At 58.0% G+C, this 56,151-nt stretch carries 51 protein-coding genes, 1 tRNA gene and 1 pseudogene (2 of these 53 running past the window's edge); 27 read left to right on the plus strand and 26 right to left on the minus strand.

What is annotated here, in order from left to right; genetic code table 11:
* Positions 1-830 carry the 5' portion of an esterase/lipase family protein gene (locus tag ACIOYV_RS03305; protein WP_401320781.1) on the minus strand. 52 nt of this gene lie to the left of the window's left edge, so the window shows 830 of its 882 coding nt (coding positions 1-830); its start codon is at positions 828-830; the stop codon falls past the left edge of the window.
* 339 nt (positions 831-1,169) lie between these two features.
* Here ACIOYV_RS03305 and ACIOYV_RS03310 point away from each other — a divergent pair, with 339 nt between their 5' ends.
* Complete coding sequence (locus ACIOYV_RS03310; protein ID WP_401320782.1) at positions 1,170-2,213, plus strand: hypothetical protein; 1,044 nt, start codon at positions 1,170-1,172, stop codon at positions 2,211-2,213.
* A gap of 50 nt (positions 2,214-2,263) precedes the next feature.
* Here ACIOYV_RS03310 and ACIOYV_RS03315 read toward each other — a convergent pair whose 3' ends face one another.
* The gene (locus ACIOYV_RS03315; RefSeq protein ID WP_401320784.1) at positions 2,264-3,340 is read right to left on the minus strand and encodes a 3-deoxy-7-phosphoheptulonate synthase; all 1,077 of its coding nucleotides are present in this window, start codon (positions 3,338-3,340) and stop codon (positions 2,264-2,266) included.
* A gap of 627 nt (positions 3,341-3,967) precedes the next feature.
* Between ACIOYV_RS03315 and ACIOYV_RS03320 the strand changes: the two genes are divergently transcribed.
* From ACIOYV_RS03320 to ACIOYV_RS03345, 6 genes are all read left to right on the plus strand, one after another.
* Positions 3,968-4,411 (plus strand): GNAT family N-acetyltransferase, encoded by a 444-nt coding sequence (locus tag ACIOYV_RS03320; protein ID WP_401320785.1) that lies wholly within the window; start codon positions 3,968-3,970, stop codon positions 4,409-4,411.
* A gap of 126 nt (positions 4,412-4,537) precedes the next feature.
* Positions 4,538-5,179 carry a UvrY/SirA/GacA family response regulator transcription factor gene (uvrY, locus tag ACIOYV_RS03325; RefSeq protein ID WP_082356623.1) on the plus strand — a complete coding sequence of 214 codons (642 nt, stop codon included), beginning with the start codon at positions 4,538-4,540 and terminating at the stop codon, positions 5,177-5,179.
* 2 nt (positions 5,180-5,181) lie between these two features.
* A complete protein-coding gene (uvrC, locus tag ACIOYV_RS03330) occupies positions 5,182-7,005 on the plus strand; it encodes an excinuclease ABC subunit UvrC (RefSeq protein WP_054046595.1) in 1,824 nt (607 codons plus the stop codon).
* 32 nt (positions 7,006-7,037) lie between these two features.
* Positions 7,038-7,598: a CDP-diacylglycerol--glycerol-3-phosphate 3-phosphatidyltransferase gene (gene pgsA, locus ACIOYV_RS03335; protein WP_054046593.1), complete on the plus strand. Its 561-nt coding sequence runs from the start codon at positions 7,038-7,040 to the stop codon at positions 7,596-7,598.
* 63 nt (positions 7,599-7,661) lie between these two features.
* Positions 7,662-7,737: transfer RNA gene (locus tag ACIOYV_RS03340), tRNA-Gly, on the plus strand.
* A 279-nt stretch (positions 7,738-8,016) separates the two neighbouring features.
* A complete protein-coding gene (locus tag ACIOYV_RS03345; protein ID WP_401320787.1) occupies positions 8,017-8,889 on the plus strand; it encodes a DNA/RNA non-specific endonuclease in 873 nt (290 codons plus the stop codon).
* Positions 8,890-8,940: 51 nt separating this feature from the next.
* Here the strand turns inward: ACIOYV_RS03345 and ACIOYV_RS03350 are convergent, their stop codons facing one another.
* From ACIOYV_RS03350 to ACIOYV_RS03370, 5 genes are all read right to left on the minus strand, one after another.
* The gene (locus ACIOYV_RS03350) at positions 8,941-11,361 is read right to left on the minus strand and encodes a hypothetical protein (RefSeq protein ID WP_401322578.1); all 2,421 of its coding nucleotides are present in this window, start codon (positions 11,359-11,361) and stop codon (positions 8,941-8,943) included.
* A 237-nt stretch (positions 11,362-11,598) separates the two neighbouring features.
* Positions 11,599-13,725, minus strand: coding sequence for a TonB-dependent receptor family protein (locus tag ACIOYV_RS03355; RefSeq protein WP_401320789.1), 2,127 nt, complete (start codon positions 13,723-13,725; stop codon positions 11,599-11,601).
* Between the two features lie 89 nt (positions 13,726-13,814).
* A complete protein-coding gene (locus ACIOYV_RS03360) occupies positions 13,815-15,224 on the minus strand; it encodes an amino acid permease (RefSeq protein WP_290025816.1) in 1,410 nt (469 codons plus the stop codon).
* A gap of 151 nt (positions 15,225-15,375) precedes the next feature.
* Entirely contained in the window at positions 15,376-16,434 is a 1,059-nt protein-coding gene (locus tag ACIOYV_RS03365) for an ornithine cyclodeaminase (protein ID WP_401320792.1), read from the minus strand.
* Positions 16,435-16,472: 38 nt separating this feature from the next.
* Positions 16,473-17,507, minus strand: a complete 1,035-nt coding sequence (locus tag ACIOYV_RS03370; RefSeq protein ID WP_401320795.1) for a histone deacetylase family protein — start codon at positions 17,505-17,507, stop codon at positions 16,473-16,475.
* 119 nt (positions 17,508-17,626) lie between these two features.
* Here ACIOYV_RS03370 and ACIOYV_RS03375 point away from each other — a divergent pair, with 119 nt between their 5' ends.
* A complete protein-coding gene (locus ACIOYV_RS03375) occupies positions 17,627-18,127 on the plus strand; it encodes an Lrp/AsnC family transcriptional regulator (RefSeq protein ID WP_401320798.1) in 501 nt (166 codons plus the stop codon).
* Positions 18,128-18,279: 152 nt separating this feature from the next.
* Positions 18,280-18,498 (plus strand): hypothetical protein, encoded by a 219-nt coding sequence (locus ACIOYV_RS03380; RefSeq protein WP_401320800.1) that lies wholly within the window; start codon positions 18,280-18,282, stop codon positions 18,496-18,498.
* A 73-nt stretch (positions 18,499-18,571) separates the two neighbouring features.
* Here the strand turns inward: ACIOYV_RS03380 and ACIOYV_RS03385 are convergent, their stop codons facing one another.
* Entirely contained in the window at positions 18,572-18,775 is a 204-nt protein-coding gene (locus tag ACIOYV_RS03385; RefSeq protein WP_401320803.1) for a hypothetical protein, read from the minus strand.
* Positions 18,776-18,941: 166 nt separating this feature from the next.
* Between ACIOYV_RS03385 and ACIOYV_RS03390 the strand changes: the two genes are divergently transcribed.
* On the plus strand, positions 18,942-20,036 hold the full coding sequence (locus ACIOYV_RS03390) for an NADH:flavin oxidoreductase/NADH oxidase (protein WP_401322580.1): 1,095 nt from the start codon (positions 18,942-18,944) through the stop codon (positions 20,034-20,036).
* A gap of 60 nt (positions 20,037-20,096) precedes the next feature.
* On the opposite strand, the gene ACIOYV_RS03395 is transcribed toward ACIOYV_RS03390, so the two are convergent.
* Positions 20,097-20,360: a hypothetical protein gene (locus tag ACIOYV_RS03395; RefSeq protein ID WP_401320806.1), complete on the minus strand. Its 264-nt coding sequence runs from the start codon at positions 20,358-20,360 to the stop codon at positions 20,097-20,099.
* A 148-nt stretch (positions 20,361-20,508) separates the two neighbouring features.
* On the opposite strand from ACIOYV_RS03395, the gene ACIOYV_RS03400 reads away from it, so the two are divergent.
* From ACIOYV_RS03400 to ACIOYV_RS03410, 3 genes are all read left to right on the plus strand, one after another.
* Positions 20,509-21,807, plus strand: coding sequence for an NTP/NDP exchange transporter (locus ACIOYV_RS03400; RefSeq protein ID WP_401320808.1), 1,299 nt, complete (start codon positions 20,509-20,511; stop codon positions 21,805-21,807).
* Between the two features lie 219 nt (positions 21,808-22,026).
* Entirely contained in the window at positions 22,027-22,995 is a 969-nt protein-coding gene (locus ACIOYV_RS03405; protein WP_401320809.1) for an XdhC family protein, read from the plus strand.
* Positions 22,996-23,005: 10 nt separating this feature from the next.
* The gene (locus ACIOYV_RS03410) at positions 23,006-23,929 is read left to right on the plus strand and encodes an AraC family transcriptional regulator N-terminal domain-containing protein (protein ID WP_401322582.1); all 924 of its coding nucleotides are present in this window, start codon (positions 23,006-23,008) and stop codon (positions 23,927-23,929) included.
* Positions 23,930-24,105: 176 nt separating this feature from the next.
* Here the strand turns inward: ACIOYV_RS03410 and ACIOYV_RS03415 are convergent, their stop codons facing one another.
* The 6 genes from ACIOYV_RS03415 to ACIOYV_RS03440 form a co-directional block, all read right to left on the minus strand.
* Positions 24,106-24,354: a twin-arginine translocase TatA/TatE family subunit gene (locus tag ACIOYV_RS03415; RefSeq protein WP_401320812.1), complete on the minus strand. Its 249-nt coding sequence runs from the start codon at positions 24,352-24,354 to the stop codon at positions 24,106-24,108.
* Positions 24,355-24,409: 55 nt separating this feature from the next.
* A complete protein-coding gene (locus ACIOYV_RS03420; protein WP_401320814.1) occupies positions 24,410-24,787 on the minus strand; it encodes a c-type cytochrome in 378 nt (125 codons plus the stop codon).
* A gap of 60 nt (positions 24,788-24,847) precedes the next feature.
* Positions 24,848-27,088 carry a molybdopterin cofactor-binding domain-containing protein gene (locus tag ACIOYV_RS03425; protein ID WP_401320816.1) on the minus strand — a complete coding sequence of 747 codons (2,241 nt, stop codon included), beginning with the start codon at positions 27,086-27,088 and terminating at the stop codon, positions 24,848-24,850.
* 12 nt (positions 27,089-27,100) lie between these two features.
* A complete protein-coding gene (locus ACIOYV_RS03430; RefSeq protein ID WP_054046116.1) occupies positions 27,101-27,574 on the minus strand; it encodes a (2Fe-2S)-binding protein in 474 nt (157 codons plus the stop codon).
* A 77-nt stretch (positions 27,575-27,651) separates the two neighbouring features.
* Positions 27,652-28,374 (minus strand): NADPH-dependent F420 reductase, encoded by a 723-nt coding sequence (locus tag ACIOYV_RS03435; protein ID WP_401320820.1) that lies wholly within the window; start codon positions 28,372-28,374, stop codon positions 27,652-27,654.
* A 64-nt stretch (positions 28,375-28,438) separates the two neighbouring features.
* Complete coding sequence (locus tag ACIOYV_RS03440) at positions 28,439-29,542, minus strand: alpha/beta hydrolase (RefSeq protein WP_401320823.1); 1,104 nt, start codon at positions 29,540-29,542, stop codon at positions 28,439-28,441.
* 525 nt (positions 29,543-30,067) lie between these two features.
* Between ACIOYV_RS03440 and ACIOYV_RS03445 the strand changes: the two genes are divergently transcribed.
* The gene (locus ACIOYV_RS03445; protein WP_401320826.1) at positions 30,068-30,814 is read left to right on the plus strand and encodes a YkgJ family cysteine cluster protein; all 747 of its coding nucleotides are present in this window, start codon (positions 30,068-30,070) and stop codon (positions 30,812-30,814) included.
* Between the two features lie 163 nt (positions 30,815-30,977).
* Here the strand turns inward: ACIOYV_RS03445 and ACIOYV_RS03450 are convergent, their stop codons facing one another.
* Complete coding sequence (locus tag ACIOYV_RS03450) at positions 30,978-31,970, minus strand: aldo/keto reductase (RefSeq protein WP_401320829.1); 993 nt, start codon at positions 31,968-31,970, stop codon at positions 30,978-30,980.
* A 118-nt stretch (positions 31,971-32,088) separates the two neighbouring features.
* Here ACIOYV_RS03450 and ACIOYV_RS03455 point away from each other — a divergent pair, with 118 nt between their 5' ends.
* Positions 32,089-32,982 carry a LysR family transcriptional regulator gene (locus tag ACIOYV_RS03455; protein ID WP_401320831.1) on the plus strand — a complete coding sequence of 298 codons (894 nt, stop codon included), beginning with the start codon at positions 32,089-32,091 and terminating at the stop codon, positions 32,980-32,982.
* Positions 32,983-33,002: 20 nt separating this feature from the next.
* Here the strand turns inward: ACIOYV_RS03455 and ACIOYV_RS03460 are convergent, their stop codons facing one another.
* Both ACIOYV_RS03460 and ACIOYV_RS03465 read right to left on the minus strand, forming a co-directional pair.
* On the minus strand, positions 33,003-33,749 hold the full coding sequence (locus ACIOYV_RS03460; protein ID WP_401320833.1) for an SDR family oxidoreductase: 747 nt from the start codon (positions 33,747-33,749) through the stop codon (positions 33,003-33,005).
* Entirely contained in the window at positions 33,746-34,630 is an 885-nt protein-coding gene (locus ACIOYV_RS03465) for an NAD(P)-binding domain-containing protein (protein WP_401320836.1), read from the minus strand. The genes ACIOYV_RS03460 and ACIOYV_RS03465 overlap by 4 nt, the downstream gene beginning before the upstream one ends.
* Before the next feature lie 171 nt (positions 34,631-34,801).
* Here ACIOYV_RS03465 and ACIOYV_RS03470 point away from each other — a divergent pair, with 171 nt between their 5' ends.
* Positions 34,802-35,458, plus strand: a complete 657-nt coding sequence (locus ACIOYV_RS03470) for a TetR/AcrR family transcriptional regulator (RefSeq protein ID WP_401320839.1) — start codon at positions 34,802-34,804, stop codon at positions 35,456-35,458.
* 12 nt (positions 35,459-35,470) lie between these two features.
* Here the strand turns inward: ACIOYV_RS03470 and ACIOYV_RS03475 are convergent, their stop codons facing one another.
* The 4 genes and pseudogenes from ACIOYV_RS03475 to ACIOYV_RS03490 all read right to left on the minus strand — a co-directional run bounded on the left by ACIOYV_RS03475 (position 35,471) and on the right by ACIOYV_RS03490 (position 39,453).
* Entirely contained in the window at positions 35,471-36,175 is a 705-nt protein-coding gene (locus tag ACIOYV_RS03475; RefSeq protein ID WP_401322585.1) for a methyl-accepting chemotaxis protein, read from the minus strand.
* Between the two features lie 153 nt (positions 36,176-36,328).
* Positions 36,329-37,612, minus strand: a pseudogene (locus ACIOYV_RS03480) (HAMP domain-containing protein); the annotation flags it as partial.
* 129 nt (positions 37,613-37,741) lie between these two features.
* The gene (locus ACIOYV_RS03485) at positions 37,742-39,235 is read right to left on the minus strand and encodes a cytosine permease (RefSeq protein ID WP_401320841.1); all 1,494 of its coding nucleotides are present in this window, start codon (positions 39,233-39,235) and stop codon (positions 37,742-37,744) included.
* Positions 39,232-39,453 carry a hypothetical protein gene (locus tag ACIOYV_RS03490; protein ID WP_401320843.1) on the minus strand — a complete coding sequence of 74 codons (222 nt, stop codon included), beginning with the start codon at positions 39,451-39,453 and terminating at the stop codon, positions 39,232-39,234. The genes ACIOYV_RS03485 and ACIOYV_RS03490 overlap by 4 nt, the downstream gene beginning before the upstream one ends.
* Positions 39,454-39,698: 245 nt before the next feature.
* Between ACIOYV_RS03490 and ACIOYV_RS03495 the strand changes: the two genes are divergently transcribed.
* Positions 39,699-40,463 carry an SDR family NAD(P)-dependent oxidoreductase gene (locus ACIOYV_RS03495; protein WP_401320845.1) on the plus strand — a complete coding sequence of 255 codons (765 nt, stop codon included), beginning with the start codon at positions 39,699-39,701 and terminating at the stop codon, positions 40,461-40,463.
* 282 nt (positions 40,464-40,745) lie between these two features.
* Positions 40,746-41,726 carry a helix-turn-helix domain-containing protein gene (locus tag ACIOYV_RS03500; protein ID WP_401320846.1) on the plus strand — a complete coding sequence of 327 codons (981 nt, stop codon included), beginning with the start codon at positions 40,746-40,748 and terminating at the stop codon, positions 41,724-41,726.
* A 61-nt stretch (positions 41,727-41,787) separates the two neighbouring features.
* Here ACIOYV_RS03500 and ACIOYV_RS03505 read toward each other — a convergent pair whose 3' ends face one another.
* Positions 41,788-42,663, minus strand: a complete 876-nt coding sequence (locus ACIOYV_RS03505) for an NAD(P)-binding domain-containing protein (protein WP_401320849.1) — start codon at positions 42,661-42,663, stop codon at positions 41,788-41,790.
* 215 nt (positions 42,664-42,878) lie between these two features.
* On the opposite strand from ACIOYV_RS03505, the gene ACIOYV_RS03510 reads away from it, so the two are divergent.
* Genes ACIOYV_RS03510 through ACIOYV_RS03520 form a run of 3 tightly spaced genes read left to right on the plus strand, consistent with a single transcriptional unit; the run spans position 42,879 to position 44,859 of the window.
* On the plus strand, positions 42,879-43,325 hold the full coding sequence (locus tag ACIOYV_RS03510) for a cupin domain-containing protein (protein ID WP_054046088.1): 447 nt from the start codon (positions 42,879-42,881) through the stop codon (positions 43,323-43,325).
* 38 nt (positions 43,326-43,363) lie between these two features.
* Positions 43,364-44,059 (plus strand): type 1 glutamine amidotransferase domain-containing protein, encoded by a 696-nt coding sequence (locus ACIOYV_RS03515; protein WP_401320851.1) that lies wholly within the window; start codon positions 43,364-43,366, stop codon positions 44,057-44,059.
* A gap of 5 nt (positions 44,060-44,064) precedes the next feature.
* Entirely contained in the window at positions 44,065-44,859 is a 795-nt protein-coding gene (locus tag ACIOYV_RS03520) for an acetoacetate decarboxylase family protein (RefSeq protein WP_054046084.1), read from the plus strand.
* A gap of 460 nt (positions 44,860-45,319) precedes the next feature.
* Here ACIOYV_RS03520 and ACIOYV_RS03525 read toward each other — a convergent pair whose 3' ends face one another.
* Positions 45,320-46,336: a LacI family DNA-binding transcriptional regulator gene (locus ACIOYV_RS03525; protein WP_163910093.1), complete on the minus strand. Its 1,017-nt coding sequence runs from the start codon at positions 46,334-46,336 to the stop codon at positions 45,320-45,322.
* A gap of 185 nt (positions 46,337-46,521) precedes the next feature.
* Here ACIOYV_RS03525 and ACIOYV_RS03530 point away from each other — a divergent pair, with 185 nt between their 5' ends.
* The 3 genes from ACIOYV_RS03530 to ACIOYV_RS03540 are packed head-to-tail and all read left to right on the plus strand — an operon-like array spanning position 46,522 to position 50,066.
* The gene (locus tag ACIOYV_RS03530; protein ID WP_401320854.1) at positions 46,522-47,688 is read left to right on the plus strand and encodes a Gfo/Idh/MocA family protein; all 1,167 of its coding nucleotides are present in this window, start codon (positions 46,522-46,524) and stop codon (positions 47,686-47,688) included.
* A gap of 47 nt (positions 47,689-47,735) precedes the next feature.
* A complete protein-coding gene (locus ACIOYV_RS03535; protein ID WP_401322588.1) occupies positions 47,736-48,788 on the plus strand; it encodes a sugar phosphate isomerase/epimerase family protein in 1,053 nt (350 codons plus the stop codon).
* Positions 48,789-48,830: 42 nt separating this feature from the next.
* Positions 48,831-50,066 (plus strand): nucleoside permease, encoded by a 1,236-nt coding sequence (locus tag ACIOYV_RS03540; protein ID WP_163910096.1) that lies wholly within the window; start codon positions 48,831-48,833, stop codon positions 50,064-50,066.
* Between the two features lie 238 nt (positions 50,067-50,304).
* Here the strand turns inward: ACIOYV_RS03540 and ACIOYV_RS03545 are convergent, their stop codons facing one another.
* Complete coding sequence (locus tag ACIOYV_RS03545; RefSeq protein ID WP_401320858.1) at positions 50,305-50,688, minus strand: putative quinol monooxygenase; 384 nt, start codon at positions 50,686-50,688, stop codon at positions 50,305-50,307.
* A gap of 191 nt (positions 50,689-50,879) precedes the next feature.
* Positions 50,880-51,794, minus strand: a complete 915-nt coding sequence (locus tag ACIOYV_RS03550; protein WP_054046082.1) for a LysR family transcriptional regulator — start codon at positions 51,792-51,794, stop codon at positions 50,880-50,882.
* Between the two features lie 270 nt (positions 51,795-52,064).
* On the opposite strand from ACIOYV_RS03550, the gene ACIOYV_RS03555 reads away from it, so the two are divergent.
* The 3 genes from ACIOYV_RS03555 to ACIOYV_RS03565 form a co-directional block, all read left to right on the plus strand.
* Complete coding sequence (locus tag ACIOYV_RS03555; protein ID WP_054046080.1) at positions 52,065-53,087, plus strand: zinc-dependent alcohol dehydrogenase family protein; 1,023 nt, start codon at positions 52,065-52,067, stop codon at positions 53,085-53,087.
* Positions 53,088-53,659: 572 nt separating this feature from the next.
* The gene (locus tag ACIOYV_RS03560) at positions 53,660-55,114 is read left to right on the plus strand and encodes a hypothetical protein (RefSeq protein ID WP_401320860.1); all 1,455 of its coding nucleotides are present in this window, start codon (positions 53,660-53,662) and stop codon (positions 55,112-55,114) included.
* Positions 55,115-55,181: 67 nt separating this feature from the next.
* Positions 55,182-56,151 carry the 5' portion of a PLP-dependent aminotransferase family protein gene (locus ACIOYV_RS03565; RefSeq protein ID WP_401320862.1) on the plus strand. It continues 431 nt past the right edge of the window, so only the first 970 of its 1,401 coding nucleotides appear in the window; its start codon is at positions 55,182-55,184; the stop codon falls past the right edge of the window.

Genomic DNA, 56,151 nt, shown 5'->3' on the forward strand with positions numbered 1-56,151 from the left:
GGGTTGACCCCTTTGCGGCCGCGGTCAGTCGTCTGGCTGAGGCTGTCCATGTGATCCATCGGATAGTCGGAGCGGATCACTTTGCCCAGGTGAGAACTGTATCGACCGACCAACCCGTCGTTTTGCCCGGCCTCGGTGATGAAATACTCGGAGAAGGCCCGGCAAAAGGCGTGGGTCGGGTCGAGAGCCCCGAGCCCTTGGTCAAGAATGGTCCCTTGCAGGATCCCGCTCCAAGAGTAATAGCGTACGCCATTGACCACCTCACGACCCTTGCCGCCCCAGGTTTTTGGCAGGCCCTGCGGGTACTTATCGTTGAAAGCGCCAACGCCTTCGGTGGTCAGGGCGTTGAGAGCGGCAATTGCGTTTTGCGGCAAGTGAAAATTACCGCTCAGCAGCGACAGGAAATCAGCAAACAGCGTCGCGACCTTTGTGGCCACATGCTCCGGCAAACGCCCCGGCGTCAGGGCCTTGCGCAAGAAGTCGGCCAGTTCCGAGCCGTGGTTGGGGCCGCTGACGGAGGTAATCGATGCGACCCATTGTGGTGCGACAGCGGCTGCGTAGCGGGCGGCCAATGCGCCCTGGCTGTGGCCGATCAGGTTGACCTGGCTAGCACCGGTGCCTTCCAGTACCCGTTCGATCTGGGTCAATAGTTGTTCGCCGCGCACCTCATTGCTGTGGGTAGCTGACAGGTGGGGGATGAAGACTCTTGCCCCATGACTTCTCAGGCCCTGCTTGACATCATGAAACAGTTCATATTTGCCGATACGGTCGAAGCCAAAGAGTCCGTGTACCAACAGGATTGGGTGTTGAGTTGTTGCATTCCGTTGCATGTTCGTGCCTTTTCGCGGAAGTTCGTGGATGTGCGCCGGGCTCCACTCTAAAACACTCCCGCCACTCGGCGATGTCTGAAAAAGCCGCTGTTTTCGAGGGAAAACGGAATAGAAAATGTCTGAAAATTCCGATCTGGCTGAAGCCTATGTCGGAACATTTCGACATCTTTTTATGCCGTCAAGAGTGATTCTCACCAATGGCCTACTTCGTAAGCCGCATTTATCCGGGCCACCTGTAGTGATCACCTGACATCGCCAAGCAGCGCGATGGGCTTAAATAGGCCTCGTTCGATGCCGACGTAAGGGGCGGCAGATATTTCCAAGGAATGGAGTAGATGAATGGGTACCTATGAAGTAAATGCAGGAAAGCTGGCACTGCCGGCTCCGCAGTTGATGCAGATGGATAACGCGGTTCTCGATCCGGCCTGCAGAAAAGCCGTGGTCAAGGTCTTGCCTTATCCGGGCATGGCGAGCGGAGACAGGCTGGTGCTGCACTGGTCGGGGCTCGATGTCGAGGGGCAGGTCTATCTGCACGAAGTTTCGCAGTTCGTCAGTCAGGGACAGGTGGACAAGGAGGTTGTCTTTACCGTCGCCGGGGCACACATCGGCGCGCTGGATGGCGGTTCACTGGAGATCTACTACACGCTGACCAGCCGTTCTTTACCCGAGTCGGCGCAATCCCGGCGTTTGCAGTTGAATGTTGGCGATGCCCCCGCCGGTTTGTTGCCGCTGGTTGTGAATGATGCCGTGGGCGGTACGCTCGACCCGGACCGGGTGGTTGAAGGTGCGCGCATCACGATTCGGCCTTACGCCCGGATGGCTGCTGGTGACCGCGTGGTACTGGTCTGGGAAAGTGTTACGCCGCAATTGAGCTTCAACGACAGGCTGAGTATCGAAGCCTTCGCGGTGGGGCAGGAGCTCTCGTTTTGGGTCAGGCCCGAGTTCATTGCCCCTGGTCTCGGGTCGTCAGTGACGATCACCTACTGCATCGAGCAGCATGGGCAGGCACCGCTTTATTCAGAGCCGATGCGATTGTCCATCGAGCCGCTGGAGCGACCTCAGTTGGCAGCCCCCATCATATTGGAGGCCGAGGAAGGCTGGCTGGATCTGCAGGACTCGATTGATGGGGTTACCGTCGTAATTGACGACGCCCGAACCGAGGCGGGCGAGTTGGTGTACCTGAGGTGCGACGGCGTCAACTTCAGCCACCGGGATGAACGGGATATTTGCCGGGAGATGGCGGGTGAGCCACTGGTGTTTATCGTGCCTTACCGGTTCTGGAGAGAGCACCAGGGCTCGACGGTTCGCGTCAGCTATTCGGTTGAACGACTGGACGACGTGAGCCAAGTGTCAGATGTGGCACTGGTTCAGGTGCAGGGGTAAGTCGCGTCGAGGTCCTCCAGTCTTCGATTGAAGACTGGAGGAGGCGTTGGTCATGCCAGCTGCTGGGTGCGAAGTCGGTCAGCTGCCTGGCGTAGCAACTGTTCGGTCGCGCTCCAGCCGAGGCAGCCATCCGTTACCGATACACCGTATTGCAGGGACGAACTCAACGGCTGGCAGCCTTCGAAGAGGTGGCTTTCGATCATCATGCCGATCAGTGAGCGATCGCCTTGCAGGCGTTGTTCGAGCACTTCGTTGAACACGGCTGGCTGACGCAATGGGTCTTTACCGCTGTTGGCGTGACTGCAATCGACCATGATCCGGGTCGGGATTTTCAGTTTGGCCAGGTCGTGGTTGATACGGGCAACGCTATCGCAGTCGTAGTTCGGCCCGCGATGGCCTCCACGCAATACCAGGTGGGTGTCCGGATTGCCCGGCGTCTGGATGATTGCAGGATGTCCCTGGCTATCGACGCCGAAATGCCTGTGCGGGTGGGCTGCCGAGCGCATGGCATCGCTGGCAACCGTGACGCCGCCATCGGTGCCGTTCTTGAAGCCCACTGGCATGCTCAGGCCGCTGGCCATTTCTCGGTGGATCTGCGACTCGGTGGTGCGTGCACCGATGGCGACCCAACTGAGCAAATCATCGAAGTAACCGGCGGCCATCGGTTGCAGCAGTTCGGTAGCAATCGGCAAACCGAGGCGGAGCATTTCGCGCATCAGTTCCCGAGACAGGGTCAGGCCACCGGCCATGTCATCGCTGCCGTCGAGCTGTGGATCGTAGGCCAGGCCTTTCCAGCCGACGGTGGTGCGGGGTTTTTCGACGTAGGCACGCATCACCAGGAGCATTTCGTCGCTGACTTCAGCGGCCAGGCGCGTGAGGTTAGCGGCGTATTCGAGGGCTGACTGGGGATCGTGAATGGAGCACGGGCCGACGATGACCAGCAAACGGGAGTCTTCACCGTTCAGGATGGCGCGTACCGCTTGGCGGTGGCTGGCGACCTGCTGGGTCAGGGCGGTGCTGAGTGGCAATTGCTGTTTGAGCTGCAATGAGCTGGGCAGACGCAGGGTCAGCGCTTCATTGGCCGGGCTCAAGGTGGACAGTGGCAAAGCAGAGACGGACGAGTTCATATTCATTCTTCCTGGGCTGGCGGCGGGTTCGTTCCCGCGTGCTCGGCCCTACTGGGGTGTTCGACAATTGGCCGGATTGGCTGCGTGTGTGTGCTTGCCACCTGTGGGTGACCGATCGGAGGCGGCAGGCTGTCCCGAGCGGAGGCTGGTAAATCGCCAGGCGGTAAAACTGTCGTGACGGTAATAAGTGGCGTAGTTCATTTTCTGGATCCTCAAGTTGTCTGGTATGTCGCTAAAAATTCTGGGGCTGAAAAAACAAAACCCCCGGTCGGGAGGCCGACCGGGGGTTGAGAATTCTCTGGTGGCGACCCGTTTAAAGTGGGCGCCGTGTGGGTATCAGGCGCGCCAGTGGCTAAACCAATACCCAAAATAAAAGCTGACCGGAGCACAAACGTCATTCGCCCGGGCAGCCGCCATCGAGCGCAGGGCGCTGACGGTACGAAGCTGTGAGAGGGCGTTGAACATGGTCTGTCTCCGATGAATGCGCCGAGCTTACTAGAGGGACGTAGGCAGATTCAATCAGAAAATACTATCGGGCGGCGACGGCGTTTCCTATCGCTTGAGTGCCTGAAGGGGTATGACACACTGGGTGCTTCGCTAAAAACCAATGTCGTTGCGGAGCGTTGAATGGTTTTCGAATTACGTCAGGCGACAGCCCTGGATCTTGATTTTGCTCGCGGGCTGACCTGTCAAAACATGCTGCGTTATTACATCCAGTACGACCTGTTATGGCTGGATGAAGCCTTCGACGTGGCTTGGGCGGGGCGGGAAAACTGGTTGATTACGCAGGACGACGTTCCGGTGGGTTATTTCAGCCTGAGTCGTGATGCCAGGGCCTTGTACATCCGCGAACTGCACGTAACCGAAGCATTTCAGGGGCACGGCGCAGGTTCCTGGGCGATCGATCAGGTATTGGCCATGGCCCGGGCAGAACGACGACCTGCCTTGCGCCTGACCGTCTTCAAAAATAATCCGGCGCAGGCGCTGTATCGGCGCATGGGGCTGGAGGTGGTCGGCGAGGACGAGTGTTTCCTGAGAATGCAGCGTGAAACGGATGCCCCTCATCGCTGAAACACGCAAGGAGCAAGCCTTGAAAGATGAATTGAAACTTTTTATATGACGCTTGCCGCTAGGTCTGCCAGTCGCTTTTTGCTAAGGTGTCGGCAACCCAATACGACCATATCGCGAGGTGTCTGCTTGATTAGGGTGCTAGTAGTCGATGACCATGATCTCGTTCGTACAGGCATTACACGAATGCTGGCTGACATCGATGGCCTGCAAGTAGTCGGCCAGGCCGAGTCAGGGGAGGAATCCCTGCTCAAGGCGCGTGAGTTGAAACCCGATGTGGTTCTGATGGACGTCAAGATGCCCGGGATCGGCGGTCTTGAGGCCACGCGAAAATTGCTGCGCAGTCATCCGGACATCAAGGTTGTCGCGGTTACTGTGTGCGAGGAGGATCCGTTTCCTACACGGCTGTTGCAAGCCGGGGCGGCGGGTTACCTGACCAAGGGCGCAGGTTTGCCGGAAATGGTCCAGGCCATTCGCCTGGTGTTTGCCGGGCAACGCTATATCAGCCCGCAAATTGCCCAGCAACTGGCGATCAAGTCGTTCCAGCCAACCAATGATTCACCTTTCGATGCATTGTCGGAGCGCGAGATCCAGATCGCCTTGATGATTGTCGGCTGTCAGAAGGTCCAGATCATTTCCGACAAACTTTGCCTGTCGCCGAAAACCGTGAATACCTACCGCTACCGCATTTTCGAGAAGCTTTCGATCAGCAGCGATGTCGAGCTGACACTGTTGGCGGTGCGTCACGGCATGGTCGATGCCAATCTCTGAAAATGACTGAAGTCTTCGATCCGAGTGCATTCCTGTCGACAGTGAGCGGACGCCCCGGCGTCTATCGCATGTTCGACAGCGACGCGCGCCTGCTTTACGTCGGCAAGGCCAAGAATCTCAAGAAACGTCTGGCAAGCTACTTCCGCAAAACCGGTCTTGCGCCCAAGACTGCGGCGCTGGTGGGGCGTATCGCCCAGGTCGAAACCACGATCACGGCCAACGAAACCGAAGCCTTGTTGCTTGAGCAGACGCTGATCAAGGAATGGCGTCCGCCCTATAACATTCTGCTGCGCGACGATAAATCCTATCCTTACGTTTTCCTCTCGGATGGCCAGTTTCCACGCCTGAGCATCCATCGCGGCGCGAAGAAGGCCAAGGGCAAGTATTTCGGGCCGTATCCAAGTGCGGGTGCCATCCGTGAGAGCCTGAGCCTGCTGCAAAAGACCTTTTTTGTTCGTCAGTGTGAAGACAGCTATTACAAGAACCGCACGCGACCCTGCCTGCAATACCAGATCAAGCGTTGCAAGGCGCCGTGCGTCGGGCTGGTGGAGCCGCAAGTGTATGCCGAGGACGTGCGGCATTCGGTGATGTTCCTTGAGGGGCGCAGCAATGCGCTGACAGACGAGCTGTCTGCCGGGATGGAGGAGGCGGCGATCAACCTCGAGTTCGAGCGCGCAGCCGAATTGCGCGACCAGATTTCATTGTTGCGCCGGGTCCAGGACCAGCAAAGCATGGAAGGCGGGACGGGCGACATCGATGTGATCGCCGCTTTCGTCAATCCGGGCGGTGCCTGTGTCCACCTGATCAGCGTGCGTGGAGGCCGGGTGTTGGGCAGCAAGAACTTCTTCCCGCAAGTGGGGATTGAAGAAGACGTTTCCGAAGTCATGGCCGCATTTTTGGGCCAGTACTACATCACCAGTCCGGAACGGGACTTGCCGAGCGAGTTGATCGTCAACGTAGTTCACGACGATTTTCCGGTGCTGATCACCGCCATCGACGAGCTTCGCGGTCGCGAATTGTCCATCAGCCACCGGGTTCGTGGTACGCGAGCACGCTGGCAGCAGTTGGCGGTCACCAATGCGGAGCAGGCATTAAGCGCGCGGCTGGCCAATCGTCAACACGTCGCGGCACGTTTCGAAGCACTGGCCGAGGTCCTGAACCTGGATGAACCGCCGCAGCGCCTGGAATGCTATGACATCAGTCATTCCAGCGGCGAAGCCACCGTGGCGTCCTGCGTGGTGTTCGGTCCGGAAGGCCCGATCAAGTCCGACTACCGTCGCTACAACATTGAGGGCGTGACGCCCGGTGACGATTACGCGGCCATGCACCAGGCCCTGACCCGACGCTTCAGCAAGCTGAAGGACGGCGAGGGCAAGCTGCCGGACATTTTGCTGGTGGACGGCGGTAAAGGGCAGCTTTCGATGGCTCGGGACGTGCTCAACGAACTGGCGGTGCCCGACCTGATTCTGTTGGGCGTGGCCAAGGGCGCTACGCGCAAGGCCGGTTTTGAAACCCTGTACCTGAATGACGCTGCACACGAATTCACGTTGCGCGGTGATTCCCCCGCGCTGCATTTGATCCAGCAGATTCGCGACGAAGCTCACCGTTTCGCCATTACCGGGCACCGGGCACGGCGCGGCAAAACCCGCCGCACGTCCACGCTTGAGGGCGTTGCAGGGGTAGGGCCGACACGTCGGCGCGATTTGTTGAAACATTTTGGTGGATTGCAGGAGCTGTCTCGTGCCAGCATCGAAGAGATCGCCAAAGCACCCGGGATCAGTAAAAAGCTCGCTGAGTCGATTTATGCAAATCTGCACAGCGAGTAGAATGCCAACTCACCTCGTAGCCAGTTGTGCCGATGAATATCCCTAATCTGATTACCGTTCTACGCGTCCTGCTCATCCCGATCTTTATTTTACTGTTCTACCTGCCTTACCAATGGAGCTACCTGGCCTCCAGTTCGGTCTTTGCATTCGCCGCTGCCACTGACTGGCTCGATGGATACCTGGCCCGCCGCCTGGAACAAAGCACGCCATTCGGGGCCTTCCTCGATCCGGTGGCCGACAAGTTGATGGTCGCCGTCGCGCTGGTGTTGCTGGTGCAAGAACACGGCAACCTGTGGCTCACGCTGCCGGCTGCGGTCATTATTGGTCGCGAGATCGTCGTCTCGGCGTTGCGAGAGTGGATGGCCGAACTTGGCGCACGCGCTCACGTTGCAGTGTCGAACCTGGGCAAATGGAAAACCGCCGCGCAAATGCTCGCGCTGGTGATCCTGTTGGCCAACCCGTCGGACTTCACGTTCTGGGTGTTGGTGGGTTACGCCTTGTTGCTGGTGTCGGCAGGCCTGACTTTGTGGTCCATGGTCCAATATCTGCGGGCTGCCTGGCCGCATCTGAAGACCGATGTAGAAAAGAAATAAAACTTTTTTGAATCAAGGGGTTGACGGGGCTTCTGGATTCTATAGAATGCGCCACACCAAGACGCGGGAATAGCTCAGTTGGTAGAGCACGACCTTGCCAAGGTCGGGGTCGCGAGTTCGAGTCTCGTTTCCCGCTCCAAATATAGAAAAAGCGCCACTCATTGAGTGGCGCTTTTTTTTGCGTGTTTTTCAGCAGCGGCATTGAACGTAAAGGCCCCGGTCCCTCTGGCACTAAGGTGATTTCCAATGGTCAATACGTCCCGCACGACCGTCAGCGGTCGTGGTTTCGCATCGGTATTTTGATCAAGGACAGTGAAAGCATGCTCCCCGCAAGATAACCACCATCACCTGCGCCCGGTTCCGTAAATCGGGACTCGTCGTACGTTTACTCCTCAATCCAAATCGAAGAATTTAAAGCATGCACCTACGCAAAATTGCAGTTGGGCTGTCGGCCCTTGTTTTGCTCTCGACCGGGGTAGAAGCCCGCAGTCTGCTGGATCTCCTCAAGCCAGCCACCCAGCATCAGACCCAAACGTCCCACTCGGGCTCGATCAACCAGAACGCGGCACTGGACCTCTATTCAAGCAAACAGAAACAGCCCTCGTTCGACGGTTGTGCCGATCTGTTCCCGGCAGCCAAACCGATCAACACCGCCACTGTGCCGGCCACCATGAAACCCCTGGCCCTGTGTTCCGACAACTTTGCCGTGCTGTACTCGCAAACCAGCAGGACCCCGCTGGTGGTGGTCGAACGGCTGAATGCCGCCCAACTGCGGGATGCCAAAGGAGAGGAGCGCACCAATCAGTTTTATCCGGACCCGCGCATCCCCAAGAGTGGGCGGGCTGAGTTGAGCGATTACCGTAGCCAGCATCCGGCCGTGGATCGTGGTCATCAATCCCCGGCTGCCGATGCACCCAGCGCCAATGCCATGGCCCAATCCTTCGCGCTTTCGAACATGGTGCCGCAAGACCCCACCAACAACCGGAAGATCTGGAGCAAGGTCGAGGCCGATGTGCGCAAGTTTGCCAAGCGCGCCGATGGCAATGTCTATGTGTTTACCGGCCCGCTGTTTGACTCAGGCCACAGCACCATCGGCGATAACAAGGTCTGGGTCCCGACGCGGCTGTTCAAGCTGGTCTACGACGCATCGTCCCAGCGTGCCTGGGCCTATGTGCTGCCCAACGCGGAAACCCGCATTGAAAGACCGATGGACTACGACACGTTTGTGAAGAGTACCGGGCTGAAGCTGCTGGGTAATTTGCCGGTTAGCGGTTCGGTGGGGCGTTCTTAAAGAAAAAGGGGCAGATCAATGATCTGCCCCTTGTTTTGTGCGCATGCGTGACTAGCGCCATTGGCTCAATGCCGATGTTTCCAATGCCCGCCACGCTTCGGCATTCCCCAGTTGATCCTTCGTCAGCCAGAGCCCTGCACGCGGGCTCAGAGCCTCGGCGGGAAGTGCCAGCAGCTCGCTCAGCTTCAGCGCGGTCACTGAGCCCCGGTCTGTTTCATCCTCGGCTTCCCAGTCGCGCAGAAACACCCGCACTTTCAAGACCTCGGCTTTAAAACTCTCAAACTGAGGTCGATTGCGCAGCCGCTGCGGTGACTGCCTCAAGGTTCGCTCCTGGACATCCAGCAGCAAGACCTGCCAGGCCAACCGGCCACCATGTTCATCCTCGACGTCGGTATGCAGTCGGGTCAGGGCGAGATAGCGTGCATCCTCGGACCAGATCATCGAGGGCGCGAGATCGCCGATGGCGCAACCGGACGCTGTCAGCAAATGTCCGCCCAAACGTGGGCTCTGCACGCGCAGCCAACTGTCGGCGTATTCCGTTTCACAACCAAACAGCCACGCGGCATCTTTGTCCGTAGGGGCTGGCTGGATAAAGTTGCCATCGGCTACTGCAGACTGTGGTTGTTTAACCAGACGCCAATCGGGGAGGGCGCTCAGGCCTTGTTGACTGACTTCCAGCTCGCACTGCTCGTAGTAAAGTCGCGAGTCCGGTCGATACTGAGAAAACTCAGCGGCATCGTCTGCCTCGGGGGGCAATTGATCGAAGCGCTGCAACGGACTGCTGGGCCGATCCTGGTCCAGGCGACCGCGAATCACTGCCAGGCTCAATCGCGGTCCACGGAAGTCCAGTAAGCGTGCGGCCAGCAGAGGCGGACTGTTCAGAAATTGTCGCTCCTGAGCGTCGGCTACCACTACGTAACCAGCGGAAGCGGGCGGCAGAGTGAACGGGATCAGGGCGATGTAGCGTCCGGTGTCTGAAACGCGATGATCGAGCAACCAGACGCCCGGTAACGCCCAATCGCCAATCGTGCAGGTATAGCCCCCGAGTCCCAGGCTGTTGTCCTGCTGCCAGTGGAATTGAGCCCGCGTCTTGCCCGTCACGGGCACCGACTCGAGCATCGTCGCGCCGCGCTGTCCATCACCCGCCAGCGGCACGGCCAACTGCACTTGAGTCAGCAGCCGCTCCGCAACCTGTATCCGGCCGTTCGGCGCATGACCGACCTGGGAGTCGCAGTCGCTGTGGATGCTGTGCAAGCCATAACCGTAGAGGCCGTGATCAGGCTGGGGATAGTCGAAGTAGGACGATAGCCGCAGGTAATGCTCATCCAGCGCCAGGGGTTCGCTCCATCCCATCGAGGGTTCGCTGTCAGCGGCTATCCATGGACACGGCAGGGTTTGCCAGCCACGGTCCGCGTGCCAGAGCCAATAGTCGAGCGCTTGGTCTTCACCCAATCGCGCACGGCAACCGAAAGAGCGGCTATCGGGATTCCAGATGATCGGGGTATCGGCCCTGATCAGTAACGAAGTCGGCTCACCGTTGATGTCCACACGGTATTCCGGGTACCTCAGGGGGTCGCAAGGCTGCGGCAATTCGCGCAAGCTCGCCGGCAGCGCCAGGTGGGCATCCAGGCGTTGCTGAGCATCGGGAGACGTATGTCGGAGCGTTTCGTGAGCGAGGTTTGTTAGCCAGTCACCCGGCTCGAGCCATAGGTCAGCAACGGGCACCAGATCGATCCGTTCAGCCGTCGCCAGCAGTTGCTCCAGGCCGATTTGCCGTGCGCCATTGTCGACGAGCGGGCTGTAACGCCCACTCAGGGTGCCGTCGTTAAAGGCATCCAGTTCCCAGAATTCATCGCAGGAACACAGGTAGAGCTGATGCAACTGGCGATCCAGAATCACCAAGCCCCAAGCTTGGCGCGAGGGTAAGGGTGCAGCGAAATAACGTCCGTCGTTGGAGAAACGCGCGGACGATCCTAGGCCCTGGAGCAGCACGCCATCGGGGAACAGGTAATCGCACAGGACCGGTCCGCCCATGGCAATTTCACTGTAGTTGAACACCCTGATGGGTTCGCCCTCGGGCGTTTGTCGGGGTTCGTCCCCGCCCCAGGCACTGGCGCCCCCGGAAGACTGACCCCCTGTTAGTGGCGATGACTTGGCCGGCGTTTTATCCGCAAGTCCAAAACGTTTTTCCAGATGACTGACACACGCCAGCCCACAGAACATGACAACCGCGGCACCCGCGATGTCCCAGTACGGCGGCAACGCCCGACCCAGATTAAAACCCAGGCCGATGGCGGCGGAGGTCATTAACCGGGCAACCCCTCGACCGGTTCGCAACCAGCCGGCCCGCGCCGCCAGCCACATCAAGGCCGCGCACCCGAGCACCACACCGAGCGCCCACAGCAACGGTATGACCGTCACGAGGAAAATCGGGATCAACAGCACGGCGATTTGCCAAAGCAGATCGAGCATTAATCGCGGCAGGCTTTTTTCGTCAGCGTGTTGATCGGAAGAGTGGGGCACCGTTACCTCGATAACAGATGGGCGATTTCAGAGCAGGCGGGTCTTGCGACCCGGAGAGTTAACAGGGGAATCGGCGTTCCGGCAACTCAGCGCTCATCCTCGGTATCTGGCTCGACAGCCGGCTCTTCCTTTTCGGGAGGGGCAGGCCAGGTCGCGGGAATTAGGTGATAGCCCCGCGCGAAGGTCTCAGAGCAAACTCCACGACATCCCGACGTAGACGCCCAGACCCTCGCCCGGCGTCGAGCGTGCGGCGTCCAGGCCTTTGTCGTCGTAGCCTGGCGTGACGGTGGCGGCGTAGTGCTTGTCGGTCAGGTTGCGCAGGTCCAGCCAAGTCTGCCAGTCGCCTTTGGGGGCGTTGTAGCCGAGGGTGGCACCGAAGGTCGCGTAAGGGTCGGCGTAGTAACTGTTGGCGTAATCCACCGCGACCTTGGACACCCACTGCGTGTTGAGTGCAGTGAAGAAACCCTGGGGCCAGTCGTAGCGCAACTCGCCTTGGTAATAGTGCATCGGCAGGCCCGGCAAGCGGTTGTCGCCGAAGCGGTCGTCGTCGCGGTAGTGGAAGTCGCTGAAGGTATAGCTCTGGCGCAGGCTCAACTGGCCGCCATCGTCACGCGTCCACAGGTTGCTCTGCAGGCTGGCTTCCACACCTTGATGCACGGTGGGGCTGGCGTTGAGTTCGTAGGGCGTGGTGGCGTTGGCGTCCGGTAATACCGAGAGCAATTCGTGGTGCACTTGGGCGTAATACCAGGCCAGGCTCCATTGCCCCATCGCGCTGTCACCGCGACCGCCGAGTTCCAGGGTGGTGGCGGTCTGGTTTTGCAGCTTGATCGGATCACGCTGGGCGCCGGTGGCGGCACCGCTGCCGGCCGGGAATCGAATGTTGGAGCTGTAGATCAACGACCAGGGATGCGGTGCTTCAACCGAGCGACTGAGGTTGCCGAACAGTTGCAGATCAGGTGTCAGTTGGTAGCGCAGGCCGAGGCGCGGGGCGTAGTCCCAGTCGTTCTGGCTGGTCTTGCCACCGTCTTGCGGGTAAGTCACGGCACTTTCGCGACGGGTGTAAATCGCGGCGAGGCCGGTGGTCAGCCACAGGTCATCGGCGATTTCCAGGTCATTGCCCACATGCAGGACGGTGTCCGAACCTTGATAAGTGAAGTTGCGAATGTGCGTGCCCGGCGCGTAGCCAGCAGTGTTGCCGGTGGGGATGCGCACCAGCTCACTGGCGCCGTCATTCGGCAGGTGCTTGGTCACGCGCAAACCCACAGTGCTACGGCTTTCCAGGCCCCAAAGCGTGTCGCGACGTTTGTAGTCGAACGTACCGCTGACGTCCGAGTAGGCGACCTTCAGGCGGTTCGGCCCCTCGCGCAAATCCATCGGATAGTCGTGGTAGACAAGGCCGGTCTGGATGCTCGAATCGTCATCGATGTAGTACGTGGTCTTGTTGCCGAAAAAGGTGCTGCCGGGTTGCTTGCGACGGTCATCCCGTGCCACATAGGCGGGGTTGGCCGCGCGTGGATCATGCTCGATGGAATGCTTGGTCACGCGGCCGGCAAGGTCGTTGTCGGTCTGGCGATAGCGCAGGTAGAAACGCGTTTCCAGGTTCGGATTGAAGCGATAACCGAAGTTGGCGATCACGCCCTGGCTCTCGCTGGCGGTGTGATCCTGATAGCCGTCGGCGCGTGCGTCGGTCATGGCCACGTAATAGTCGAAGTCGCCCAGCACTTGCCCGGAGCTGACCTGGCGCTGCTGATAACCGTGGCTGCCCATTGTGTAGCGCACCTGCAACTTCGGTGCGTTGTAGCCGGTGTGGCTGACGTAATCGATGGCTCCGCCCAAGGCCAGGGCGCCCCGGTCGAAACCGTTGGCGCCGCGCAGCACTTCAACATGGTCGAGCCACAACGGCTCGAGCAATTCATACGGCGTGCCACCGGGGCCGGTCAGGGGCAGACCGTCGAGCATCGCGTACAACCCCGACGCATGCGCGCCCGGCGCACGGTTGATGCCCGAGCCCCGAACCGAAATCTTCACCCCTTCATTCCCCGCCGACTGGGCGTACACCCCCGGCTGATAAGCCAGCACATCCTGATTGCTGGCCACGCGGCCCTGCAACGGGCGGCGCAGGTCAACCACGTTAGTGCCGCCGGGGACCTCCGCAAGCCGCGCCTTGGCGTTCTCCACTGACGCGTCTTCACCGCTCAAGTCCTCCGCGCCAATCAGCACCTGTCCAAGCTCCAGGCCTTCGGCTTCGGCGAAGGCCGGACAAACAAGCGCCAGGCCCAGCAGCGCAGCGGGCAAGGATTTGGGCGAGGGCATGGGAAAACTCCAGACGTACAGGAACGGGCAGTGAAGAACTGCGACGTCAGTAAGAACGAAGGAAACACATGGGGATTTTGTTTTTCGGGTTAAAGATTCGCCGAAACCACAGCGGATCTCAGCTTTCTGGAATGGGTCAGCTGATAAGCGATGGCCAACCAGATGAACCAGCCTGGCATGACCATCAAGGCAATGCGCGTGTCAGGTCTGAGTGCCAGAAGACACAGGACAAAGCCCAGGAACGCCAGGGAGAACCAGGCCATCGGCACGCCGCCAGGCATCTTGTAGATGGATTGCGCATGCAGCTCGGGCCGGCGTTTGCGATAGGCGATGTACGACGCGAGGATGGTCGACCAGGTGAAAATCACCAGGATTGCCGACACGGTGGAGACGATGGTAAACGCGGTCATGACCTCTGGCACGATGAACAACAGCAGCACACCAATCAGCATCAACAGCGTGGTAAACGCCAGGCTCAGCAGCGGCACGCTGTTGCCCGACAGGCGCCGGAAAATCCCGGGCGCATTGTCCTGACTGGCCAGGCCAAACAACATGCGACTGGATGAAAACACGCCGCTGTTGGCCGATGAAGCAGCCGACGTCAGCACCACAAAATTGACGATGCCGGCGGCGGCGGGAAACCCTGCAACCAGAAACAGTTCAACGAAAGGACTCTTGTTGGGTGACACCTGCTGCCAGGAAGTCACCGCAATAATGCAAGTCAGTGCCAGCACATAGAACAGGATGATTCTCAGCGGAATCGAGTTGATGGCTTTGGGCAGGGTCTTCTCGGGGGCGCGGGTTTCGGCGGCTGCGGTGCCGATCAGCTCGGTGCCGGCAAAGGAGAAGATCGCCATCTGGAACCCGGCAAAGAAACCAAACAGGCCGTTGGGAAAGGCTGCCTGTTTATCCAGCAGATGATTCAGCGATGCCGTCACGCCACTGGGGGACACGAATGAGCTGGCAATCATCACGATGCTGACGCCGATCAGGGTGACGACGGCAATGATTTTGATGATCGCGAACCAGAACTCCACTTCACCGAAGAGCCTGACGGTCAGCACGTTCAAGGCGAACAGCGTCATCAACATCCCGATGGCCGGGATCCACGCGGGCACATCCGGGAACCAGTACTGAAAGAATCCGCCGACCACGACGGCATCGCCCACCACCGCGACACTCCAGCTCAGCCAATACGACCAGCCGAGGAAGAACGCCGCTCGCGGGCCGAGGTAGGCGCCGGCAAAATCGGCGAAGGTTTTGAAGTTCAGGTTGGAGAGCAACAGTTCGCCCATGGCGCGCATGACGAAGTAGACGAACAACCCGATGATCATATAAATCAGGATGATCGAGGTGCCTGAGAGGGCAATGATCTTTCCGGAACCCATGAACAGGCCGGTACCGATGGCGCCTCCCATGGCCATTAATTGAATGTGACGATTGCTGAGCGTGCGCTGCAGCGCGGGCTGTTCAACCCGTTCGGCTGGAGTCGATTTCATTACAAAACCTCTTGATTTTATGTTTTTGAGTTTTGGCAGAAAAGTGGGTGTCTGGCGTTCTTGTTAGAGGTGCAACGGGTACTCACGGTGGTGGTCTGGAGTGGCAGGGTGACCCCCTGGCGCTTTGCTCAGGGGGCGTCATCGATGGCTATCAGCTGACTGTGCGCAAGCGCGACGACGCGGCGATTGCGGGCTGCGGATCCAGCAGTTGGTAGAGGTTTTTTATGTTGGCTGGCGTCGGCACCAGATGGATGCGCTCGCCGATGGCATGCTCTCGCGCCAGGTCGTGCACGTAGCGCAGAGACGAAAAGTCTTCCAGGGCAAAGCCCACCGAATCGAACACGGTGACCTGTGCGTCGCTCTCGCGGCCCGGGACTTCGCCCTGGACAATTCGGAAAAACTCGACGACGGGAAAGTCAGGCTCCAGTTGCTGGATATCGCCTTCAATCCGGGTTTGCGCTTCAAATTCAACGATCACCCGCGCACTGCGCAGAATGTCGGCGTGCAGTTCGGTTTTCCCCGGACAGTCACCGCCGACCGCGTTGATGTGCATGCCGGGCTCGATCATCTCGGGGGTCAGAATCGTCGCATAGGCTTTGTCAGCGGTGACGGTGGTGACGATGTGCGCGCCCTTGACCGCGTCCTTAACCGAGCTGGCCAGAATCACCTTGATGTCCGGGAATGCGCTCAGGTTGTGCTTCAACTTGAGTGACGCCTCGCGGTCTATATCGAAAATGCGCAGTTCCTTGATCGACAGCATTTCATGGAAGGCGAGGGCCTGGAATTCGCTCTGCGCGCCGTTGCCGATGATTGCCATGATGCTTGCGCCGGGACGTGCCAGGGACTTCGCAACCAGGGCAGAGGTCGCGGCAGTGCGCACGGCGGTGGTCAGCGTCAGTTCACTGAGCAAGGTCGGATAGCCACTGTGAACGTCGGCCAGAACCCCGAAGGCCATGACCGTAAGCAAGTTCCTTTGCCCGTTGTCCGGGTGGCCATTCACGTATTTGAACGAGTACTGCTGACCATCGTCGGTCGGCATCAACTCGATCACACCATCGGCCGAATGATTGGCGGTGCGAGGCGACTTATCAAACTGTGCCCAGCGCGAATAGTCGGCTTCGATGTACGCCGCCATTTCGCGGATGGCACGGCGGATTCCGACCTTGGCGAACAGGCGTGCGACATGATCGACGTCTACGAAAAGAGTCATGTTTTTATTCTCCGATTCAGTGGTTGAAGCGCTGTGATTCAGGCGCGTTTGCTCTCGTAGCCATGCAGCACGTTGACTGCATTGATGCCGATTTCATCGACCATGTAGCCGCCTTCCATCACAAACAGGGTGGGGCAGCCAACGCCCGCGATCAGCTCGCCGATGCCGACGAAATCTTCGCTTTCCAGCAGGAAATGGCTGATGGGGTCGTCCTTGAACGTGTCGACGCCGAGTGAGATAACCAGCACTTCAGGGGCAAATTGCTGGAGTTTCTTGCAGGCGTGGAGCAAGGCGTTGCGGTAGCTTTCCCAGGTGGTGTTTTTCGGCAATGGATAGTTGAGGTTGTACCCTTCGCCTTGGCCGGCGCCGACTTCATGGCTGAAGCCTGAGTAGTACGGATAAGAGACACTGGGTTCGCCGTGCAGCGAGACAAACATGACGTCGGCGCGCCCGTAGAAAATGTTCTGCGTGCCGTTGCCATGATGAAAGTCGACGTCCAGCACGGCGACTCGTTTGGCGCCTTGGGTAATGGCCTGCTGTGCGGCAATCGCAGCGTTGTTGAGATAGCAATAACCGCCCATGTATTCGCGTGCCGCGTGATGACCGGGTGGTCGGCACAGGGCAAAGGCACTGTCGTGACCTTCATCGATCAGCGCCAGCCCGGTCAGCGCGATATCGGCGCTGGTTTTCACCGCTTGCCAGGTGGTGGCGGTAATCGGCGAGCCGGCGTCCATGGCGTAGAAACCCAGCTTGCCGTCGATGAACGTCGGCACTTGCTCGTTGGCCAGATCGCGCACTGGCCATACCAGCGGCAAGGCATCGTGGGTGCGCCCGGTTGCGCACCATTCAGACCAGGCGGATTCCAGGAAGGCAACGTAGCGCTCGCTGTGCGCGTTGACATAGCAAGAGCGGTCAAACGCTCGCGGTTCGATGATCTGGCCAAGCCCTACCTGCTTGACCCGATGATGCACGGTATCGGCCCGACTCGGCTGTTCGAAAGATGGCTTGAGCACGCCATCTTTTAATTCGGTGCCGTGGTGCAAACGGTGGGAATCACTGAAAACTGTAAACATTGTGCGCATCCGTTGATGTGAACCAGTGCAAATATTTTGTTCTGGTACGGAGGCGAATTCTTTGCTTTATATTCAGGCTCTGGTGGATATTGCGGGAGGTTTTACTCAGGAATGGCGAAATGAAGAAAAAAACATCCAAACGCATCAGTCTCGACGACACCGACCTGGCGATACTCGCGCTGCTGCAAGAGGATGCGAGTATCTCCAACGCCGATCTCAGTGAACGTCTGTCATTAAGCCTGACGCCGTGCTGGCGGCGGCGAAAGAGAATGGAGGAGGCGGGCGTGATCAAGGGCTATCAGGCCAACCTTGATCGACGCATGCTGGGGCTCGATATTCTGGCGTTCGTGCACATCCGTTTCTCCACCCACGCCGACCACGCGCCGGACGCGTTCGAAGCGGTGATTGCGCAACTGCCGGAAGTGTTGTCCTGTCACAAGATCACCGGGGATGCCGATTACGTGCTGCAAGTGCTGGCAGAGGATCTTGATAGCTACAGTGACTTTATCGAACAGGTACTACGGCGTCAGGTGGGCATTGCCTCGATCCAGTCCAGCCTGGCCTTGCGCGAGATCAAGACCAGCAACCGGATAGCGATACCCAAAGCCAGCAGGGATTGAAACCACGAAAGCTGGGCGGTTTTGGGTTTACCCAGCGGGCGTTTGTCGCGCGCATCGGCAGAAAGGGGAATTAGATGAGGCCGTTCATCGGAACTCTCGCACGATCAGGCGGTTAGCAAGTCGATGTAGTAGCCCAAAAAAAACAGGTTCCTATGCGATCACTAATTCTCGAAGTACCCAATGGGCGCGAGCTCATTGATGAGCTTGACGATGCGACCGCCCTGATGATGTCCATCCCGGTCGATTTCATCGGCGGCACTCAGTGGCAGGAAGCTTCCACGAGACAGCAGCAAGCCTTCAGAAAATGGCGCGACTATCTTCATCACATGGCTGATGGGCGGGTGCGTGTCGAGATATTAAAGGTCGCCTGATCAGGTTGAGGAGATGCTGCGTGCTGGTGACAGCGGCGTCACCGCACCTTAGGTCTTTGCACCGGTTTTCCCGTCAAGCCGAGACCTGGCCGATCACGAGTGCATCAACTTGCGCTTGATGAGTCACGGCGAGTTCTATCAATGGGAGCTCAAGAAAGGCGAGCAGCAAATTGATGTGCGCCGCCAATAGCATCGTCCGCGTCTTATAAGAAATTCCTCCTTGAACGGATGCTGATTCTTCTTCTCTCATCCGGTGGGATTGAGGTGGAATCATCATTTTAGATAGACACATTCCCTGACACATATTGAAATGGCTGGGCGAGGAGCGCAGGTACTTCCAAGTGCGCGTCAAATCGTGCAATCAATCGCGCCGATCAGGCAACCGGATCACGTCGCGGGCGCAGCATACTGCTGGCATGCTGATAGACGTGGATGAATTGCAGATGGCCTCCCTGTTTACCCCTTACACCTTGAAAGACGTCACGCTACGTAACCGTATCGTCGCCTCACCGATGTGTCAGTACCAGGCCCGTGACGGGCTGCTGAATGAATGGCACCAGACCCACTACGAAACCCTGGCCAAAGGCGGTGTCGGCCTGGTGGTGGTCGAGGCGACTGCGGTGTCACCCAGAGGGCGGATCACGCCCGGGGACGCTGGCCTCTGGTGCGATTCACAGGTTGCGGGTTTTGCTTCTGTGGCTCACGCCATCAAGGCAGCCGGAGCGGTAGCCGGTATTCAGATTGGTCATGCCGGACGCAAGGCTGGGTGTACTCCGCCCTGGGAGGGCGGTGCGCCACTGCCGGAATCCGATCCGCAAGCCTGGCAACCTATTGCGCCTAGCGCACTGCCGTACCTGGCTGGCACGTCGCACACTCCCAGCGAGATGAGCGCAGAAGAAATTCAGCGAACTCAACATGATTTTGCCCGCGCTGCCACTCGCGCTCTGCAGGCAGGGTTCGAGTGGTTGGAACTGCATTTCGCCCACGGCTTTCTGGGCCAGAGCTTTTTGTCTCGGCACGCCAACCTCCGCACTGATCAATACGGTGGGGATTTGCAGAATCGCGCACGTTTCCTGATCGAGACTGTGGAGGCGGTCAAGCAAGTCTGGCCGGATCATTTGCCATTGACCGTACGCATGGGGGTGGTGGAGTTCGGTCAGGAGGCCGAGGTGTCTTTGTCGGAATCCATCCAGGTGCTGGGATGGCTGAAAGCCGCCGGGGTGGACTTTGTTGACGTTTCGCTCGTGCTCACCAGCGCGGATGAGCCAGTGCCATGGGCGCCCAATTTCATGGTGCCCTACGCCGAGCGCATTCGCGCAGAGACCGGGCTGGCGGTGGGTGCCAGCTGGATGATCGCGGATGCCCGGGAAGCAGACAGTTTCGTGCGTAACGAGCAGCTCGACTTGGTGTGCTTTGCCCGGACGTTGCTGGCGAACCCGCATTGGCCATTCCAGGCTGCGCGGGATCTGAACATTCCGGACGCGTCGACGGTGCTTCCAACGTCCTATGCGTACTGGCTGAAGAACTGGATGAGTTGAGTGTTCTCAGCCGTCAGATGCTTTCTGTGGGAACCTTTTTGGAGAACACTCATGAATTCGTCAACCCGCGATCAGCAGTTCAGCCAGTTCGTTGAATTCATCGTCGACCCGCTTCACGTGCAGGATCTGGTGGCAGCGTTGATCTCGCGTGTCGAGCGTTTTACCCGATGCTGTCCGGGTTTCATCAGCGCTCGTGTGCACGTCAGTGAAGGGGGCGATCGGGTGCTCATGCAGCTTGTGTGGCCAACCAGGGAGCACGGCGAGCAGGCGGTTGTGCGTTCTCAAACGTTTGAGCCAGATCTGTTTCACCTTGCGCGCCAGCATCACGCCCGCGCTCTGTTGTTCAGTACCTTCAACGCTGTTGCTGAGGTGCGCGCAGAGTGCGTGTCGACAGAGCTACCCGCATGACTCGCACAGGAGCTTGTTCCATGTCTATCACCAGCCATTTGCGCACGATCAATGGTACTGAGCGATGACGCCTGCGGGGACGCTCAAGTGGGCAAACGTCTTGCCATCCGAAAGAGCCGCGCTGTTACTGGGTTTCGCGTTCCATTTCTGTGTACTGGCCAGCTACTACCTCGTACGCCCACTGCGCGATGCGTTAGGCCTGGAGGGCGGCGCAGACAAATTGCAGTGGCTGTTCACCGCGACCTTTTTAGTGATGCTGCTGATGGTTCCGCTGTTTGGCGCACTGGTTTCGCGGCTACCCGCCACGCGTTTTGTGCCGTTGATCTATCGCTTCGTCGCCTTGACGATGCTGGTGTTTGGCGTATTGATTGCCAACAAGATTGCGCCGGTCCAGGTGGGTCAGGTGTTTTTCGTCTGGATCAGCATCTACAACCTGTTCATCGTTTCGATTTTCTGGAGCGTACTGGTCGACCGGTTTTCCAGCGAACAGGGCCTGCGTTTGTTCGGCTTTATTGCGGCGGGAGGAACCTTGGGCACTTTCGTCGGCCCTCTGCTGGCAGCGACCATGGCGACGAAGCTTGGCCCGATCGCATTGACCTTGGTGGCGGCCGTGCTGCTGGAGTTGGCGGTGCGTTGCTACCGGGCACTGTTGTCGCGAACTGATGCGCAGTCTGTCGACCCGACACCGGGTGATCGAAGCATGGGTGGCAGCATGCTCGCGGGCATCACGCTGATCACACGATCGCCGTATCTGCTCGGGCTGGTGCTATTCATGCTGCTGCACACGACCGCCGCCACCTTCTTGTATTTCGAGCAGGGCCGGATAGTCGCTGGCAGTTACTCGGACGTGGCCAGCAGAACCCAGTTTTTTGCTGTCGTCGATCTGATCGTGTCGGCGCTGACCTTGACCTTTCAACTGTTGCTGACGGGGCCGTTGATCCGCCTCGTTGGCGTCGGCGGGGCGCTGGTCGCACTGCCCGTGGCGACCATAGTGGCTTTCACTGCCATGGCACTGGCACCCGTACCGGCCACGGTTGCTCTGGCGCAAGGCCTGCGTCGCGCTATCGAATTTTCCGTCGTGCGTCCCGCACGGGAGGTGCTCTGGACCGTCGTCAGTCGCGAGGAAAAGTACAAAGCCAAGAATGTCATCGAGACGCTGGTGTACCGAGGCGGGGACGCCATCAGTGGCTGGCTGTCCGTCGGGTTGACGGCAGTGGGCGCGGGGTTTGGATTCGTGGCCATTGTGATTGTGCCCGTGGCCGGACTGTGGAGCGGCCTATGCTTCTGGCTAGCCAGACGGCAGAGGCAAAAAGCAAAAGACAACGGTGAGCACGTCGTCAGTTTGAGCAGTGACGCTGCCTGAAATACTTTGTCACACTCTACCATTTTCGAAATCTATCGTCAGATTGGGCAATAAATCAGGTCGATCAGGCAATCGCTCCAGCATGAGGGCAACACATACTCAGGCGATTGCTGAGACCGTCCACACATGGCCGGTTTGTCACTCCACCGACAAGCGTGTTCAAGGCTTGTCGATCACAGTGGAATACTCATCGGAGGAAGTGCGGTCCGGTACCGACTCATGAAAAATCTTGACCTTCAGGTAATCCAGCAAGCGCTGGCATGGCTCGAACAGGGTCATTGTGTGTGGATGTGCACGGTCGTTGCGACGTTTGGCTCTGCACCTCGTGGGCCAGGATCGCTGCTGGTCGCGCTGCCGACAGGGGCATTCTGCGGTTCGCTGTCTGGAGGCTGTGTAGAGGAGGACTTTCTGGAGCGGCTCGCCCGGAATGAGTTCGCCGAGTTCAACCAGATCGTTCGTTACGGCGAGGGTGGACTTGCGCCGTCTATGGCGTTGCCCTGTGGCGGCGTGCTCGATGTGCTGCTCGAAAGGTTTGAGCCGGATTGCCAGGCGCGAGAGCACTTCAGTGTATTGCTGGGCGCACTGCAAGGGCGGCAGATAGTTATACGTCACGTCTCACTCGGAACGAATGCACGACGCAACGAAACTGATGCGGGCGTGACCGCGCCTGTCTTGGTAGACGGTGATCAAGTGCGAATTCGCGTGGGTGCCGCCCAGCGGCTGCTGGTAGCAGGCCTTTCACCGGTTGCCGAGTTCTGTGCCGGTTTCGCTGTGGCTTTAGGCTATGAGGTGATCGTGTGCGACCCGCGCGCCGAGTTGACGGAGGGATTCAGCATGGCGGGTGTAGAGTTGCTCAAGGTGCTTCCCGCTACCTTCATTGCCCAAGGCGGATGTCATGCCGGCACAGCGATTGTGGCGTTGACCCACGACCCCCGTCTGGACGATCTGACCTTGCTGGAGGCCGTGAGAACCTCCGCTTTCTACATCGGCGCCATGGGCTCCAGACGTACCAGCGAAAAGCGTCTGGAGCGGGTGAAGCGCATTGGCGGGTTGGAGTCGCAGGCCCTCGATCGCATTCATGCGCCCATCGGACTTAACTTGGGGAGCAAGACTCCGGCGGAGATTGCCCTCGCGGTCATGGCGGATATTGTTCGCTTGAGTAATGGTATTGACCGTGGCCAGCTATAAACCTGTTCTCATGAAGGAGTTGAATGTGCAATCTGAAACGATGAGCAACCAGATTGCTGGCGATATCAGTCGTCTTGCGAGCGCCGTGAGTCTGGTTTTGGGCAGCGATATTGACAAGATCGCTGCACTGCCAGGCCTGAACTTGTACCGGCGCAATTCAGCCACTGCGCCTTTGCACTGTATTTACGGTTTGGGCATCGGCGTTACCTTGCAAGGTTGCAAGCGCGTGTTGGTCGGGGATGAGGTGCTGACTTACGGCCCCGGACAGTCCATGGTCACCAGTATCGATCTGCCGGTCATTTCACAGGTCAGCCAAGCGAGTGCCGCTCAACCGTTTTTGGGCATTATGTTGACGCTGGACAGCGCCTCCGTGATGCATGTAGCCGACCGCATGAAGTTGTCGCAGCGCATGAGAGATGACGAATTTCGGCCGATCACTGTACAGGCCCTGGACGCTGGAGTGCTGGATGCGCTGAGGCGTCTGGTGGATCTGCTCGGCGAGCCGACATTGCTTGAGACCGTGGCTCCCCTGATCAAGGAAGAAATTATTGCTCGCCTGTTAAGCGGTGCTCACGGTCCACAGTTGCTGCACGTCATTGCGGCGGGTTCACCCAGTCAGCACATCGCCAAGACCGTTGCCTGGCTGAAACTGAATTATCGCCAGGCCTTGCGCATGGATGACCTGGCAACCCATGCACATATGAGCCCGTCGACCTTTCGTCAGCACTTTCGCGCAGTGACCGGAATGAGTCCCTTGCAATATCAGAAACAGCTCCGGCTGCAAGCGGCGCGCCAGCTGATGCTGAGCCAGAATGTCGATGCGAGCAGTGCGGGAGGGTTGGTGGGGTATGAAAGTTCGTCACAGTTCAGCCGCGAGTACAGCCGCCTGTTTGGAGAGCCGCCACAACGGGACATCAAGCGGATTCGCTTGTGATAGAAACACGCGCAACGATCGCCTGTTCGCCATGATTCGCGGGTGCTAACCCGCATTGATGGCCCTTTTGGCAGCCCGCTCACTTGCTCCAGTGACGGGCTTTTTTGCTTGCGATTACATTGCGTTCGCCTATGCGGCATCAGCTCGGTGAACTGATGCCGAACATGCGACGCCACTCAATTTTTTCCGGCAAGTACTTCATCCTTGCTTGCTTGCACGTATACGGTTCGAGCTGGGCTGCCTGGTGCTTGCTGGGGCTCCAAGGGCTGCTCGCCGGGCTTGCTCTCGTCCTCGTTCATTGCTTTGCGAAAGCCTTTGATCGTCTCGCCAAGATCCGGACCCAGGGTCTTCAGTTTTTTAGTGCCGAACACCAGTGCCACGACGATGATAATGACGATCCAGTGCTTCCAGTCGAAAATACCCATGCAGTGATCTCGCTGAATAGAGGTTGATGATGAAAGCAGATGCTGATTGTGACGATTACTGTGCGCCGTCTAGCAACCACTGGGCGATTGACTTCAGATCGGCGTCAGATACCTGGGCTTGCGGCGGCATCGGAATCGATCCCCATTTGCCAGTGCTGCCGGCCTTGATGCTGCTTGCAATTTGCTCTGCGGTCGCTTTGCCGTCACCGTACTTTTGCGAGATGTCCTTCCAGGATGGACCAACGACCCTGGCATTGGCCTGATGGCAGCCGCCGCAAGCGTAACTCTGGACCAAGGCTTGGCTTGCTGCTGCCTGGACCGGCCACAAGACGCTGGCAAGTGTTCCCAGTGACAGAATAAGTGTGGCGACCATGGCGCCTTTCGTCAGGGGCTGTACCTCTGGAGTACAAGGTGATTTCAGGTACTTGGTCAATTGGATTTCTCTCTCATTAATAAAAAAAGGCGATGCAGTCCACTGCACCGCCTTGCTTGCTTACGCGAGTTTAAAAGGCAGTTCACGTAGCGGCTTGCCGGTGATACGGGCAATCGCGTTGGCGAAGGCCGGGGCGAGAGGGGGCAGACCTGGCTCCCCCATCCCTGTAGGGGGCTCAGCGCTGGGTACTACGTGAATGGAAAATTCGGGCATGTCGGTGATGCGCGGAACGCTGTAGTCAGCAAAATTACTCTGCTGCACGACGCCGTCTTTCAGGGTAATGGCACCGCCTGGCAGGCACATCGACAACCCCATCAGGGCAGCACCCTGAACCTGAGCCTCCACGCTGCGAGGGTTGACGACCAGGTTGCAGTGCACGCCCGCCGTCACATGATGCAGCACCGGGCGGCCGTTCTGCACCGAGGCTTCGACCACATAAGCCACGACCGAACTGAACGACTCGTGAACCGCGACACCCCAGGCTCGACCATCAGGCAGTTGACGCTTGCCGTACCCACTTTTATCTACCGCTAATTGCAGCGCCGCGATGTGGCGCGGACTTTTATCGGCAAACAGTTTCATCCTGTAAGCCACGGGATCCTGTTTGGTTGCTCGGGCGATCTCATCGATCAACGTTTCCATCACGAACGCTGTGTGGGTGGAACCCACGCTGCGCCACCACAATACCGGTACGTTGAGTTTCGGGTGATGCACGGTCAGGCGCATGGGCATCGGATAGGGGTCGCGCATCCCTTCGGTTGCCGTGGGGTCAATGCCGTTCTTCACACGACCCCCGAACATGGTGCCCGTTACGATGGACTGTCCTACCAGGACGTGATCCCAGGCCAGTACCTTGCCGCTGTCGTCGAAACCGATGCGCGCGCGGTGCAGGTGCATTGGGCGGTAGTAGCCGCCTTTGATGTCGTCCTCACGGCTCCACAGTGTGCGCACCGGAACATTCAAACCTGCGGTTCTCGCTGCCTTGGATACTTCGCATGCCAATACCACAATGTCGCAGGTGGCGATTCCACGCCGGCCAAAACCGCCGCCAGCGGTCTGCACGTTAATTTGAACCTGGTCGGGCTTGAGATTCAGCACGCGCGCAGCGGCCGCGTTGTCGGCACCGGCAAACTGAGTACCCACCCACAATTCGGCGCGGCCCTCGGACAGCTGGACTGTGCAGTTCAGTGGTTCCATGGGCGCGTGAGCCAGGTAAGGAAATACGAACTCGGCATCCAGCGTATGCGGCGCTGTCGCGAGCGGCGCCATATCAGCCTCGAAGTGGTGTGGGCCGGGGCGGCCTGCCAGCGCCTTGTAGTCGGCCAACTGCTTCTCGCTATCGACCTTCTCTACGGCCGACGTATTCCATTCAAGCTTGAGTGCATCGCGCCCCTGTTTGGCCTGCCAGTAGCCGTCAGCGATGACCGCCACGCCCTCAGCGCCCCCATCAAGTGGCACGCGCAGCACTGCCTTCACGCCTTTGATGGCACGTGCCGCGCTGTCATCCAAAGAAGCAATTTTGGCGCCGAACACCGGCGGGCGCGCCACCACGGCGGTGAGCTGCGCCGGCAAGTGCATGTCAATGCCGAAATCCTGCTGGCCACTGCTCTTGGCCTTGGCATCGATGCGCGTGGTGGCCTGGCCGATTATGCGGAAGTCTTTAGCATCCTTGAGGGTGACCTGCTCGGGCACGGGCAGCGCCATTGCGGCCTCGGCCAATTCTCCGTAGCTCGCTTTGCGACCCGCTGGGCCGAGCACTGTGCCGGCCTGTGTGCTTAGGGTGGCCACGTCAACGTTCCAGCGTGCAGCCGCCGCTGCCAGCAGCATGGCGCGAGCACGCGCGCCGAGTTCGCGGTACTGGGTATAGCTGTTTTTGATCGAATTGGAACCGCCGGTGAGGTGCATCCCGAAACGCGGGTCCTGGTAGGCGATGTCGCTGGTGCCGTTGCGGCTGCGCACAAGGCTCCAGTCGGCATCGAGCTCTTCTGCGAGGATCATCGGCAGTCCGGTTTGCACTCCCTGGCCGAATTCCAGTCGATTGATGGTTACCGTCACCTCGCCGTTGGGTGCGATCTGCACGAATGCGTTGGGTTGCTGAGTCGGCTTGAGCGGTTCTACAGCCGCGCCATTGGTCTGTTGTGCCAGGGCCAGGTGAGGAAAAGCGCCTAGCGCAAGGCCGCCGATGCCCACGATCTTGAGGAAACTGCGGCGTGGGAGTGTGGCGGGGCCGTCGCCATGCTCGCGTTCAAGCATGTGTTGCAGGACGCGAGGGAGTTCGTCCGGGAAGAGGTCGTTCAGCATGGAGAGCTCCGATCAGGCAAGGGCTTTGGCGGCGTCAGCCACCGCAGCGCGGATACGGACATAAGTGCCACAGCGACAAATGTTGCCAGCCATGGCCGAGTCGATCTCGGCCGCTGTGGGTTGCTTGCCCTTGGGTTGGGCTTTGAGGAACGCCGTTGCGCTCATGATTTGCCCGCTCTGGCAGTAGCCGCATTGGGCCACGTCGTGCTTGACCCACGCCTCGTGCACCGCCGTACCGACCGGGTCGCTGCCATTGGTCGCCGCTTCGATGGTGGTGATCTTGCGACCCTGGGCAGCGACAATGGGGGTGACACAGGAACGAATGGCCTGGCCATCCAGGTGAACGGTGCACGCTCCGCACAGAGCTGCGCCGCAACCGAACTTGGTACCGGTCATGCCCAGCGCGTCGCGCAGGGTCCAAAGAATCGGGGTGCCAGGATCCACGTCAACTGTGTAATCACGGCCATTGATGTTGAGGACGCTCATGGGAGGCAACTCTCTGAGAATTGGATAGGGTCAATTTGAAAGTGACGTGTTCAAAATGAAATTGGCCGTGACCGGTGTCATGCATCAGGCGGCAAATTCAGTAACTGCCGCAACGCTGCGGCATCCGTGTTGGCTCTGAATCCGGCACCACCGCGTTGAAAGGTGCGCGCAGTGGCCAGGTTGCCGGTTATGACGGGCTCGCTTCCGACATCGCGCACCAGTTGTGCGGCGACTTGAAGGGCCTGGGGGTCGCTACTGGCAATGGGGACACCCAACTTGTCACCGTCACGACGCGAGGACGCATTGATCGATGTTGCATCGGTTGCACTGAATGCACGTACCAGCCGTGTCCCTGGTAGGTATTTGGCCGAGGTTTCACCAACGCCATTGGCGTAGGCTTCGCGAGAAAGGGGATTGCCTTCATCCGGCGGAGGGTTTGTCGCATCCAGCACTATCTTGCCGCGCAGTGCCGGCGCCAGGTCGCGTCCGAGTTTTGGAAGTGCGTCGTAGGGTACGGCGAAGAAAACTACAGTGGCGAACTCTGCTGCCTGTTGCGGAGTACCGACCGACGCCAACGGGCCTAATCGCTTCACCATAGCGTCAAGCTCTGAGAGATTGCGCGAGGAGAACATCACCTCATGGCCAGCCTTCACCCAGAGCTGACCTATAGTCCCCCCGTGTGATCCAGCACCGATCACCGCGATACGCAGTTTTTCAGCGGCATTGGCAGTGACCGGGCAAAGCAGCAGGGCCCAGAATGCAGCGAGTGCAAACACGACGGAGCGTAGAAACATTGACATAAGGACGATCCTTTTCATTGCCGTCTGGCGATTCATGTCCACCACGACGCACGGCTCAGTTGTTTTAAACCAGATGCTTGTCGAAGAACCCCGTCAATTTTTCTACCGCCGGGCCCACATATTGCGGCTTGTCATACATATCGATATGGGTCGCGCCTGGAACCAAGTGAAGCTCCCTGGGCTCCTTCGCTTTCTTGTACGCGTTTTCGCTGAAATACAGGCTGTCTGCGTTGCCGCCAGCGATCATGAGTACGGGCCGTGGCGAAATCGTCTCGACCTGATCAAAGGCGAAAAAAGCCATCTGGGCGGGAAGGGCGGAGAACACCGAACGGCCGGGAGCATTCGGGTGTTGGCCTCGCGCCGTGCGGTAATACTCGTAACCTTCTCGATACATGACAGGAGTACTTGCGGTGAAATCCTTTGTCGATTCCGGCACCGTAGGCGTCAGGCGAATAGGCTCCCCACGAGCCTCACGGCTGCGCTGTGCAGAGGCGTCTTGCAGCAACTTCATACGCTCCTCGTAGCTGCGGGAGTTGGCCAAGCCATTGCGGCGCAGATCGCCAATATCGGCGGCGCTGACAGTGGCTACTGCCTTGATGCGCTGTTCCGTTTGAGCCGCATTCAGAACATAGCCACCTCCACCACAAATGCCCAAAGAGCCGATTCGATTGGCATCCACTTGCGCAAGCGTGGTCAGAAAATCTATCGAACTGCTGACGTCATCTACGCGAGCGGTTGGAAGTTCCATCAAGCGCGGTTCACCCCCGCTGTCCCCCTGATAGGAGGCGTCGTAAGCCAAGGTGATAAAGCCCTGCTCGGCCAGCCGAAGGGCGTACAACCCCGCGGTTTGCTCTTTGACTCCGCCGATCGGATGCGTAATGACGATGGCAGGGTACTTTTTGCTGGCATCGAAATTAGCCGGTTTGAACAAGTTGGCCGCTATATGGCTGTCTGTATTCCTGTTGGGATAGCTGACCCTCTCGATCGAAATACCTTTAGTGTCAGGCTGGCCAATCACGGCGGGACCTGTCGACGCTTTAGCTTTGGATTGAGCAGATGCCAAGTTGGGTGTGATCAATCCTCCGCTCGCAACTGCAATGCCGCACAACGCGACCGCAGAGGTGCCAATGAAAACACGACGATTCTTGTCTACTTCAATATTCTTCATTGCTAACTCCAGAGTCGAGCATGGGGCAGGAAAGGACACCGATCTAAAAGCTTGTTTGCGCGAAAACTCCTCCAAAAACTTAATCATTGAGCAGGTACATCTATTGATCCGCGCTCGAGTGGCGGCATAGAAGGAATGTTGTAAAAGTTGATTCATCCATACATGGATGCTTCAGAAGTATAGGGTGGCGCCATCATTGGCTGATTGCACAATCTGCTGAAATGATTGCCCAAAGCGTCGACATTGGTCGCGCAGGATGAGTTGTCTGGAAGGCACTTTTATTTACTTGGATTGGGAGTGTCAGCGGCCATTGCAGCCATGCGCCGCTCACCTGATGTGTGCTCGTAGATATCTATCGCTATGTGACCTGCAATTCCATTGAATCAGGCAATCAGATCCCCGGATCGGGCAATTTTATTCGTATTTAAGTTTTCATAATCCCTGCGCGCAGTTGGTGCTCTAACCCTGTGTATTGCGGTGGTAGACACCGCCATGGTTGATCTAAATCCTGCGTGAGAACTTCATATGAGTAATCAACCGATTCGGTTTGCCTGTAACGGCTGCGGTGTTTGCTGCAAAGGGCGCCTGATCCCGCTGACGTTAAACGAAACCAGACAATGGCTACAACGGGGTCATGATGTGGCCGTGGTGGTGGAGGCATTCAATGAGTCGACCTGGCTGTCTCAGCCCGGCCAATATGCCCATGGCGCGCAGCGGGCGATGGAAGTCGACAGTGGTAGTGCACGGATAAACGTAGTAGCGGTGCTGGCCGGGAATGCGCTTGAAAAGTGCCCGAATCTAGGCGAAGACGATCGATGTGGAATCTATGACGATCGACCGCTGGTATGCCGAATCTATCCAATGGAAATAAATCCATTCATTGCTTTGCGTCCGGAAGAAAAGGCCTGCCCTCCGCAGGTTTGGGAGGCGGGCGAAATCCTGTTTACTGACCGCGTAGTCGATCCGATTCTTGCCGATCAGATTGAGCGCTCTCGACAGACCGACAGGGACGATGCCAGGGCCAAGATCGCTATGTGTGAAAGCATGGGGCTGAACGTCGCCGCTTGGAAAGGCAACGCACTGGCAGTTTACTTGCCTGAGCACGCTACGCTGCTTGCGGCAATCAATCGTCACGATGCAGGGGAATCCGCACCCGAAGGGAAGGGTTGGAAGGTGCGAGCGGATGACGATGAGTTGCGAGAACGACTCCATTCGCTAGGTGTTTCGCTGGATGATCAAAGGCAGGGCGAATACATTTTTCATAGGCTGTAGAGAGTACCCGTTTGAATTCCTGCATCGGCCGTCTTTGAACTCTCGTAATACGTCGCGCGAAACGATAAGTTTGCGACGCTGTAACTTCGCCTTACACGGTCGTTCGGCTTGGCTTCAGCGCCGCTGCACTTCAAAGAGCAAGTTTGACTTCCAGTCTCAAGCGTCAAGCATCGACCAGGCCAAGAGCCGCCTGGTGCAGGCGTTGTCCTTGCACGGGTATGGTCGACAGTACTTGTTGGATTCTCTGCAAGTCATGTTCAGTGAGTTTGATATTCGTCGAGCCTAGATTTTCTTCGAGCCGGTGGAGTTTTGTTGTGCCCGGAATTGGCACGATCCATGGTTTCTGAGCCAGTAACCACGCCAGGGCGAGTTGGGCGGGAGTCGCCTCCTTGTCTATGGCGATCTGTTTCAAAATGTCGACGAGCGCCATGTTAGCCAAGCGTGCTTCTGGCGAAAATCGAGGCACAGCACTTCGGAAATCTTTCTCGTCGATTTTGGTTTCGGCTGTGATGGTGCCGGTCAGGAAGCCTGCGCCCAGAGGGCTCCAAGGGACGAAGCCGATTCCAAGTTCCTCGCAAGCGGCGAGAACTCCGTTGTTCTCTACATCTCGAGTCCACAGGGAGTATTCGCTTTGAACGGCTGCGATCGGCTGAGTAGCATGCGCGCGGCGAATGGTTGAGGCACTGGCCTCGGAGAGACCCCAGTGCATGACTTTGCCTTGTGCAATCAGTTCGCCGACTGCCCCCGCTACATCCTCAATCGGTACGTTGGGATCGACGCGGTGTTGATACAAGAGGTCAATTTTATCGACCTTCAGCCGAGCCAGCATTCCATCGACCGCTTTGAGCAAGGTCGTAGGTCGACTGTCCAGGCCGTAGCGAGAACCATCGGGATTCAAACCGAATCCGAACTTGGTCGCGATGTGTACCTTATCCCGATAGGAGGAAAGGGCATCACCCACTAACGATTCATTGATGAAGGGGCCATACACCTCAGCGGTATCAAATAAGGTCACTCCGCGCTCTACCGCTGCGTGAATCATTCGCACGCCTTCCGCGCTGTCCAATGGTTGGCCGTAGGTGGTATTCAAACCCATACAGCCGTAACCAAGCGCTGAAACGACCAACCCATTTTTACCGAGAGTTCTGCTCTTCATAATCGTCACCTATCAACTGCTGTAGCGAGTAGTGCTACATCTTCGTTTTATCTTGCAGTGAACGTTGATGATTGAGTAGCCGCTATAATACGAATGGGCTTATGTCAGGAATCGATAAATGCGGCGGCAAGATTTTGGTGAATTGAACGCCTTCATGGTCGTAGCCCAGGAACGCAGCTTCACCCGCGCGGCGGGGATTCTGGGTACCTCCCAATCAACGCTTAGTCAGACAATCCAGCGCCTGGAGACGCGCTTAGGCTTGCAACTGCTGAAGCGCTCCACTCGAAGCGTTGCAGCGACAGAGGCTGGAGAGCGGTTGTTAGAAACGTTGACGCCTGCATTTTCAGGTATCGACGCAAAACTCGCAGACCTTACACAGCTGCGTGATAAGCCGGCAGGTATTGTTCGCATCAATGCAACGGAGCATGTTACCCAGACCCTTTTATGGCCGGTATTGGCGCGCCTGCTGCCCGACTACCCAGATATCCAGGTTGAAATAGTGTCCGAGTCTGGACTCGTAGATATTGTTTCTGGTCGCTACGACGGCGGGGTTCGGATCGGAGAACTGGTTGAGAAAGACATGATAGCCGTTCGAATCGGCCCTCAATTGAAGATGGTGGCAGTAGCGTCACCTGCGTATTTTGCTCGCAAGCCGAAACCACTTAAGCCGCATGATCTCGCTGATCACACGTGCATTAATCTACGGTTTCCCTCATCGGGTGGATTATATTCATGGGAGTTTGAAAAAGAGGGTCAAGCCCTTCGTGTACGTGTCGAAGGTGCACTCACTTTTAATTCCGGCAGCATGCTAGTTGCGGGTGCGCTTGATGGCTTCGGGATCGCTTACGTAACCAATGACTATGTCGACAACCTGATTGCCGATGGTCGCCTTGTAAAGGTGCTCGAAGATTGGTCACCCCCATTTGCCGGGTACCACCTCTATTATCCTGGCCGGAAGAGCAAGTCACCGGCCTTTGCCCTGATCGTCGAGGCACTTCGTTATCGTGGATGAGAAGTGCTCGCCAGGGCTTTTTACTGTGCGATAAACCCTCCGTCGACTACAAATTCAGCCCCTGTCGCAAACCGCGACTCTTCCGAAGCGAGAAACAGCGCCATATTGGCGATGTCGATCGCTTCGCCCAAAAAGCCGATGGGGTGCAACTTCGCCAGCCGTTCCAGTTCGGCCGTGTCATTGCCGACCATTGGCGTCACGATGTAACCGGGATGAATACTGTTGACCCGAATCCTGTAGCCACTTCGACCCGCATGCAAAGCCGCTGATTTGGTGAGGTTGCGGATGGCTCCCTTGCCGGCGCAGTAAGCGGCATATTCCGGATGGCCGACGATGCCTTCTATCGAAGACAGATTGATGATCGAGCCTCCACGGTTTCTCAGGTACTTGAACCCGTGCTTTATGCCGAAGAAAGTGCCGTGCAGGTTTACCGAGAGTTCTTTGTTCCAATCTTCAAAGCTCATGGTTTCGACGTTGCCCGGCAATGCTATGCCGGCACTGTTCATCACAACATCGACGAATCCGAAACGTGCCACGGTCGCTTCGAACGCGCTGACCCACTTGTCTTCATCGCGCACATCCAGCGGAATAAACAGCGCTTCGCCACCCATTTCATGTATGGCCTCAAGAACGCCGCCAGCCCTCGTACCATCAACATCGCACAAGGCAATCCTGGCGCCTTCTTCTGCAAAACGGATAGCGCTGGCGGCGCCTATACCCGATGCTGCGCCGGAAATCAGCGCCACTTTGCCCTGAAGCCTGTTCATCGTGTTTGACCTGCGGCTTGAAGGTGGCTGGCGTAGGTGGCGGCTATCCCGAGATGGCCGCGGCCTTCAGCCACGGCCATTTCCATACAATGAAGGTTGGCGGTGAAGAGGCTGGCGCGCTGTCCGCAATCGAGCATGGTCTGGCGCCAGGACTTCACTGCCGCCACATAAATGGAAAGGGTCGCCTGGTCTGTTCGATAGTCATTAGACTTGTGGTGTTTGATGACCGCGGTCAGTTCAGTCTTGAGCAGTTCAAGAAAGTAATCGAGGCAGTCTTCGAGTGGTTCGATACCGACACCAGCTTTCCTGGCGAAGTCCACGGCCTCCAGAAAAGCGCCGATACCGGTGTTGTAAAATGCACCGGCCATGGCGGCGTCCAACACATTGGCAGCGCTGGCTAACTCGCCTATCCAGCGCGAAGCAGCGCCGGGCAATTGCAGCAGAGGTTTATGCCGCGACCAGATATCCTTGGGCCCCGAATAGTGGATCAACGTGCTATCCCGGCCAATATCGTCAGGGTAGGCCTCTATGGCCGCCTCAAGATAATGCCCTCCCTGAGAATTGATGTAGGCCTGTAGCTCGGTGGCGTCTTTCGCCGAACCGGTCATGAAATTGATAAAGTCGCGGCCTGCGATCAAATGTTCATGCCCCTCCATGACGCTTCTGAAAACGCTGTAATCCAGCAGCACGACCAGTACCAGAGAGTTGGCCTCCAGCGCCGACACCAGGTTGGGCGCTGCCTGTGCCCCGTTTTTGACTAGGGCAGCGCACCTCCCAGGGGAGCGGTTCCATACCGTCACCTCCACGCCGTGATTCAGATAGCAGCTCGCTAAAGCAGAGCCCATCAGGCCTGTACCGAGCAGCGTGAGTTGTTGAGCCATGATATTCCCCTGAGGTAATCGCATTGATGTCGCCTGCACCGAAATGTACGCTTCAGCGCTAATACGGCTTATCCGAAATTGGCAACTCGACAGGTGCGGCTTACCCGCACCTGTAGTGAGCAATTCTGTTGGGCGTAAGATGCCGTAACGCGATAAAGGAGCAGCCAGGGCGTGCTATCAGAACACGGTGAAATCAAAGAGGGGGACGCCAGCCCCTACAGTCGTGCCGGCAAGCGGCTCAAGAAGATTGAAGACATCAACGATGCCGCCGCGATGGTCTTCGTCCGCGACGGCTATGCCCAGTTCTCCGCCCGCAAGGTCGCCAAGGAGTTGGGGATCAGCCTGAACAACCTTCAGCACTACTGTGGCAATACCGAGAATCTTTGTCGCCAGATGATTGCGGCAAAGCTGGGTCACTATGTCGAGTCGGTGAACCAGTTGGTCGAACAAGCCCGCGCCGAGACGCCAATCGAAAAGTTGGCGGTGGCTATCCGCGAAAACTCCGCAGCCACGCTGGACTCCGCCACCGGCAAATTCTTTTTCCAGATGGGTGCGTTGGCCAGTCACGACGCGTCTATCAAGGCATTGATGGTTGAACAGTACGATCAGTTTCTGATGGGCTTTTGCCGGTTGATCACTGAGATCAGCCCCCAATTGCCAAACGATCAGGTGCGTACTTACGCCGCACTGATCGCGACGCAAATCGATGGGATCTTCTTTTATCAGGACCAGCTAAACCCGACATCCGGCGTTCGCGAGCAAATGGTCGAAACGGCGATCGCTTTATGGACGACCATTCTAATGCCCGCGAAGGCCGAGCCCCTTTAACCACACGGCGACTCAGATCTTGAAGTGGCCGACTTTCTCTTCAAGGGTTTTGGCCAGTTGGTCCAGGCGGACACTCACGGTTTCCAGTATTTCTGCATTCTCTGCCAGTGTCCGAGTGAAGTCCCTGATGTTGCTGACGTTGGTGCTGACTTCATCCGCCACATTGCTCTGCTCTTCGGTAGCCGTGGCAATCTGCAGCGTCAAATCGCTGATTTTCTCTACCCCGACGCTCATTTGCCCCAGTGCGTGGCCTACCTTGGCAAACTCTTCGACCGTGGTGCTGGTCAATGCATGGCTCAGACTCATCGCCGCAACGACATTGTCGGTATTGTGCTGGAGCGTTTCGATGACGAGCTGGCTCCTGGTGACAGATTCTTGGGTGCGTCGTGCCAGCGTGCGAACCTCGTCTGCAACGACCGCGAAACCACGGCCTGCCTCACCTGCTCGCGCAGCCTCGATGGCGGCATTCAAAGCGAGCAGGTTAGTTTGCTCGGCGATTCCCCGTATGACTTCCAGCACCGAACTGATTTCGGTGCTGCTGTCAGCGAGCGTTCTGACCTGCGACATGTTTTGCGCCATGCCAAGGGACAGCTTCTGGATGGTTTGGCTGGCGCTGACAATGATTTGGTCTGCATGGGATCCAGCTCGGTGGCTGTCTTGTGCAGAGTCGGCGGCGTAGCCTGTGTTTCGCGCCATTTCCTGGGCCGTTGCGGCCATTTCAGTCGACGCTGTAGCGACCTGGTCAACCTCGTTGGCCTGTGCGCTCAACTGGCTGCGGGTGGCGTGCGCAATCGTTGCCGCATGCTGAGTGGCCTCACGCGTTTGCCCCGTAGCGGCATGGATCTCTTTGATCAAATGATGCAACTGGTCCAGAAAGCGGTTGAAGCCGCTTGAAAGCTCACCCAGTTCGTTGGGCTGGTGATAGTTGATCCGCCGAGTCAGGTCGCCGTCGCCGCTGGCGATGTCCGTGATCATTTGCGTGATCAACTGAAGCGGCCGCAGCGATTTGTGAATGACCAGCGCGCACAGTGCCAGGCCCAAGGCCCCTAGCACGGAGGCCGAAACCAGCATGTGCCACGTACTCAGGTGCTGTCTGGTATCGAGCTGGTCTGCCAGTTTCTCGGAGGGGGCCATCAGCGTATCCCAAGGCACATCGATCTTTACGGCCCAGGGGGCGGAATTTTCAATGGGCGAGAAGGGCAGTGACAGTTGGAAGTTGCCTTGTTCACGCGCCAGCACCACACCCGATTCGAAAGTTCCACGCTGAAATCGGGCACCATAATCCGGCCAGATTTCTGAAGCGGGCTTACCTGTTGTTTTCGCTGAAGCGCTGTTGGCGGCGATGATCCCGGTATCGCTGACGACACTCACTGTGGAGTGCCCGTTGTAGATGCCCCGAGCCAGCGCCACGCTTTGTTCCTGAAGGTCGTTCAGGCTCAAATCCACCACCAGCACCCCAATGTATTTACCCTTTTCCACATAAGGCAAAGCCAGCGAGACCAGCCCTTCGGTGTGCCCATTCAAGGTGTCGAAGTAAGGCGCAGTGATGCAAGGCTTGAGTGTGCTTTTCGAACAACTGTACCAATAGTTCATCGGTTGGCCACTGGCGTTGAGCTGGTCGCCATTGATGGCTTTTTCGTCAAGGGCAGTCAGTTCGAAGTCAATGCTGCCGTAACGCGAGTAGTAGGTTGAAAAGCGTCCGGTTTCGTTTGAACCGAACTCAGCCTTGCCCTTGAAATCCAGATCCTCTCCGCCCGCCTGGCCGGGCTCGAACGCGACGTACAATCCCAGGAAGGCGGGGTTGGAGACGATCGCTCGATGGATACTTTTAACCATATCGCGGCGCAAGTTTTCAGCGCTGATCCTGCCCTCGGTATACTGGTCCCGCAGGGTGCTCATTTGCAGCGCCACAAGCTGCGCCAACTGGTTGGCATTGCTGAACTTGTTTTCGATACGCAATTGCTGGGCTTTGCCGGTACTGATCAATTGGTCGCGCGCGGCGATTTCCAAAAGTTCGGCGCTTTGCTTTCTGATCTCTTTAGAGGAGATTTTGCCTTGATAGAGGTTGATGGCTATGACGCTTGCCAGCACGGTTAGCAGGCAAAGGCCCGTCAGGGCGAGCATCCTGAATTTTATTGAATAAATCGATGGCATACGCAGCGCCTTCTTTGGGCATAGGTGACTATGTGCACCGCAAAAAAAGGGCGCCTATAAGACGCCCTGGGAGGGAACCAAAATGCCGGATCAGCGGGTGCTGGGCATCGGCTGGATTGCAGCAGGGCGTTAGAGGCTGACCTTCATGGCGCCGGGCCCCGGGATAGGGTCAAGTGTGGGGCGGCTACTGAGCGCCGTTCCTTTTGTGTAGTGACCTTTGCCCAATGGCGCCACGATGAGCCTTACCGCCAGGTAATACGCGGCGCCCGAGAGGGCGATGACCGGAATGGATGCACCGAGGTAGCGGAACGACCCATTCATCGCCACCGTCACCGGATCGTACATCGCCAGATAACCCACCACGGCGACAACGCTGATGCCGACGGCAACCCAATTTACCCCGCCCCAATAGGCGTAGTGGCTGTTACGCGTGGCGAACAAACTGGGCGCATCCAGTTGCTCGCGCCTGAGGATGAAGTAGTCGACCAGTGTGATTCCTGAGATGCCGACGAACATCACGCCGTTGTACGACAGCCAGCTCATCACCTTGGACAGCAGCCATTCGGTCTCGAAGGCAAAGTACACACCGGGCAGCAGGAGCAGTGCGAGCAGCAGTTCCCATTTCAATCGCGCGAAGAACTTCACCTGCTGAATGGACACCCCGGCCAGGTAAATCATCACCACCATGGTCGCAATGTTGGCCGTCAGGACAATGCTCATCACGATGGATCCGAACACCGGGCCGCCAACGGCAATCATCCAGATGGTCGGGTCGTAGGTCCCCGCGCTGATCGCAGCGAGGGCCGCGACAGTTGATACGACAGCTGCACCGAGGATCCCTACGCCGATGATCGAGGGGCCCATGACATGGTGTTTGCTTTTGACCAGGCGGGTCAGGCCACCCATGATCGGCCACCACGTCATTGAGTTGGAAACGCCAAACTCTACCGCGAGTGCCAAGCCCTGTACGGGATCATGGGAGAGCATCTGGTCCTGTGGCACCTGGCTGTGCCACAGGCTTTCAAGACCGAACTTATGCACCAGGATGCCGAACATTATCAAGGTGATCAGCATGTGCAACGGGCCGATATAGCCATTGAGGCGCTCGAAGAATTTCGGTCCCTTGCAGGCGATAAACCAGACAACGAACAGCGCCAGCAACGCCACGCCGATGACCAGATGCTCATGTGAGTCGCCGGTGACCTGGGTGCCTGTGACTGTCGCTGCAACGTTTGCTGCGCCCCTGGCAGTCAGCGCCTCGACCACATAAGACCAGCCGATCAAGGTGGCCATCAGACCAAACAGCGGCACCACAATGCCGCGATAGCCAAAAGATGCCTTGGCGGTATCAATCGGGTCGGTGCCGTATTTGTAGCTGGGTACTCCAGATGCGAGCGACACCAGCGCCATGCCGATAATCAAGCCAATCACGTAGCCCATGACACCGAGCCGCCAATCCCCGACAAAGGGCAGGTAGCTGCCAATCAGGAATGCCCAGGTGGCTGCACTGAATGCGCAGCAGGTCCACAGGAACGAACCATAGGATTTGTACACGCGGTTGCCCGACAGAACCGGCAACCGGCCCGCGAGGGCTTCTTGTTCGACGCTATTTGAGGTGCTCATGCCGTTGCTCCTACAGCCAGCAAGGTGCCGATCCACAGAGCGGCCCCCAAAAGGATCCAGAAGGAAGCCTCTCGAACGAGCGGGGCCGCACTGCTCCAGCATTCGGATTGCGTGTGTTCGGGCTCATTCATGGCTTCCAGTTGTTTCAACAGATCCGTGTTCAAGCTTTCGCTTGTAGTCATCATTCCTGTGCCGTGTCCAACGTCAGCTTTGCTCATGTCGTTGCTCTCTGGACGTGTGCTTGCGAGGCCGTCCGCTTTGGCTGTTTTAGAGAATTATTATGGCAGCGGTACTCAGTGTTGCCGGCCGCGGGGTGAGTGCGACCTGGATTCAGCCTACGCCGGGCGAGTGCGACCTCGTATCCGTTTTTGGCAATCCGTCCGCTTGCCGATATTGGCTACAGTCAGTGACCTGCTCGACGCTACGTTAGGCGCTCAGCCTCAAGAAAATGTGGAGCGGGTCCATGAATAATGAAGAGCACCTTGTGGTTATTTCCGGAGCGGGCTTCGGTATCGGCCAGGCAACGGCGATCCATTTCGCACAGCAGGGCTACAGCGTCATCGGTTGTGATCTGTCGGAGAGCGGGCTGCAGGAGACTGCCAAAAAAATCGAGGTGGGAAGGTTCCTTTCACGGGTGGTGGATGTTTCTCAAGAACACGAAGTACACGCACTGTTTGAGTGGGTGAAATCCTTCAACCTTGCGCTGCATGCCGTAGTGCCCTGCGCAGGCGTCGCACGAACGGGGCTGGTTCACGCGCTGTCGGCCCAGGACTGGACGTTCATGCTGGGAGTGAACCTCACCGGGACCTGGTTGATGGCCAAGCATTCGATGCCGATTTTCATGGCGCAGCGGCGTGGAGCGTTTGTAGCTGTCGGATCCGACGCATCGGTACGTGGCGCATCGGGTTACGCCGCTTACTGCGCGTCCAAGCACGGAGTATTGGGGCTGGTGCGGTGCCTGGCCCTGGACTACGGGCCTTGGGGTATCCGTAGCAATGTCGTATGCCCAGGCTTTGTGCAGACGCGGATGATGGACAGCCTGTTCGCCGAAGCCGATGACCCTGGCGCTGAAATGCAGGCCTATACCAAGGAGGTACCACTGGGTCGGTTTGCCCGGCCCGATGAAGTCGCTAAGGTGATCTTCCACTTGGCTTCGGACGAGGCGAGCTATACCAACGGGATCGTCTATTCGTTAGACGGCGGTGCCACTTCCGGTCACTTTGGCTGATCCTTTGAAAACCGCGACGTGAGTAGTTTCTTCCCGGTTAATCCGGAGCAGGTTGAGTAGATTTGCACCAGTGTGGGTCGTCCGACCCAGTTTGTGGCGATTGCACCGTTTGATGGGTAAGACGGCTCCAGTCCCGGGACGCCAAACGGTTTTCTTTTTCGGCTCGAAAGGTGCGCTCCAGACGCTTGCGTGTTTCATTCGCAGCTATTGGATAGCAGGTCATCGAAGATCGGCACGAAGCTTGCGAACGGTCCCGCACCACCCGAGAAACGGCGAGATCGCATGATGGTCCCTCTTAACCCCCAAAACGCTACCCAGTTTCGCTTTATGGAGAGCCATGATGCATTCGAGCACGCCGGGTGCCTGAGTGAATGGGATGACAACCGTTACCATCAGTTGGAAAAAAAGGCGCCTTTTCACGGCGCCATCGCCAGCCACTCCATCGCCGGGAAGATGCTGATCACTCGTGAGACCATGAACAGCCCATGTGTGGAGCAGATCTGCCATGTCCCGTTGGATTCGATCGTCATCGTCAATGTACGCTCAGAAGAAGATGTTTTGCTTAACGGTAGATATGTCAACGCGAACACGTTTCATGTCTCGTCGGGACGCTCTTTCCATGCAGTCGCCAAAGCACCTATCGAAGCGTTGATGTTGACCGTCAGCAAGGCGGCCTTTTTTGAGCGCTTCAACACTGAAGCGTTCTTGAATAGCGACTCCAAGCCTTTCGAAAGATTCGTGCAACCTGCAAGGGAGACCCAAGTCGATTTTGAATTGAATCTCAAGTCTCACCTGAGTGATGTCCAGGCCGGGATCGGGCAAAACCCACTCAGCGTCAGCCTGGAAAAGGTGTTTGACTGTGTGCAGGAAATCCTTGATTTCGAGCGGTCCAGCTGCCTGGTGATTCCACCCTCAACCCGGTCGTACATCGTGGAAAAGAGCTGTGAGTTCTTCGTCCAGCATGTCCAGGACGAGGGCATTGGCGTGCTGGACTTGTGTAATCATCTACGGATCAGCCGACGGACGCTGCAATACAGTTTCGAGGACGTCTTGGGCATGACACCGCTGAACTACTTGAGATCGGTGCGCTTGAATATGGCCCGCAAGCTGCTGATGTCCTCACCCCGAGACACGATCCAGGGGGCTGCCCTGGATTCCGGCTTCAGCCATCTGGGGCGTTTTTCAAAGTACTATCATGATTTTTACGGCGAGTTGCCTTCCGAGACGCTCAGCCGCCTGGGGGCGCATCGGCGTCATCATTGAATCTGCACCCATGAAAAAGCCGGCTCTGTTTGAGCCGGCTTTTCTTTGTCTTCGCCGAGATCTAAGCGCCGGCTACCAGGTATTGCGAGTTGAAGCCCAAGGCACCATGGCCAGCGTCCTGGGCAATTTTCAGGTCGTCGGCGAGCGCCGAAATATGGCTGGCGCGCAGGCCGCTGGCCTTGAGTGCATCGCGCCATTGCAGAACTGCATCAAGGTAAACGTCAACTGTTGCCTGAATGGTACTGAAATCGTTGGCCTCGATTTCCTTGATGCTTTTTTGCACTTTATAGCGCAGCAGGTCGAGCATCTTGTCCGCAAACTCAGCCAGTTGGCCGGCACTCACGCCCTGGGTTTTGGCGTAAGCCGCAGCCTCCAGGAAGCCCGCAAGGGCGACCGCGTAAAAGCTGCCGGTCATGGCTGCATCGACAATCGGCGGCACCGAGAGGTCTTCACCCGTGTAAATAGTGCCCTGAGGCGCCATCGGAGTGACCGTTTGTGCAATCTCATCCCAAACTGACGGCGCACAGGCGTATTGGATCGCCGTGTAAGGCCCGCCAATCAAGTCAGGGTAGGAGGAAATGGCGGCATTGATAAAGGTCCCCCCGCGACGTTCAACTGCGGCGCGAAAGCGGGGGCCATCTTCTGGCATCGAGGTGCTGAGGTTCGCCACAAATCGACCCTTCAAGTCCAGCGCCTCGCTGTGGCTTTCAATCAATGATGCCCCGCCCGCTGCACTGCTGATAATCATGATGATCAGCTCACTGGCATGCACGGCGTCGACGAAAGAGGGCGCCAGGGTGGCGCCCTTTGCCACCAGCGGTTGGGCGGCTTGCGCACGACCGTCCCACACGGTGACCTTGCGGCCTGCCGCAAGCAGCGTACTGGCCAATCCGGAGCCCATCAGGCCGGTGCCTATAACCGATATTGTTTTAGTCATCTTCTTATTCCTCGAAGTGGCGAGGCGCACTCGCCGGGTTATCTACACCCTGAAAGCTAAGGGCTGAAACCCTAAGTCGATAGCCATTTTCGGCAACTCCATTGTTGTTGGTTTCGGGCCTGCGCCCGGCGTGTGCATTGCCGATTCTGGATAGGGCCAACCGAGCCCTGCCTGTAGCGTGTGCCCACCGATAGCCACAAACCGTGAGGCCTGAAATGAACCTTATCCAGAAACCACAAGACGCTTATGTACAGGTTGACCAAGTCGAATGGCAGGCGTTTCCCGAGCAGTTTCACACTGGTGGCGTGAAGTGGAAACTGCTGCACGTGTCGCCTGAGTTCGGTATTTGGACCGTCATGTTTTACTGCCCCAACGGCTCGATTCTGTTGCCGCACATTCACCATGGGCCGGCGGAAGGCTATGTGTTCGAGGGCATTCTCGAGTTGCGGGGCGGCCCGGAAAAGGGTGGTGCGCTGTGTGTCCAGCATGGCTTCTTGTATGAGGCGACCGGCGCTGAACACGAAGAAACCAAAATGCTTGCCGACACCACATTCATTTTGCAAATGGTCGGCCCCATCACCTGGAGAACCGCCGACGGTCAGGACGTGAATCAAACCTGGTCAAGCGCTCAGGCCCTCTGGGAACAGCAAACCGCTGCCTGACTCCCTGTCTTCAATGCATACGTTGTGGAGTGCGCTTGATGAGTATTTTGTTTGTTTTGACTTCGCATGATTCCTTTGGCGACACCGGCCGCGACACCGGGCTGTGGCTCGAGGAGTTTGTTGTGCCGTATTACACCTTTGTCGATGCGGGTTTCTCGGTCCGGCTGGCGTCACCCAAGGGAGGGCGTGCGCCAGTGGACCCACTGTCGATTGATGCCTTCAAGGATCACCCTCTGTACAAACGCTATGGGGCGGATGGCCTGCTCAAGGAGCGCCTGGGTTCGACCATCAAATTGTCGGCGATTGTCGATTCGCAGGTCAGCGCGGTGGTGTATCCCGGTGGGCACGGCCCGTTGTGGGATCTGCGAAACCAGGCCGATTCCATCACGCTTATCGAGTCGCTTCTTACCCAGGGTAAGCCTGTTGCAACCATCTGCCACGCAGGTTGCGCGTTGCTGGAAGCACGCAAGCGTGACGGCCGCCCGTTGGTCGAAGGCGTACAGGTCACGGCATTCAGTGACAGTGAGGAGGCCGCAGTAGGTTTGGAAAAAGTCGTTCCGTACCTTGTCGAAACCGACTTGAAAGCGCTTGGCGCAGTGTATTCCAAGACCCGTGATTGGGAGCGCCACGTGGTGGTCAGCGGTGCGTTGATAACCGGTCAGAACCCGGCTTCTTCGCAAGGCGTGGCCGAAGCAGTTATCCAACAATTGAAAGCCTCAATCGAGGGAGATTGATTGCCATGAGCTTTGTTAAAACCAAAGAAGAACTTCAAGAAATTCAACGCATTCTCTCCGAGGGGCGCTGCACGATTGAGGCGCTGTCGATTGAGTTCGAAACCACATTCGAGTTCTTGCGCTCGGTGTTGCCACCCTGTTTCGAATTGCCGGAAACACCCACCGCGATTGCCAGTGTTTCCCGTTGGCAGAGCGAGCTGTGTGGTGAGTTTGACTGCGGCATCATTTCTCTCAAATGCCGGTACAAGGAGCTTGAAGGCACGACCATGCTGGTGCTTATTGTGAGTGGCGACATGCCCGTCACGATCGGCCGGGAGATGTGGGGCGAGGCGAAGAAAACCGGGACTGCTCAGGTCTATCTCGATGGCCACGAAGCCTATGGCTTCTGTGAGCGTAATGGTGCACGGTTGATCGAGATCGAGGCCGAGTTTGGCGAAAACATCGGACCTTCAAGCAGTGAAGGCTACGACTTTGAAATCAAGGCGGTACCTCACTCCTCGGGTTACGGCCTGCAGCATGACCCGATTTTGAATTGCATGAAGAACCAGGAAAACCTGCGGGTAAAACGTGTCGGGGCAGGGACCCTCAAACTCAGCGGTACGGCGCTGGACCCGCTTCACACCATCCCAGTGATTTCCGTTGGCACAGCCTATTACACCGAAGGTGAGTCGAGCTGGACGGTGCCGCGGCTTGATGTGCTCCCGGATGCGGAGGCTTACCTGCCATTTATCTACGGGCAGAAATTCGACGATTTTCGACTGTTTCGCAAACCTGCGCGCTTCCAGAAAACAGTTGGGTAGGCGTATACGCAGGTTTTCACGCGAGCACGAAGGTGCTTGGTACGTCATGAAATTGAGCGGTAGGCCTTTGGCGCCTGAGAAGGCGCCTTTTTTACATATATTTTTGACAGGCCTGCTGAGGGTTTCTTCAAAGACTATCCGGATCCCCCAAAAACATTCTGACTGGGCTCTAGAACGGTGGTTTCAGGTCGTTAAAAACTAATGATGCCCCCCGTTTTTGCCCTCTATGGGACGGGATGCACGAGCGATCGCGAGCGGCGATTCTTCAACTCAGCATATGAGTGGAGGAGGTTATCTTTGATCGGATATGGTCGCGCCCCTACCACAGCCCTACCTAATGGCCACTTCCAGGAAAGCCGCAAAACACTCCTTGATTCAGATATCGAGGTATCACTGATCCGGTCAGCCTCTTGCGAGCCACTATCTTTGCTGGTCCTGGTGTGGCTGCTTTTCCACGATATCAGGGGCGCCCCACTGTCTGTTGAACTGACGGCGCAGCAGAGCTTTTACGTATAGTCAGTTCAAAAGGCAGGATCACATGCTGCTGAAGATTGGTTTTTTTTTCGATCAGGTTGATCAGCATCTCAACGGCCCTGCGCCCAAAGCCTTCGGCGGGCTGGGAAATGGTGGTCAGCGGCGGATCACAGTAATGCGCCAACGGAATATCATCGAATCCCACCAAAGAGATATCTTCAGGCACGCGTAGGCCTGCTTCCTTGATGCGCTTGAGCGCGCCAATGGCCATCTCGTCGTTCTCGCAAAACAGCGCAGTGGGGTGATCGGGTAGCGCCAGCAGGGTGGCAGCACCGTCATAGCCGGCGCGCAAGCTGAAGTCGCCATGGCAAATAATCGCCGGGTCGCTGGTGAGACCTGCCTGAGCCAATGCCGCCTGGTAGCCCGCCACTCGATCCTGGGTCAATGGGCTGCTTTGAGGGCCCTTGATCAAGCCAATCCGACGATGCCCCAAGCCGATCAGGTGTTCGGTCATCGCTTTGGCGGCTGCCTGGTTGTCGAGGCTGATTGTGGGATGGCGCCCGCCCTTGATCACTTCGCAGGCGTTGATCATCGGCGGGGTGTCTGCGCGGTCGGCCGGGAAAGGATCGTAGGCGCGCAACTGAATCACGCCATCCGCCTGATGGGCGTCAACCAGCTCGGCAAACTCGCGCTCGATTTCTTCGCGGCCCTGGGTGTCGCAGAGCAACAGTCGATAACCCGCGGCCTGGGCGGCCTGTTGTGCGCCGCTGATCACGCGCGCGAAAAACGTGTTGGCAATCTTTGGGACGAGGATGACCAGGTTGGCGGTGCGCCGAGAGCGAAACTGGACTGCCATCAAGTTGGGGCGATAACCCGCAGTTTCGACGGCAGCGTTGACCTTGTCCCGTGTGGCCTGACGCACGCGGTCGGGTGATGTCAGGGTGCGCGATACGGTAGCCACCGAAACGCCGGCAAGCCGGGCGACTTCACGAATATTGGACAAAATCACCTCATGTTTGAACTGTGCGTCGGGCGAGCTTACAGCAGGTCTGCCTGCGCTTAAATCCTCGCGACCGTGGATTATCGATTTGACAGCTTACCCTCCAGCGCATAAATTCCAGCTGAAATGTAACCGGTTACATTCTAATGAAAACAGCTTTCAACCGAGCCGGACAGAGAAGGTCAGCGATGAACACAGTGATACCCAAAATAAGAATGGGCTTTGTCGGTGGAGGGGAGGGCTCGTTTATCGCCCAAGCCCATCGTCAGGCAGCGGGGCTCGATGGGCGCTTTGAGCTGGTTTGCGGTGCGTTCAGTCGCGACGCGCAGAACAATCAGCGTACGGGTAGCCAACTTGGCTTGGCGCAATCGCGCTGCTACAGCACGTGGCAATTGATGTTGGAGGCCGAGCGGGCACTGCCTGCGGAGCAACGCATGGAACTGCTGGTGATCGTCACGCCCAATCATCTACATGCGCCGGTAGCCGGCCAGGCGCTGGACGCAGGGTTTCATGTCTTCAGCGAGAAGCCCGCTGCGCTGAATCTGGCTGAACTGCGCGCGTTGAAGGACGTGTTGGACACCAGCTCCGGCCTGTATGGCCTGGCCCACACCTACCTCGGTTACCCCATGGTCTGGCAAGCGCGGGAAATGGTGCGCAGTGGCGTGATTGGCGCGGTGCGCAAGGTCCTGGTGGAGTATCCCCAGGGCTGGCTCAGCCAGGATGTGGCCGGGCAGGGCAACAAGCAGGCCGAGTGGCGCGGGCAGCCGGAATTGTCCGGGGTGGGCGGCTGCATCGCCGATATCGGCACCCATGCCTTTTCCCTGGCGGAGTTTGTGGCTGATCAAACAGTCACCCACCTGTGCGCCACCCTGGGAGTGCACATAGAGGGCCGTCAGTTGGACGACGACGCCGCCATGCTGTTCAAAATGGAGCAGGGCACCAGTGGCGTGCTGATCGCCAGCCAGGTCTGCGCGGGGGAAGAGAACCCGCTGAGTATTCGTGTCTACGGTGACAAGGGCGGCCTGGAATGGCGCCAGGAACAACCCGCCAGCCTGATTCATCGTTCATTGGACCAACCGATGCGCGTCTTGCGCTCCGGCACCGGGCAGCCGTGGTTGTGCGAGGCCGCGACCCAGCGTATGCGCTTGCCCGCTGGCCATCCCGAAGGTTACCTGGAAGCCATGGCCAATCTGTATGGCGATTTTGCCCAGGCTATTCGCGGGGAGGTTAAAGGCCACACCGCGCCGGGTGTGCCAGGGATCGAGGTGGGCCTGCGAGGCATGGCCTTTATCGAAGCGGCCATCGCCAGCCATACCAGCGATGCAAAGTGGACCCCGTTGGAGTGCAGCCGATGAAACCGCAGACGCCTGCCGTTACCCCAAACGCCCTGGCCCCTCAAGGTATGCGCGGCCCCGGAATATTCCTGGCGCAGTTCATCGCCGATGAAGCGCCTTTCGACACCCTGGCCAGTATCGCCCATTGGGCAGCGTCCCAGGGCTACACGGCCATTCAACTGCCGACCCTGGGCACGCGCTACATCGACCTTGAACGCGCAGCCGAAAGCCAGAGCTATTGCGATGAGCTGAAGGCCGTGTGCGCCAGCGCGGGGGTTGAAATCAGCGAACTGTCCACTCACCTGCAAGGGCAGTTGGTGGCCGTGCACCCGGCGTTCGATGCGCTGTTCGATGATTTCGCGCCGGCTCATCTGCGTGGCCAGCCCCAGGCGCGTACGGAATGGGCGATCGAGCAATTGAAGCTGGCGGCGCGTGCCAGCCAGCGTCTGGGTCTTACGGCGCACGCGACCTTTTCCGGCGCCTTGCTCTGGCCCTACATGTACCCCTGGCCACAGCGTCCTGCCGGGTTGGTGGAGCAAGGTTTTGCCGAACTGGCCAAGCGCTGGTTGCCTATCCTCGATTGCTTCGATGAGGCCGGTGTCGACCTGTGCTACGAAATTCACCCCGGTGAAGACCTGCACGACGGGGCCTCGTTTGAGCGTTTCCTTGAGGCGGTCAATCAGCACCCCCGCGCGGCAATCCTTTATGACCCCAGCCACTTGTTGCTTCAGCAGATGGACTATCTGGGCTTTATCGACCGTTATCACTCACGTATCCGCATGTTCCACGTCAAGGATGCGGAGTTCCGTCCCGACGCGCGCTCGGGTGTCTATGGCGGTTACCAGGGCTGGGTCGAGCGCCCGGGACGCTTTCGTTCGCTGGGTGATGGCCAGATCGACTTCAAGTCGATCTTCAGCAAGCTGACTCAATACGGTTTCACCGGCTGGGCCGTGCTGGAGTGGGAGTGTTGCCTGAAAGACGCCGCCCAAGGCGCTGCTGAAGGCGCGGGGTTTATCCGCGACAACATGATTACCCGAAGCCAAAAGGCCTTTGACGATTTTGTCAGCGTGGCCAGCGATGCGGCTTCCAACAGGCGTTTGTTGGGCTTGCCTGACGCCTGAGTTTCACCTGCTTCTTTCAATAACAATAAGACGGTGACTGTTATGACGTGGATGACTGCGCGCTTGAGCGCCATGATGTTTCTGCAGTTCTTTATCTGGGGTGGCTGGTTCGTCACCCTTGGCACTTTCCTGTCCAGCCAGTTGGGCGCCAGCGGCGGCCAGATTGGCATGGCGTTCTCGACTCAGTCCTGGGGCGCGATCATCGCCCCGTTCGTGATCGGGCTGATCGCTGACCGATTCTTCAATGCAGAACGCATTCTGGCGGTGCTGCACCTGGTGGGTGCGGTGTTGCTCTATCAGCTGTATCGGGCGCCGGACTTCGGCACGTTTTATCCCTACGTGCTGGCCTACATGATGATCTATATGCCGACCCTGGCATTGGTCAACTCCGTGGCCTTTCGGCAGATGCGCGACCCGGCGCTGGAGTTCTCACGTATTCGGGTGTGGGGCACCGTGGGCTGGATCGTCGCCGGGGTGGTGATCAGTTTTGTCTTTGCCTGGGACTCGAAAGCCGCGATTGCCTCCGGTGGCCTGCGCAACACCTTCCTGATGGCGGCGCTGGCGTCGCTGGTGCTGGGCGTCTACAGCTTCACGCTGCCGAGTACGGCACCGCTGAAATCCGATACAACTCGAACCGGGTTTAAACAGATCCTCGGCCTCGATGCCTTGGGCCTTCTGAAAGACCGCAGCTACCTGGTGTTCTTCATTGCCTCGATCCTGATCTGCATCCCGCTGGCGTTCTATTACCAGAATGCCAATCCGTTCCTCGCCGACATAGGCATGACCAATCCCACGGCGAAGATGGCCATCGGGCAGGTCTCCGAAGTCCTGTTCATGCTCCTGCTGCCCCTGTTCATTCAGCGCTTCGGCATCAAGATCGCGTTACTGATGGGCATGCTGGCCTGGGCCTTGCGCTATGTGCTGTTCGCCTACGGCAATAATGCCGACCTGGCCTTTATGCTGTTCACCGGCATTGCCCTGCACGGCATCTGCTACGACTTTTTCTTTGTGTCCGGGCAGATCTACACCGACGCGAAAACCCCCGAGCGCTTCAGAAGCTCGGCCCAGGGCCTGATTACCCTGGCCACCTACGGCGTTGGCATGCTGATCGGTTTCTGGGTCGCGGGCCATGTCTCTGATTACTACGCCACCCCTGCGGGGCACCAGTGGCAGAGCATCTGGTTGTTCCCGGCGTTCTTTTCCCTGGGCGTGGTGCTGGTGTTCATGTTTGCCTTTCGCGATGCGCGGCGGTCTGAGTTGGCGCCTGCCAAGGCTTGAGCGGTTATGACTTGATAACAACCCACCATGAAATGGCAATGCGCGGGGCGGGCAAAAACTGAATGGTAAACCGAATGCCTTTCAGAGCCCCGCGTTGGACAGTGCGATATCAGTCGTGAGCGAGAGAGGCAGAGAGATCACGCCACGCCGCCAGTTCCTCATGACGGAATGTGTGAGCAGCAGCTTGCTCTTGATAACGGCTAACTATAGAGCCGTGCCCGCGGGCCTGATTGCCCAATCATTGACCTTGCTGGGCGCTGAGTTGCACCGGGTCGGTTTCGATAAGCGTTCTGGACACGATCATCGACTTTGTCGTATTCACGTATTTCTGAAAATGGGCAGATGCGATGTGGCTTTTGTAGGCCGCTTCGTTTGCATAGATTTCGAAGAAGTGAAGGCGGTTCGGGTGGTCCTTTTCCGCTACCGAATAAATCGCGAGCACGCCTGGCTCAAGGCGCACAGAGTCAGCTATTTCCTCCTTGACTGCCGTTTGGTAAGCCGCCAATTGAGCAGGGTCTATCACGAGTTGTGCAATCCGCACGACTTTTTCGGTCGGCTCCTCGGCCAACGCCGAACCTACCCAAATGCATCCAACTACAACAGCTATACGCAGGACCGACATGTGCATTTATTCCAGATAGCTACTGATGTGGCATTCTCGGGACGTTGAGCAAGCCCTGGGGCATCCTTTTCAAACCATCCAAAGCATGCCCTCAGATGTGCCCCCAATGTAGCAATCCACTGGAAGTGAATGGAGCTCCATGGTTGGTGGAAAGCCAAAAATGATCAGATGAACAGCCTTCCCGACGCCGCCTAGAGACTATCCGGATCCCCAAAAAACATCTGGATCCTCGACCGCAACCAACGCTCGCCCGGGTCATTGTCCTGCGACCCACGCCATGCCATGTGCAGTTCAAAGGTACGCACCGGCAACGGCGGATCTTCCGCCCGCACACCACCTGCGGCTGTCAATGCCTCAGCCGTGTAATCAGGTACGGTGGCGACAATATCCGTCCCGCTGATGAGCGTGCTCAGCCCGTTGAATTGCGGCACTGCGAGCACGACATGGCGTTTGCGCCCGAGCTTTTCGAGTTCTTCATCAATGAAGCCGCTCAGGTCGCCGGCGAACGACACCAGCGCATGGGGCCGCGCGCAGAAGTCGTCCAGGCTCAGCGGGCCCGGCACGGTGTCGGCTCGCAACAGCTTGGGCATGCTGCGACGCAGTACTTTGCGCTTGGCGTTGGCCGGCAGGTCGGCGGTGTAGCTGACGCCGATGGAGATTTCGCCCGAGGCCAGCAGGCTTGGCATCAGGATGTAGTTGGCCCGGCGAACGACCAGCACGATGCCCGGTGATTCGGCGCGCAGGCGTTTGAGCAGCATGGGCAGCAAGGCGAATTCGACGTCGTCCGACAAACCTATACGAAACACCGCCGTGCTGGTGGCCGGATCGAATTCCGCCGCACGGCTGACCGCTGTGGAAATCGAGTCCAGCGCCGGGGAGAGCAGGGCGAAGATCTCCACTGCCCGGGCCGACGGTTCCATGCTGCGCCCGGTGCGCACGAACAGCGGGTCATCGAACAGCCCGCGCAGGCGCGAGAGCGCCGCACTGATAGCGGGTTGTCCAAGGAACAATTTCTCCGCAGCACGGGTCACACTGCGTTCATGCATTAATGTTTCGAAAACGATCAACAGGTTCAGGTCGACACGACGCAGGTCATTACGATTCATCTGGAGTCCTGGCAGAGTCAGCAAACTTGACGTGGGCGGCCATATGAGAACAATGGCCGGCATGAATCTTACGGGCAAAGGCTGCTACTCTGCACCGTGTAATTCACTTTTTACTTAAATGGCTGCTTCGGTTTTTTACGGCATCTGGTGATGCCGCCGGCGCTGCGGAATCAATGACAGGCATGTCGACTATTAATAGCCACTGATGGTCTTGGGTAGAAAGCCCAGATAGAGTTCGTGGCATTAGAGGTTACTTTGACGAGGTTTGCGATGTCCCGCACGATCCGTTTTCACAAGTTTGGTCCAGCCGAGGTGCTCAAATGCGAAGAGCATGCGGCCGCTCTGCCTGCACCAGGTGAAGTGCAGGTGCGCGTCGAAGCAATCGGCATCAGCTGGTACGACATTCTCTGGCGCCAGAACCTGGCTTCGTCCCACGCTCGTCTTCCTTCAGGCCTTGGCCATGAAATGTCGGGTGTCGTGACGGCTGTCGGCGACGGTGTCGATGACTTGGCGGTGGGTGACAAGGTCGCCAGTTTTCCGGCCGAGAGTCCTAACGATTATCCGGTCTACGGCGAACAGATTGTTCTGCCGCGCTCGGCACTGACCCGCTACCCGGACGTGCTCAGCCCGATCGAAGCCAGCGTGCATTACACGCCGCTGCTGATCGCCTATTTTGCCTACGTCGATCTGGCGCGGGTCAAACCGGGGCAGTTTGCCCTGGTGACCGACGCAAGCCATTGCGCAGGGCCGTCCTTTGTACAACTGGGCAAAGCCCTGGGTGTGCGAGTGATCGCGGCGACCAAAAGCGCGGAAGAACGTGACTACCTGCTGTCCCTTGGTGCCGAGAAAGTCATCGTCACCGAAGAACAGGATCTGCTGATGCAGATCAACAAGATCACCGACAACCGTGGCGTCGATGTGGTGTTCGATGGGCTTGGCGGGCCACAGATGTCGATGCTCGGTGACGTGCTGGCGCCGCGTGGCAGCCTGGTACTTTACGGCCTGCAAGGCGGCAACCAGACGCCATTCCCGGCGTGTGCAGCGTTCCAGAAGAACATTCAGTTCTTCGTACACTGTATCGGTAACTTCACCGGCAAGCCGGAGCTGGGCATCATTCAGGATCAGGTGGCGTTGCAACGGGCGTTGCGCGATATCAACCAGTTGACCGCCGACCGCGTGCTGCTGCCGCTCAAGACTCGGGTCTTCCCGTTTTCCGAGTTTGTCGAAGCGCATCGCTACATGGACGAATGCCCATGCCGCGAACGGGTCGCCCTTCAGGTCGAACCGGCGTAAGCCTTACGCAGGCGTCCGTGCCCGCACGTACGCTTGCTCTTCAAGCTTTCCCGATGCCCTCTGCGCTCCTGGCGCAGAGGGCATTTTCGTTTCTGTCTACCGGGTTTCAGCAACTGAACCGGTTTTTGCTTTCGATCTGTATCTTCTAATCATCATATAAGCCCTGATAATTGAATGATTACTTTCATCTCAAGGAATGAGTCATGAGTGGGCGTTCGGCTGATATTAATCAGCACATGTTTGCGACAGACGACAGGCAAATGTCACAACGTTTGAAGACTAAAGATCAATCAGTATCTTCTTTCTCTTTTTTTTGTACTCAATGTCTGTGGGACGCTGTCGGAAGTTTCCTAGGAAGTCGTGCCAAACCTCGCGGGCCTTGCCCCGTCAGGCTTTGCGAGGAGGTGGCTGTCGCCTTGGCATAGGCAGAGTTCAAACATTTCAAATAATTACCCAAAACTTAAGTGCTAGCATTTTATGACAGGATCAAGCACTTCATAGCGAGAATCGGTCGCGCAGTGTCTATCACTGTTTGCGTGACGTTGAACTTCCGAATACCAGGTAAAACACTGATGACCACAATTCACGATCAGGCAATGAACTATGTTTACCAGCAAGTACTGCAAAGGCTGCTGAGTTTTTTCTCGCGTGCCGAGCGCACTGCCTTGCAGCTTATGATTCAGCGCCTGGTGGTGTCGGCCGGCGGCATGGAACGTATCGGCGAATTCAAGGTGATGTCGATCCAGTCCGGCACGCTCGACAGTTGCTACACACTGGCGCTGTTGCGCGCCGCCCAACTGAGCATCGCCAGCCGGGCACCGGCGACGTTTCAGCTACGCGTGGCCACCTTGCGCCTGAACGGGACCGGTTCCACAGCGCTCGAGAACATCCATCGCACCAATGCGGCGCTGTTCCTCTACGACGATCCTCGGGTCGAATTGTTGATGGTGGATAACCGTGAAGTCCTGCCATTTAACCACCTGGCGCCAATCTCCGAGGCCGGGCGCGAGTCGAATCGGCTCAACCTGTTGATGGTCGGCCACCGCCGGGCTTGGGATGGTCCGCTCGATCTTTGGGATGATGGCTACCTGACAACGGGCGAGTTCTACGGGCAGATTGCCCGCTGGGGCAATGGGGTCGATGCGTTGATCAGCAGCGAAACGCCGCGCCAGCAGAAGCAGTTTCTCGACGGATTGAGGCGCGCGGCGCACAAGGCAGGTCTCGGGTCCGCGAATGACAATATCGCGGGGTTCGAAGGGTTGTTCGCCGTGCTCGATGACTTGGGCAGCGACTACTACCTTGAGTTCTATGCTGGCCATGAGCGCGCGCAATGGCGCCCGTACGGGGGATTCGAAGCTTGCCGGCGCACGACCAATATCGATATTCACGACATGGTGGTTGGCAAACTGGAAGAGCGCTGGCCGTTGCTCACCGAATTCCTCGGTGTCCAGATCGACGAAATGGCGGCGCACCTGAGCGATAGCGAATACGTCAGCCCAGCGATTGCGGCGCACTTGCGCGGGTTACAGGCGAGCGTTGTGTCGGGCGACAGTTATGAAACCGGGATCGCTGAATACTTGCAGCGAGCCCTGGTGATGATGCGGCGCAAACTGGTGCCGGAACGCTTTTGCGAATTGGCGCTGGAGTCATTCGGTAATCCGGTCGTCATGACCGAACGCCGCTTGCTGGCGGCGGACGAGGTGCTGAAAACCCTCGGGCTGACCGAGGCTCAATTGATCTGCCTGCTCTTTGCGCCCTTTGTCGATGGTGGCGCGGGACTCGAGCGTTTCCTGCGCAGTTGCCACCCCGGCATGCTGGTGGCCATGCCGGACCTGCACAAGGCGATGCAGGGGCATCAGGCGCCCGAGCAGGTCGTGCAATGGATGGTCGATGTCAGTGGCCTGCCGGTCAGCCTGATTGCCACGCTTTATCGCATGGGGTCAGTGGTAGTGGAGGAAGACATTTGCGTTGAAGATCCGCAGGACGATGACGCTGGCGCAATTGGCGAACTGTCAGCGGGGCATTGAAAGTGCAGGGGCTGTCGCGATCCACAACCGTCCAGGCAATCGCTTGCACCGTGCCCGGCCAATACCGATGAAAGGACCCAGAGAAACGGACTTTGCTTACCAGGCGGTGTATCGATATTTGACGCACCTCATCAATGAACCGGGTTGCGGCACGCCGACTCGCCTGCCTTCCTTGAGGCAGTTGGCGCTGCGCCTGAACGTGTCGATTTCAACCATCCAATACGCCTATTCGCTGCTGGAGAAGGAAGGGCGGGTCTACTCGGTGGCCAAGTCTGGTTATTACTCGCAGCCAATAGCCTCCATTGGTCCGTTGGCCAGCGGCAATGATTTGCTTGAAACCGTCTATTTCAATGCTCGGCGTCCCGAAATGCTGGTGTTGAGTGCCGATGAGCCGGCCTTGTTGCAGCCGCTGGACAGCCCGCTACTGACGCTGGAGCGCGAACTGTTGCGCCAGTATCCGCGCCAGCCACTCTCGGCCTCGCAACCCTGTGGCGAGCTTGAATTGCGTACGGCTCTAGCGGCGCGCTACACCACGTCACCGGCGCGTTGCTGGCATGCCGACGAGGTTTACATCGGCGCCGATCTGCGCGGAGTGCTGGAAATTCTCATCACCATCCTGTGTCTCAAGGGCGCCACGGTGGTGGTCGAGTCGCCGTGTGATTGGGTGATTCTGCGTTTGCTCGAGGCGGCAGAGGTGCGGGTGTTCGAGTTGCCATTGCAAGCCTGCGGCGCGTTGGACCTGGAGCAGCTCAATGACGTGCTTGAGATCGAGTCGGTGCGGCTGGTGATGTTGTCATCGGGGCTAAGCATGCCGCGGGGAAGCCAGGTGCCGCATGACAACCGGCAGTCGGTCGCGCAGTTGCTGGCCCGATATGATTGCTGGGTGCTGGAAAACGACTGCTATGGCGAGCTTGGTTTCGAGCCAGAAGGGCCGAAGTTTCGCGACCTTCTGGCGCCTGATCGTCTGATCGTGTTTTCCACCTTCGAGAAAATCGTCGGGCCGGAAGCGCCGTACGGTTATCTGCTGTCGCGACGAC

The sequence above is a fragment of the Pseudomonas sp. NPDC087342 genome (assembly GCF_044744265.1).
Lineage (GTDB): Bacteria > Pseudomonadota > Gammaproteobacteria > Pseudomonadales > Pseudomonadaceae > Aquipseudomonas > Aquipseudomonas nunensis.

What these genes read in the sequence shown, in the direction of transcription:
- ACIOYV_RS03310 (WP_401320782.1), top strand. Translation starts at nt 1,170, where the DNA reads ATGGGTACCTATGAAGTAAATGCAGGAAAGCTGGCACTGCCGGCTCCG.
- ACIOYV_RS03315 (WP_401320784.1), bottom strand. Translation starts at nt 3,340, where the DNA reads ATGAACTCGTCCGTCTCTGCTTTGCCACTGTCCACCTTGAGCCCGGCC.
- ACIOYV_RS03320 (WP_401320785.1), top strand. Translation starts at nt 3,968, where the DNA reads ATGGTTTTCGAATTACGTCAGGCGACAGCCCTGGATCTTGATTTTGCT.
- uvrC (WP_054046595.1), top strand. Translation starts at nt 5,182, where the DNA reads ATGACTGAAGTCTTCGATCCGAGTGCATTCCTGTCGACAGTGAGCGGA.
- pgsA (WP_054046593.1), top strand. Translation starts at nt 7,038, where the DNA reads ATGAATATCCCTAATCTGATTACCGTTCTACGCGTCCTGCTCATCCCG.
- ACIOYV_RS03345 (WP_401320787.1), top strand. Translation starts at nt 8,017, where the DNA reads ATGCACCTACGCAAAATTGCAGTTGGGCTGTCGGCCCTTGTTTTGCTC.
- ACIOYV_RS03350 (WP_401322578.1), bottom strand. Translation starts at nt 11,361, where the DNA reads ATGCTCGATCTGCTTTGGCAAATCGCCGTGCTGTTGATCCCGATTTTC.
- ACIOYV_RS03355 (WP_401320789.1), bottom strand. Translation starts at nt 13,725, where the DNA reads ATGCCCTCGCCCAAATCCTTGCCCGCTGCGCTGCTGGGCCTGGCGCTT.
- ACIOYV_RS03360 (WP_290025816.1), bottom strand. Translation starts at nt 15,224, where the DNA reads ATGAAATCGACTCCAGCCGAACGGGTTGAACAGCCCGCGCTGCAGCGC.
- ACIOYV_RS03365 (WP_401320792.1), bottom strand. Translation starts at nt 16,434, where the DNA reads ATGACTCTTTTCGTAGACGTCGATCATGTCGCACGCCTGTTCGCCAAG.
- ACIOYV_RS03370 (WP_401320795.1), bottom strand. Translation starts at nt 17,507, where the DNA reads ATGTTTACAGTTTTCAGTGATTCCCACCGTTTGCACCACGGCACCGAA.
- ACIOYV_RS03375 (WP_401320798.1), top strand. Translation starts at nt 17,627, where the DNA reads ATGAAGAAAAAAACATCCAAACGCATCAGTCTCGACGACACCGACCTG.
- ACIOYV_RS03380 (WP_401320800.1), top strand. Translation starts at nt 18,280, where the DNA reads ATGCGATCACTAATTCTCGAAGTACCCAATGGGCGCGAGCTCATTGAT.
- ACIOYV_RS03385 (WP_401320803.1), bottom strand. Translation starts at nt 18,775, where the DNA reads ATGATGATTCCACCTCAATCCCACCGGATGAGAGAAGAAGAATCAGCA.
- ACIOYV_RS03390 (WP_401322580.1), top strand. Translation starts at nt 18,942, where the DNA reads ATGGCCTCCCTGTTTACCCCTTACACCTTGAAAGACGTCACGCTACGT.
- ACIOYV_RS03395 (WP_401320806.1), bottom strand. Translation starts at nt 20,360, where the DNA reads ATGCTGGCGCGCAAGGTGAAACAGATCTGGCTCAAACGTTTGAGAACG.
- ACIOYV_RS03400 (WP_401320808.1), top strand. Translation starts at nt 20,509, where the DNA reads ATGACGCCTGCGGGGACGCTCAAGTGGGCAAACGTCTTGCCATCCGAA.
- ACIOYV_RS03405 (WP_401320809.1), top strand. Translation starts at nt 22,027, where the DNA reads ATGAAAAATCTTGACCTTCAGGTAATCCAGCAAGCGCTGGCATGGCTC.
- ACIOYV_RS03410 (WP_401322582.1), top strand. Translation starts at nt 23,006, where the DNA reads ATGAAGGAGTTGAATGTGCAATCTGAAACGATGAGCAACCAGATTGCT.
- ACIOYV_RS03415 (WP_401320812.1), bottom strand. Translation starts at nt 24,354, where the DNA reads ATGGGTATTTTCGACTGGAAGCACTGGATCGTCATTATCATCGTCGTG.
- ACIOYV_RS03425 (WP_401320816.1), bottom strand. Translation starts at nt 27,088, where the DNA reads ATGCTGAACGACCTCTTCCCGGACGAACTCCCTCGCGTCCTGCAACAC.
- ACIOYV_RS03430 (WP_054046116.1), bottom strand. Translation starts at nt 27,574, where the DNA reads ATGAGCGTCCTCAACATCAATGGCCGTGATTACACAGTTGACGTGGAT.
- ACIOYV_RS03435 (WP_401320820.1), bottom strand. Translation starts at nt 28,374, where the DNA reads ATGTCAATGTTTCTACGCTCCGTCGTGTTTGCACTCGCTGCATTCTGG.
- ACIOYV_RS03440 (WP_401320823.1), bottom strand. Translation starts at nt 29,542, where the DNA reads ATGAAGAATATTGAAGTAGACAAGAATCGTCGTGTTTTCATTGGCACC.
- ACIOYV_RS03445 (WP_401320826.1), top strand. Translation starts at nt 30,068, where the DNA reads ATGAGTAATCAACCGATTCGGTTTGCCTGTAACGGCTGCGGTGTTTGC.
- ACIOYV_RS03450 (WP_401320829.1), bottom strand. Translation starts at nt 31,970, where the DNA reads ATGAAGAGCAGAACTCTCGGTAAAAATGGGTTGGTCGTTTCAGCGCTT.
- ACIOYV_RS03455 (WP_401320831.1), top strand. Translation starts at nt 32,089, where the DNA reads ATGCGGCGGCAAGATTTTGGTGAATTGAACGCCTTCATGGTCGTAGCC.
- ACIOYV_RS03460 (WP_401320833.1), bottom strand. Translation starts at nt 33,749, where the DNA reads ATGAACAGGCTTCAGGGCAAAGTGGCGCTGATTTCCGGCGCAGCATCG.
- ACIOYV_RS03465 (WP_401320836.1), bottom strand. Translation starts at nt 34,630, where the DNA reads ATGGCTCAACAACTCACGCTGCTCGGTACAGGCCTGATGGGCTCTGCT.
- ACIOYV_RS03475 (WP_401322585.1), bottom strand. Translation starts at nt 36,175, where the DNA reads ATGGCCGCAACGGCCCAGGAAATGGCGCGAAACACAGGCTACGCCGCC.
- ACIOYV_RS03485 (WP_401320841.1), bottom strand. Translation starts at nt 39,235, where the DNA reads ATGAGCACCTCAAATAGCGTCGAACAAGAAGCCCTCGCGGGCCGGTTG.
- ACIOYV_RS03490 (WP_401320843.1), bottom strand. Translation starts at nt 39,453, where the DNA reads ATGAGCAAAGCTGACGTTGGACACGGCACAGGAATGATGACTACAAGC.
- ACIOYV_RS03495 (WP_401320845.1), top strand. Translation starts at nt 39,699, where the DNA reads ATGAATAATGAAGAGCACCTTGTGGTTATTTCCGGAGCGGGCTTCGGT.
- ACIOYV_RS03500 (WP_401320846.1), top strand. Translation starts at nt 40,746, where the DNA reads ATGATGGTCCCTCTTAACCCCCAAAACGCTACCCAGTTTCGCTTTATG.
- ACIOYV_RS03505 (WP_401320849.1), bottom strand. Translation starts at nt 42,663, where the DNA reads ATGACTAAAACAATATCGGTTATAGGCACCGGCCTGATGGGCTCCGGA.
- ACIOYV_RS03510 (WP_054046088.1), top strand. Translation starts at nt 42,879, where the DNA reads ATGAACCTTATCCAGAAACCACAAGACGCTTATGTACAGGTTGACCAA.
- ACIOYV_RS03515 (WP_401320851.1), top strand. Translation starts at nt 43,364, where the DNA reads ATGAGTATTTTGTTTGTTTTGACTTCGCATGATTCCTTTGGCGACACC.
- ACIOYV_RS03520 (WP_054046084.1), top strand. Translation starts at nt 44,065, where the DNA reads ATGAGCTTTGTTAAAACCAAAGAAGAACTTCAAGAAATTCAACGCATT.
- ACIOYV_RS03530 (WP_401320854.1), top strand. Translation starts at nt 46,522, where the DNA reads ATGAACACAGTGATACCCAAAATAAGAATGGGCTTTGTCGGTGGAGGG.
- ACIOYV_RS03535 (WP_401322588.1), top strand. Translation starts at nt 47,736, where the DNA reads ATGCGCGGCCCCGGAATATTCCTGGCGCAGTTCATCGCCGATGAAGCG.
- ACIOYV_RS03540 (WP_163910096.1), top strand. Translation starts at nt 48,831, where the DNA reads ATGACGTGGATGACTGCGCGCTTGAGCGCCATGATGTTTCTGCAGTTC.
- ACIOYV_RS03545 (WP_401320858.1), bottom strand. Translation starts at nt 50,688, where the DNA reads ATGTCGGTCCTGCGTATAGCTGTTGTAGTTGGATGCATTTGGGTAGGT.
- ACIOYV_RS03550 (WP_054046082.1), bottom strand. Translation starts at nt 51,794, where the DNA reads ATGAATCGTAATGACCTGCGTCGTGTCGACCTGAACCTGTTGATCGTT.
- ACIOYV_RS03555 (WP_054046080.1), top strand. Translation starts at nt 52,065, where the DNA reads ATGTCCCGCACGATCCGTTTTCACAAGTTTGGTCCAGCCGAGGTGCTC.
- ACIOYV_RS03560 (WP_401320860.1), top strand. Translation starts at nt 53,660, where the DNA reads ATGACCACAATTCACGATCAGGCAATGAACTATGTTTACCAGCAAGTA.